52 protein-coding genes and 2 pseudogenes (1 of these 54 cut by a window edge) are annotated in these 55794 nt (G+C 71.9%); 32 read left to right on the top strand and 22 right to left on the bottom strand.

Going from position 1 to position 55794, the window contains the following annotated elements; genetic code table 11:
• The 11 genes from ACZ7IF_RS03245 to ACZ7IF_RS03195 form a co-directional block, all read left to right on the top strand.
• On the top strand, window positions 1-672 hold the 3' portion of the coding sequence (locus ACZ7IF_RS03245; protein ID WP_470962131.1) for an HAD family hydrolase. The gene continues 87 nt to the left of window position 1, outside the view; the window shows 672 of its 759 coding nt (coding positions 88-759); the start codon falls outside the window, past its left edge; its stop codon occupies window positions 670-672.
• Window positions 669-3068 (top strand): glycoside hydrolase family 65 protein, encoded by a 2400-nt coding sequence (locus tag ACZ7IF_RS03240; protein WP_470962128.1) that lies wholly within the window; start codon window positions 669-671, stop codon window positions 3066-3068. Before ACZ7IF_RS03245 ends, ACZ7IF_RS03240 begins: the two co-directional genes overlap by 4 nt.
• Window positions 3069-3151: 83 nt before the next feature.
• A complete protein-coding gene (locus ACZ7IF_RS03235) occupies window positions 3152-3601 on the top strand; it encodes a universal stress protein (RefSeq protein ID WP_443297128.1) in 450 nt (149 codons plus the stop codon).
• Window positions 3602-3633: 32 nt separating this feature from the next.
• The gene (locus ACZ7IF_RS03230; protein WP_470962124.1) at window positions 3634-3999 is read left to right on the top strand and encodes an iron chaperone; all 366 of its coding nucleotides are present in this window, start codon (window positions 3634-3636) and stop codon (window positions 3997-3999) included.
• 369 nt (window positions 4000-4368) lie between these two features.
• The gene (gene ppsA, locus ACZ7IF_RS03225) at window positions 4369-6810 is read left to right on the top strand and encodes a phosphoenolpyruvate synthase (protein ID WP_470962121.1); all 2442 of its coding nucleotides are present in this window, start codon (window positions 4369-4371) and stop codon (window positions 6808-6810) included.
• A gap of 43 nt (window positions 6811-6853) precedes the next feature.
• Window positions 6854-7351 carry a flavodoxin domain-containing protein gene (locus ACZ7IF_RS03220; RefSeq protein ID WP_470962119.1) on the top strand — a complete coding sequence of 166 codons (498 nt, stop codon included), beginning with the start codon at window positions 6854-6856 and terminating at the stop codon, window positions 7349-7351.
• Window positions 7352-7393: 42 nt separating this feature from the next.
• Window positions 7394-7990, top strand: coding sequence for an Rv1733c family protein (locus ACZ7IF_RS03215; protein ID WP_470962116.1), 597 nt, complete (start codon window positions 7394-7396; stop codon window positions 7988-7990).
• Window positions 7983-10658, top strand: coding sequence for a cation-translocating P-type ATPase (locus ACZ7IF_RS03210; protein ID WP_470962113.1), 2676 nt, complete (start codon window positions 7983-7985; stop codon window positions 10656-10658). Before ACZ7IF_RS03215 ends, ACZ7IF_RS03210 begins: the two co-directional genes overlap by 8 nt.
• Before the next feature lie 18 nt (window positions 10659-10676).
• Window positions 10677-10961: a dsRBD fold-containing protein gene (locus ACZ7IF_RS03205; protein WP_470962110.1), complete on the top strand. Its 285-nt coding sequence runs from the start codon at window positions 10677-10679 to the stop codon at window positions 10959-10961.
• Between the two features lie 37 nt (window positions 10962-10998).
• Window positions 10999-11916 carry an ABC transporter ATP-binding protein gene (locus tag ACZ7IF_RS03200; protein WP_470962106.1) on the top strand — a complete coding sequence of 306 codons (918 nt, stop codon included), beginning with the start codon at window positions 10999-11001 and terminating at the stop codon, window positions 11914-11916.
• Window positions 11913-12734, top strand: a complete 822-nt coding sequence (locus ACZ7IF_RS03195) for an ABC transporter permease subunit (protein WP_470962103.1) — start codon at window positions 11913-11915, stop codon at window positions 12732-12734. Before ACZ7IF_RS03200 ends, ACZ7IF_RS03195 begins: the two co-directional genes overlap by 4 nt.
• Window positions 12735-12778: 44 nt before the next feature.
• Here the strand turns inward: ACZ7IF_RS03195 and ACZ7IF_RS03190 are convergent, their stop codons facing one another.
• The 7 genes and pseudogenes from ACZ7IF_RS03190 to ACZ7IF_RS03160 form a co-directional block, all read right to left on the bottom strand.
• A complete protein-coding gene (locus ACZ7IF_RS03190; protein WP_470962100.1) occupies window positions 12779-13771 on the bottom strand; it encodes an Acg family FMN-binding oxidoreductase in 993 nt (330 codons plus the stop codon).
• A gap of 24 nt (window positions 13772-13795) precedes the next feature.
• A complete protein-coding gene (locus ACZ7IF_RS03185; protein WP_470962097.1) occupies window positions 13796-14674 on the bottom strand; it encodes a universal stress protein in 879 nt (292 codons plus the stop codon).
• Window positions 14675-14785: 111 nt separating this feature from the next.
• On the bottom strand, window positions 14786-15382 hold the full coding sequence (locus ACZ7IF_RS03180; RefSeq protein WP_470962094.1) for a CBS domain-containing protein: 597 nt from the start codon (window positions 15380-15382) through the stop codon (window positions 14786-14788).
• Between the two features lie 13 nt (window positions 15383-15395).
• Complete coding sequence (locus tag ACZ7IF_RS03175; RefSeq protein WP_470962091.1) at window positions 15396-16028, bottom strand: CBS domain-containing protein; 633 nt, start codon at window positions 16026-16028, stop codon at window positions 15396-15398.
• A gap of 271 nt (window positions 16029-16299) precedes the next feature.
• Complete coding sequence (locus ACZ7IF_RS03170; protein WP_470962089.1) at window positions 16300-16608, bottom strand: universal stress protein; 309 nt, start codon at window positions 16606-16608, stop codon at window positions 16300-16302.
• A gap of 214 nt (window positions 16609-16822) precedes the next feature.
• A pseudogene (locus tag ACZ7IF_RS03165) lies at window positions 16823-17170 on the bottom strand (universal stress protein); the annotation flags it as partial.
• Between the two features lie 33 nt (window positions 17171-17203).
• Window positions 17204-17869 (bottom strand): CBS domain-containing protein, encoded by a 666-nt coding sequence (locus tag ACZ7IF_RS03160; protein ID WP_470962085.1) that lies wholly within the window; start codon window positions 17867-17869, stop codon window positions 17204-17206.
• Between the two features lie 249 nt (window positions 17870-18118).
• Here ACZ7IF_RS03160 and ACZ7IF_RS03155 point away from each other — a divergent pair, with 249 nt between their 5' ends.
• From ACZ7IF_RS03155 to ACZ7IF_RS03135, 5 genes and pseudogenes are all read left to right on the top strand, one after another.
• Entirely contained in the window at window positions 18119-19027 is a 909-nt protein-coding gene (locus tag ACZ7IF_RS03155) for a universal stress protein (protein ID WP_470962082.1), read from the top strand.
• Window positions 19024-19887, top strand: a complete 864-nt coding sequence (locus tag ACZ7IF_RS03150) for a universal stress protein (RefSeq protein ID WP_470962079.1) — start codon at window positions 19024-19026, stop codon at window positions 19885-19887. Before ACZ7IF_RS03155 ends, ACZ7IF_RS03150 begins: the two co-directional genes overlap by 4 nt.
• A 7-nt stretch (window positions 19888-19894) precedes the next feature.
• Window positions 19895-22471 carry a cation-translocating P-type ATPase gene (locus ACZ7IF_RS03145; RefSeq protein WP_470962076.1) on the top strand — a complete coding sequence of 859 codons (2577 nt, stop codon included), beginning with the start codon at window positions 19895-19897 and terminating at the stop codon, window positions 22469-22471.
• A 35-nt stretch (window positions 22472-22506) separates the two neighbouring features.
• Window positions 22507-22707 (top strand): annotated as a pseudogene (locus ACZ7IF_RS03140) (DUF1918 domain-containing protein); the annotation flags it as partial.
• A 121-nt stretch (window positions 22708-22828) separates the two neighbouring features.
• The gene (locus ACZ7IF_RS03135) at window positions 22829-24559 is read left to right on the top strand and encodes a sensor histidine kinase (protein ID WP_470962073.1); all 1731 of its coding nucleotides are present in this window, start codon (window positions 22829-22831) and stop codon (window positions 24557-24559) included.
• Window positions 24560-24574: 15 nt separating this feature from the next.
• On the opposite strand, the gene ACZ7IF_RS03130 is transcribed toward ACZ7IF_RS03135, so the two are convergent.
• The 3 genes from ACZ7IF_RS03130 to ACZ7IF_RS03120 all read right to left on the bottom strand — a co-directional run bounded on the left by ACZ7IF_RS03130 (window position 24575) and on the right by ACZ7IF_RS03120 (window position 26571).
• Window positions 24575-25273, bottom strand: a complete 699-nt coding sequence (locus ACZ7IF_RS03130; protein ID WP_470962070.1) for a response regulator — start codon at window positions 25271-25273, stop codon at window positions 24575-24577.
• A gap of 168 nt (window positions 25274-25441) precedes the next feature.
• Window positions 25442-26080: a CBS domain-containing protein gene (locus ACZ7IF_RS03125; protein WP_470962067.1), complete on the bottom strand. Its 639-nt coding sequence runs from the start codon at window positions 26078-26080 to the stop codon at window positions 25442-25444.
• 26 nt (window positions 26081-26106) lie between these two features.
• Window positions 26107-26571 (bottom strand): Crp/Fnr family transcriptional regulator, encoded by a 465-nt coding sequence (locus ACZ7IF_RS03120; RefSeq protein WP_470962064.1) that lies wholly within the window; start codon window positions 26569-26571, stop codon window positions 26107-26109.
• Between the two features lie 223 nt (window positions 26572-26794).
• On the opposite strand from ACZ7IF_RS03120, the gene ACZ7IF_RS03115 reads away from it, so the two are divergent.
• The 4 genes from ACZ7IF_RS03115 to ACZ7IF_RS03100 all read left to right on the top strand — a co-directional run bounded on the left by ACZ7IF_RS03115 (window position 26795) and on the right by ACZ7IF_RS03100 (window position 31705).
• Window positions 26795-27034 carry an SHOCT domain-containing protein gene (locus ACZ7IF_RS03115; RefSeq protein ID WP_470962061.1) on the top strand — a complete coding sequence of 80 codons (240 nt, stop codon included), beginning with the start codon at window positions 26795-26797 and terminating at the stop codon, window positions 27032-27034.
• A 58-nt stretch (window positions 27035-27092) separates the two neighbouring features.
• Entirely contained in the window at window positions 27093-27563 is a 471-nt protein-coding gene (locus tag ACZ7IF_RS03110; protein ID WP_470962058.1) for a pyridoxamine 5'-phosphate oxidase family protein, read from the top strand.
• An 87-nt stretch (window positions 27564-27650) separates the two neighbouring features.
• Window positions 27651-29354 (top strand): SulP family inorganic anion transporter, encoded by a 1704-nt coding sequence (locus tag ACZ7IF_RS03105; protein ID WP_470962055.1) that lies wholly within the window; start codon window positions 27651-27653, stop codon window positions 29352-29354.
• Window positions 29355-30334: 980 nt separating this feature from the next.
• Window positions 30335-31705, top strand: coding sequence for an FAD-binding oxidoreductase (locus ACZ7IF_RS03100; RefSeq protein ID WP_470962052.1), 1371 nt, complete (start codon window positions 30335-30337; stop codon window positions 31703-31705).
• Window positions 31706-31717: 12 nt separating this feature from the next.
• On the opposite strand, the gene ACZ7IF_RS03095 is transcribed toward ACZ7IF_RS03100, so the two are convergent.
• The 3 genes from ACZ7IF_RS03095 to ACZ7IF_RS03085 form a co-directional block, all read right to left on the bottom strand.
• Window positions 31718-32080: a cupin domain-containing protein gene (locus ACZ7IF_RS03095; RefSeq protein ID WP_470962050.1), complete on the bottom strand. Its 363-nt coding sequence runs from the start codon at window positions 32078-32080 to the stop codon at window positions 31718-31720.
• A gap of 322 nt (window positions 32081-32402) precedes the next feature.
• The gene (locus tag ACZ7IF_RS03090; RefSeq protein ID WP_470962047.1) at window positions 32403-33374 is read right to left on the bottom strand and encodes an NAD(P)H-dependent flavin oxidoreductase; all 972 of its coding nucleotides are present in this window, start codon (window positions 33372-33374) and stop codon (window positions 32403-32405) included.
• A 289-nt stretch (window positions 33375-33663) separates the two neighbouring features.
• Complete coding sequence (locus ACZ7IF_RS03085) at window positions 33664-34665, bottom strand: translation initiation factor 2 (RefSeq protein WP_470962044.1); 1002 nt, start codon at window positions 34663-34665, stop codon at window positions 33664-33666.
• A 135-nt stretch (window positions 34666-34800) separates the two neighbouring features.
• On the opposite strand from ACZ7IF_RS03085, the gene ACZ7IF_RS03080 reads away from it, so the two are divergent.
• The 3 genes from ACZ7IF_RS03080 (at window position 34801) to ACZ7IF_RS03070 (ending at window position 41077) form a co-directional block, all read left to right on the top strand.
• Window positions 34801-39243, top strand: coding sequence for an NACHT domain-containing protein (locus tag ACZ7IF_RS03080; RefSeq protein ID WP_470962041.1), 4443 nt, complete (start codon window positions 34801-34803; stop codon window positions 39241-39243).
• The gene (locus ACZ7IF_RS03075; protein WP_470962038.1) at window positions 39240-40619 is read left to right on the top strand and encodes an esterase/lipase family protein; all 1380 of its coding nucleotides are present in this window, start codon (window positions 39240-39242) and stop codon (window positions 40617-40619) included. The genes ACZ7IF_RS03080 and ACZ7IF_RS03075 overlap by 4 nt, the downstream gene beginning before the upstream one ends.
• 302 nt (window positions 40620-40921) lie before the next feature.
• Window positions 40922-41077 carry a hydrophobic protein gene (locus ACZ7IF_RS03070; RefSeq protein WP_470962035.1) on the top strand — a complete coding sequence of 52 codons (156 nt, stop codon included), beginning with the start codon at window positions 40922-40924 and terminating at the stop codon, window positions 41075-41077.
• 88 nt (window positions 41078-41165) lie between these two features.
• Here ACZ7IF_RS03070 and ACZ7IF_RS03065 read toward each other — a convergent pair whose 3' ends face one another.
• A complete protein-coding gene (locus tag ACZ7IF_RS03065) occupies window positions 41166-41711 on the bottom strand; it encodes a type 1 glutamine amidotransferase domain-containing protein (RefSeq protein WP_470962032.1) in 546 nt (181 codons plus the stop codon).
• Between the two features lie 200 nt (window positions 41712-41911).
• Here ACZ7IF_RS03065 and ACZ7IF_RS03060 point away from each other — a divergent pair, with 200 nt between their 5' ends.
• Window positions 41912-42412 carry a hemerythrin domain-containing protein gene (locus ACZ7IF_RS03060; RefSeq protein ID WP_470962029.1) on the top strand — a complete coding sequence of 167 codons (501 nt, stop codon included), beginning with the start codon at window positions 41912-41914 and terminating at the stop codon, window positions 42410-42412.
• Window positions 42413-42416: 4 nt separating this feature from the next.
• Here the strand turns inward: ACZ7IF_RS03060 and ACZ7IF_RS03055 are convergent, their stop codons facing one another.
• Window positions 42417-43430 (bottom strand): glutathione S-transferase family protein, encoded by a 1014-nt coding sequence (locus tag ACZ7IF_RS03055; RefSeq protein ID WP_470962315.1) that lies wholly within the window; start codon window positions 43428-43430, stop codon window positions 42417-42419.
• A 93-nt stretch (window positions 43431-43523) separates the two neighbouring features.
• Here ACZ7IF_RS03055 and ACZ7IF_RS03050 point away from each other — a divergent pair, with 93 nt between their 5' ends.
• Complete coding sequence (locus ACZ7IF_RS03050; protein ID WP_470962026.1) at window positions 43524-44042, top strand: SixA phosphatase family protein; 519 nt, start codon at window positions 43524-43526, stop codon at window positions 44040-44042.
• Between the two features lie 12 nt (window positions 44043-44054).
• On the opposite strand, the gene ACZ7IF_RS03045 is transcribed toward ACZ7IF_RS03050, so the two are convergent.
• The 4 genes from ACZ7IF_RS03045 to ACZ7IF_RS03030 are packed head-to-tail and all read right to left on the bottom strand — an operon-like array spanning window position 44055 to window position 46375.
• Entirely contained in the window at window positions 44055-44594 is a 540-nt protein-coding gene (locus ACZ7IF_RS03045) for a hypothetical protein (protein WP_470962023.1), read from the bottom strand.
• 31 nt (window positions 44595-44625) lie between these two features.
• Window positions 44626-45420, bottom strand: a complete 795-nt coding sequence (locus tag ACZ7IF_RS03040) for a metallophosphoesterase family protein (RefSeq protein WP_470962020.1) — start codon at window positions 45418-45420, stop codon at window positions 44626-44628.
• Window positions 45417-45671 carry a hypothetical protein gene (locus tag ACZ7IF_RS03035; protein ID WP_470962017.1) on the bottom strand — a complete coding sequence of 85 codons (255 nt, stop codon included), beginning with the start codon at window positions 45669-45671 and terminating at the stop codon, window positions 45417-45419. The genes ACZ7IF_RS03040 and ACZ7IF_RS03035 overlap by 4 nt, the downstream gene beginning before the upstream one ends.
• Window positions 45668-46375, bottom strand: coding sequence for a nucleotidyltransferase family protein (locus ACZ7IF_RS03030; protein ID WP_470962014.1), 708 nt, complete (start codon window positions 46373-46375; stop codon window positions 45668-45670). The genes ACZ7IF_RS03035 and ACZ7IF_RS03030 overlap by 4 nt, the downstream gene beginning before the upstream one ends.
• Before the next feature lie 128 nt (window positions 46376-46503).
• On the opposite strand from ACZ7IF_RS03030, the gene ACZ7IF_RS03025 reads away from it, so the two are divergent.
• The 3 genes from ACZ7IF_RS03025 (at window position 46504) to ACZ7IF_RS03015 (ending at window position 49365) form a co-directional block, all read left to right on the top strand.
• Entirely contained in the window at window positions 46504-47793 is a 1290-nt protein-coding gene (locus ACZ7IF_RS03025) for a cytochrome P450 (protein WP_470962011.1), read from the top strand.
• Window positions 47765-48088 carry a plasmid stabilization protein gene (locus ACZ7IF_RS03020; protein ID WP_470962008.1) on the top strand — a complete coding sequence of 108 codons (324 nt, stop codon included), beginning with the start codon at window positions 47765-47767 and terminating at the stop codon, window positions 48086-48088. The genes ACZ7IF_RS03025 and ACZ7IF_RS03020 overlap by 29 nt, the downstream gene beginning before the upstream one ends.
• A 164-nt stretch (window positions 48089-48252) precedes the next feature.
• Window positions 48253-49365, top strand: a complete 1113-nt coding sequence (locus tag ACZ7IF_RS03015) for a carboxylate-amine ligase (protein ID WP_470962005.1) — start codon at window positions 48253-48255, stop codon at window positions 49363-49365.
• Window positions 49366-49445: 80 nt separating this feature from the next.
• Here the strand turns inward: ACZ7IF_RS03015 and ACZ7IF_RS03010 are convergent, their stop codons facing one another.
• Complete coding sequence (locus ACZ7IF_RS03010) at window positions 49446-50915, bottom strand: amino acid permease (protein WP_470962002.1); 1470 nt, start codon at window positions 50913-50915, stop codon at window positions 49446-49448.
• A 556-nt stretch (window positions 50916-51471) separates the two neighbouring features.
• Here ACZ7IF_RS03010 and ACZ7IF_RS03005 point away from each other — a divergent pair.
• On the top strand, window positions 51472-51837 hold the full coding sequence (locus ACZ7IF_RS03005) for an STAS domain-containing protein (RefSeq protein WP_470961999.1): 366 nt from the start codon (window positions 51472-51474) through the stop codon (window positions 51835-51837).
• Between the two features lie 16 nt (window positions 51838-51853).
• On the top strand, window positions 51854-52309 hold the full coding sequence (locus ACZ7IF_RS03000) for an ATP-binding protein (protein ID WP_470961996.1): 456 nt from the start codon (window positions 51854-51856) through the stop codon (window positions 52307-52309).
• Here the strand turns inward: ACZ7IF_RS03000 and ACZ7IF_RS02995 are convergent.
• Window positions 52281-52868, bottom strand: a complete 588-nt coding sequence (locus tag ACZ7IF_RS02995; protein WP_470961993.1) for a hydrolase — start codon at window positions 52866-52868, stop codon at window positions 52281-52283. The two genes, ACZ7IF_RS03000 and ACZ7IF_RS02995, sit on opposite strands and share 29 nt — an antisense overlap.
• An 85-nt stretch (window positions 52869-52953) precedes the next feature.
• Here ACZ7IF_RS02995 and ACZ7IF_RS02990 point away from each other — a divergent pair, with 85 nt between their 5' ends.
• Both ACZ7IF_RS02990 and ACZ7IF_RS02985 read left to right on the top strand, forming a co-directional pair.
• Window positions 52954-53511, top strand: a complete 558-nt coding sequence (locus ACZ7IF_RS02990) for a DUF6434 domain-containing protein (RefSeq protein ID WP_470961990.1) — start codon at window positions 52954-52956, stop codon at window positions 53509-53511.
• A 155-nt stretch (window positions 53512-53666) separates the two neighbouring features.
• The gene (locus tag ACZ7IF_RS02985) at window positions 53667-54731 is read left to right on the top strand and encodes an enoyl-CoA hydratase/isomerase family protein (protein ID WP_470961987.1); all 1065 of its coding nucleotides are present in this window, start codon (window positions 53667-53669) and stop codon (window positions 54729-54731) included.
• A 59-nt stretch (window positions 54732-54790) separates the two neighbouring features.
• Here ACZ7IF_RS02985 and ACZ7IF_RS02980 read toward each other — a convergent pair whose 3' ends face one another.
• Window positions 54791-55534, bottom strand: coding sequence for a TetR/AcrR family transcriptional regulator (locus ACZ7IF_RS02980; RefSeq protein ID WP_470961984.1), 744 nt, complete (start codon window positions 55532-55534; stop codon window positions 54791-54793).
• Window positions 55535-55794: the final 260 nt, after the last annotated feature.

Here is a 55794-nt window from a genome sequence, read left to right as displayed (position 1 = left end):
TTCGACGGCTGCCTCCCTGAATGGCAGCCGTCGCACGCCGGGGCACGACCACGCCCGTTCGACGCCGTCCGCGAATACCGGGACCTGGTCGACGGCAGGTCCCGCCTCGACGGCGTACGCGCCTTCCTCGGCGCCCGTCACATCGGCCTCCCGCCCGGAACGCCCGAGGATCCGCCCGGGTGCGCCACCGTTCGCGCGGTCGCCGCCCGCAAGGAGGCGGTCTTCTCCGCGATGCTGCGGACGGACGGCGTCCGCACCTTCGACGACGTACGGCCCGCGCTCAAGCGACTGCGGGAGATGGAGGTGCGATGCGCAGCAGTCTCGGCTTCGCGGCACGCCCGCTCCCTCCTGGAGTCCGCAGAGCTCATCGGCTACTTCGACACCCTGGTGGACGGCCAGGACGCGGCCGCACTTGATCTTCCGGGTAAGCCTGACCCGGCCCTCTTCCTCGAAGCCGCCGGCCGTCTCGGCGCGACCCCCGCTCACACGGCCGTGGTGGAGGACGCACTCGCCGGCGTCGAAGCGGGACACCGAGGCTGTTTCCGCCTGGTGGTGGGACTCAACCGCGAAGACGACCCGCACATGAGGGACGCCCTGCGCGCGCACGGCGCCCAGCTCGTCCTCCCCGACCTCGACGGGCTGCCCGCCGCACTCGAAGGCGACCGCCCGTGACCACGGCCTGGCGCTGGGAGTACCACCGCTACGACCCCAAGTCCGAGCGGCTGGTCGAGTCCCTGTGCACCCTGGGCAACGGCCGTTTCGCCACGCGTGGTTCGGCCTCCGAAAGCGTCGCCGACGACGTCCACTACCCCGGCACCTACCTCGCGGGATGCTACGACCAGCTCGACTCCGCCGTCGGAGGACGCACGGTCTCCAACGAGGACATGGTCCGGCTGCCGGACTGGACCGCGCTGCGGTACCGCTGCCTGCCCGAGGGCGCACCGCCCGGCGACTGGCTCACGCCCGACCACCCGACCCTGCGCCACAGCCACGTGTCGCTGGACCTGCGTGCCGGGACGCTCACCCGCCGCATGCTCTTCCACGACGCCGACGGCTGCCGCCTGGGCGTCGCCCACACCCGCCTCGTCCACATGGGAGATCCGAACCTGGCAGCTCAGAACACGGTGTTCAGAGCGTACGGCTGGAGCGGCCGGATCGAGATCGAGTCCGTACTCGACGGCGACGTCACCAACGCGGGAGTCGACCGCTACCGCGCCCTGGCCGGGCGGCACCTCGTCGAGCACCGGGCCGGAGTCGAGGCGGAGGGCACCGCCTGGGTCGCCTGCACCACGGCCACCTCCCGGATACGGATGGGGCTCGCGGTCCGGACAACGGCACGTCCACTGGCGCCGGTGGGCCGGGCGTGCACAGCCACCGCCGCCACGCAGACGTTCGTCCTGCCGATCAAGCGGACGGCCCTGGTCGTCGTTGTGAAGACGGCCGCCCTGTGTACCTCGCTCGACCGTCCCCCGGGCGACCCCCTGCGGCGGAGCATCGACTGCGCCACACACGCCCCGGACTTCCCTTCCTTGCTGGCCTCCCACCGGGCGTCCTGGCAGCGTCTCTGGAGCGAAGGAGAGCTGAAAGTACCGGGAGAGACGGGCAAGGTCCTGCGGCTGCACGCCTTCCACGTCCTGCAGACCCTCTCGCCGCACACCGCCGAGCTCGATGCCGGCGTCCCCGCCCGCGGCCTGCACGGCGAGGCGTACCGGGGCCACGTCTTCTGGGACGAGCTGTTCGTCCTGCCCTTCCTGGACCTCCACCTCCCCGAGACCGCCCGCGCCCTGCTGATGTACCGGCACCGACGGCTCCCCGCGGCCCGGGAGGCCGCTCGCCGGGCCGGGGCGAAGGGAGCCATGTTCCCCTGGCAGAGCGGCAGTTCCGGCACCGAGGAGACCCAGCGCCTGCACCTCAATCCACGCTCCGGCCGCTGGCTGCCGGACCACTCCCACCTCCAGCACCACGTGGGGTCGGCCATCGCCTGGAACGTGTGGCAGTACGGGTTGGCCACCGGCGACGCCGGATTCATGCACGGCCCGGGCGCCGAACTCCTGCTGCACACGGCCCACTTCTGGGCGGACACGGCGACGTGGGACACCAACCTCGGCCGCTACCGGATCCGCGGCGTCGTCGGACCGGACGAGTACCACGACGCCTACCCGGACGCCGCCGATCCCGGCATCGACGACAACGCCTACACCAACGTCACCGCCGCCTGGGTGCTGGCCCGCGCCCTCGACCTGTACGGGGAGCTCCCTACCGCCCGACGCGCCGAGCTCCTCACGCAACTGGGCATCGGCCCCGACGACCTCACCGTCTGGGAGGACGTCTCCCACCGCCTGTACGTGCCGTTCCACCGCGACGTGATCAGCCAGTTCCACGGCTACGGCGACCTTGACGAGCTCGACTGGGACGGCTACCGCGCCCGCTACCACGACATCCGCCGCCTGGATCGCATCCTGGAAGCCGAAGGCGACACGCCCAACCGCTACCAGGCGTCCAAGCAGGCCGACACCCTCATGCTCGGGTACCTCTTCCGCCCCGCAGAGCTGGAGCAACTCTTCCTTCGGCTCGGACACCGCCTTGACGACGGCCTCTGGCGCCGGACGGTGGACCACTACCTGCGGCGCACCTGCCACGGCTCCACGCTGAGCAGCCTCGTCCACGGCTGGGTCCTGGCCCGGGAGCAGGGCCCGGACGCCTGGCGCTACTGCCAGGAAGCCCTGCTCGGTGACATCACGGACGTCCAGGGCGGCACCACGGGCGAGGGGATCCACCTCGGTGCCATGGGCGGCACCCTGGACCTCGTCGAGCGCGGCATCGTCGGACTCGAGCCCCACGACGACGGCCTGCACATCGACCCGGTGCCCCTCTCCGAAGTGCCCGGTTCCTCGTTCTCGATCTCCTACCTGGGGCACCGGGACATCCGCATCCGGTTCCGGCCCGGACGGCTCGGCATCAGCGTTCCTCCGTCACTTCTGGGCCCGGTGCCCCTGGTCCTGCCCGGAGACCGGCACGAACGCATTTCCGCAGGCCAGGAGCGGTGGTTCCGGCTACCCAAGGGTTGATCGGCAGTCGCCGCATGCTCGCGTGGCGCTGCGTGCGCAATGCGCACACTGTGGATGTATCAGCCGTCGGAAGGATGAGCGGAATGGACAGGCAGCAAGAGGCTCCGCGGATCGTGGTGGGCGTCGACGGATCGCCCTCGTCCCAGGCCGCGCTGCGCTGGGCGGTCCGGTACGCAGGGCTGGTGAGCGGGCGAGTGGAGGCGGTCGCGGCATGGGACCTCCCCGGTGCCGCATCATGGTCGGCCCCAGCGGTGGACACCACGTTCGACGAGGAGGAGGCCGAGCGACGTCTGGTCGAGGAGGTCCGCTCGGTCCTCGGTGAGGACGGCGCCTCCTCCGTGCACCAGCGCCTGGTACGCGGCAATCCAGTAGACGTCCTGGTGGATGCGGCAGACGGCGCGGACATGCTGGTCGTGGGCAGCCGTGGTCGCGGCGGCTTCAGCCGAGCCCTGCTCGGTTCGGTGAGCCACCAGACGGCGCTCCACGCACCGTGCCCGATCACCATCGTCCGGGCGGACATCCCCGTCGAATAGCTCCACCTCGGGCTGGCGCATAACCTCACGGAATGGTGCAGAGCGAGGCAGGCGACGTCGACGGCTACCTGACCGAGGTTCCCGAGGAGCGCAGGGGCGCATTGGCCAAGGTGCGGCAGCTGTGCCGTGAAGAGTTGGTCGGCTTCGACGAAGTCATGGCTTACGGGATGCCCGCGTACGAGCGCGACGGCGCCTGCGAGATCGCGTTTGCCAGCCAGAAGCAGTACATCTCCTTCTATCTCATGCGCAGTGACGTTCGCGAAGCGTTCGAGGAACGGCTGGCCGAGCAGGACATGGGCAAGGGGTGCCTGCGGTTCCGCAGGCCGGCGAGCATCGACTTCGACCTGCTGCGGGACCTCCTCAAAGCGACGGCTGCCCGGCCCGGGAAGGTCTGCTGAGGCTCCCGTCCCCCCTCGCCGTGGTCATCGGCGGCCCGGCGCGTGGTGAACGGTGTTTCCGGCATGGTCCTGAGCAGGACGGACACAGTCCTGCCGCAGGCCAGGCAGCCACTCAGTACCGGGACCTGGGCCGATCGGCCCCGCGTGAATGGCCCCCTCGGCACTGCGGTCTTCCTGGCCTACTGCGTGATCGTGGAACCCAGACGCCAATCCGGCGCCGCCTTCCGAAGAGGGTGACCACGATGCAGCGCATTCGGATCCAGACCCGGCCCAAGCAGCCCCACAGGCCCGCGCCGCTGGATCTGCGCACGCCGTCCGGCCGCCCCCTGCCGTACTGATCCCTGCTGATACGCAGCCCCGGAGGACGTCATGGGACACACGCGACGCGTCGTACCGTTCACCGAGCTCAGCCGAGGCGACATCGGCAGGGTCGGCGGCAAGAACGCCTCCCTCGGAGAGCTGACCAGACGGCTGACCGATGCCGGCCTGCGTGTGCCGCCCGGTTTCGCCACGACCGCCGACGCCTACGAGGAACTGCTCGACGGACACGGTCTGCGTACCCGCATCCAGGAGCAGCTCGACCGGCTCCACGACGGTGTCGCGCTCGAAGACGTCGGAGCGGGCATCCGCTCAATGATCATGGGCGAGACCCTGCCCGAAGCCCTGACGGCCGAGATCATCACGGCGTACGAGGAGCTCGGCCGGGAGCTGGGCCGCTCCGACCCGGAGGTCGCCGTACGCAGCAGCGCCACCGCCGAAGACCTGCCGGAGGCCAGCTTCGCCGGCCAGCAGGAGACCTACCTGAACGTGAGCGGCACCGTGCGGCTGCTGGACGCTGTGCACCGCTGCTTCGCCTCTCTCTACACCGACCGCGCGATCGACTACCGGGAGCGGATGGGCTTCGACCACCTCCAGGTCGCCCTGTCCGTCGGCGTCCAGGTAATGGTCCGCTCCGACCTCGCCGGGGCAGGGGTGATCTTCACCCTCGACCCGGAGAGCGGCTTCCCGAACGTCGTCGTGGTGAGCGCGGCGTGGGGGCTGGGCGAGACAGTGGTCAGCGGGCAGACCGATCCCGACGAGTACACCGTTTTCAAGCCCGGCCTCAAGGACCCGGCCCTGAACCCCGTCATCGACGTGCGGATCGGCGCCAAGCGTCGCAAGGCCGTCTACGCGGAGCTCGGGCTGACCGACACCGTCGACTCCACCCCCGAGGAACAGGCCCGGCGGGTCCTGACCGACGCCGAGGTGCGGCAGCTCGCCGAATGGGCCCTCGCCGTCGAGGAGCATTACGGCTGTCCGATGGACCTGGAGTGGGCGAAGGACGGCATCACCGGCGATCTGGCGATCGTGCAGGCGCGACCCGAGACCGTGCAGTCCCGCCGCCGCACCGCGACCCTGCGCCGCTGCCGTCTGACCGCCGTTCCGGGCGATGCCCTGGTCGAAGGAATCGCGGTGGGCGAAGCCATCGGAGCGGGTGCGGTATGCCGCATGGACACGCCGGTGGACCTGGAACGCTTCCCGGCCGGAGCAGTGCTCGTCACCGCGATCACCGACCCGGACTGGGAACCGGTCATGAAGCGTGCCGCGGCCATCGTCACCGACCACGGCGGCCGCACCTCACACGCCGCGATCGTGAGCCGGGAACTCGGCGTACCGGCGGTCGTCGGCACCGGGAACGCCACCGAGGTGCTGCGAGACGGGGCCGACGTCACCGTCTCGTGCACCGAGGGCAGCCGGGGCAAGGTCTACGAGGGCCGCCTCCCCTACGAGGAGACCCAGATGGACCTCGCCGTTCTCCCCGCCACCCGAACCCGCGTGATGCTCAACCTCGCCGACCCGTCCGCTGCCTTCCGCTGGTGGCGGCTGCCTGCGGACGGGGTGGGCCTGGCCCGTCTGGAATTCATCGTCGCGCACCAGGTCAAGGTCCACCCCATGGCCCTCCTGCACCCGGAGCGTCTGGATCCCGCCGACCGCTGCGCCATCGACCAACTCACCGAGGGCTACCTCGACCGCGGCCGGTACTTCACCGACCGCCTCGCGTATGGCATCGCCCGGATCGCCGCCTCCCGCTGGCCCGACCCCGTCGTCGTCCGCACCAGCGACTTCAAGACCAACGAGTACGCCAAGCTCCTCGGCGGCCGTTCCTTCGAACCGGTGGAGGCCAACCCGATGATCGGTTGGCGTGGCGCGAGCCGCTACTACAGCGACGGCTACCGGGAGGGCTTCGCCCTCGAATGCCAGGCCCTGCGCCGGGTGCGCGAGGAGATGGGCCTGACCAACGTCATCGTGATGATCCCGTTCTGCCGCACGTTGGAAGAGGCCGACAAGGTCCTGGAGGTAATGGCGGCTGAAGGCCTCCGGCGAGGCGAGAACGGCCTCAAGGTCTACGTGATGGCCGAGATCCCGGCCAACATCCTCCTCGCCCAGGACTTCGCCGAGCGCTTCGACGGTTTCTCCATCGGCAGCAACGACCTCACCCAGCTCACCCTCGGTGTCGACCGCGACTCCGAAGCCCTCGCCCACGTCTTCGACGAGAACGACCCGGCCGTCACCGACCTCATCCGGATCCTCCTCCCACGGGTCCAGACCCTGGGACGCCCGGTGGGCCTGTGCGGTCAGCGTCCCAGCGACGACCCCGCCTACGCCGCCTTCCTCGTCCGCGTTGGAATCGACTCGATCTCCGTCGCCCCTGACAGCTTCGCAGCCGTCAAGCAGCACGTCGTCGCCGCCGAGGAGAGCCGCTACGGAGAGGACCGGATGGTCCCCACAGGGATCCGTCCGGCCCAAGCGGACCAGCCATCGGCCGCGTGACAGTGGCATCAGCAACGCACCATGGAACCAAGGAGCACCCGCCATGAGCACCAAGCGAGTTCTGGTCGCCTACGGGACCAAGCACGGAGCCACCGCAGGGATCGCCGAACAGATCGCGGTGACCCTCCGAGAGGACGGTCTCGACGCCGTCGTCCTGCCCGCCGACGACGTCCACGACGTCCGCGCCTACGACGCCGTCGTCCTCGGGGGCTCCCTCTACGCCGGCCACTGGAGCACCAAGGCCAAGCACTGCGCCGAACGCAACGCCGACTCCCTGCGGCACCGCCCCGTGTGGATGTTCAGCAGCGGCCCACTCGACCGCTCCGCCGAGGAACACGACATCCCTCCGGTCTCCGCGGTCGCCCGGGAAATGCAGCTGGTCGGAGCACGCGAGCACATGACCTTCGGCGGCAGCATCACGGCCCACACTCCGGGCTTCCTCGCCAAGGCACTGACCCACCAGGGCAAAGGCGGAGACTTCCGCAACCCCGAGCGGATCCAGAACTGGGCCCACCACATCAGCGCCGAGCTCGCCGCCTGAAGGGACGGCCCGGCTCGGCACGCACCAGCACGGAGGCGTGCCATGCACCACCGGACGCAAGGGACGGGGGCCAACCCGCTCAGGCGTGATGCCGACCGCACCCGGACCCGTATGCATGCCGCCTTCGCGCTGACCTGCTTGCTGGCAATCGTCGTCGGCTTCGCCCTCGGGCGGGCCGCCTGGACCGACGGCAACCACACCGCCGAAGACGTAGCGCGCCACCGGCACAACGTGACGGCCACCACGGTCAGCGAGACCACCTACCGAGCCGGAGACGAGCCGAGCAGCCGGCCGATATCCATCGCGACCGCCACATGGCACTACCCCACGCAGCGCCGGCACACGGAAACCATCCCTGTTCCAGGAGGAACCCGGAACGGCGACACGGTCCCCGTGTGGGTCGACGACAACGGCAAGGAGACAACCGCGCCGCCCGGCCAAGCCGACGTCGCTCTGAACGCAGTGGGCATCGGCACCGGAGCTCTGGCCGGGATCGTGCTCGTCGGCGGCGCCCTCGTCGCCGTGCGCCTGCGTATCGTGGACGCGCGCAGTGCAAGGGCCTGGGAATCCGAGTGGTCAGGCATTGAGCCCCTCTGGTCCGGACGCCTGCGCCCCGGACAGGGAGCCGGCGATGACTGAGACCGCCGCCGGCCGGGACCTCACGCCGGACACCGCGCCGGATCCCCTGGAACCGCTTCCCCTGCTCCGTCGCGAGCTCCACACCGGCCCTCTGGGCCTGTCGAGCCGGGAAGCGGCACGCCGACTGGCCGTCTACGGCCCGAACGAGGTCCGCCGCACCGCCCGGACGAGCGTCCTGAGGGAACTGCTGCGGCAGCTGGTCCACCCGCTGGCCCTCCTGCTGTGGGCGGCGGCGGCCCTCGCCTTCATCGCCGCCATCGAGGTGCTCGGCTGGGCGATCGTCGCGGTCATCCTCGTCAACGCCGGATTCGCCCTCGTCCAGGAACGCCAGGCTGAGAAGGCCGTCGAAACCCTGGCCCAATACCTCCCCGCGCAGGCCCAGGTGATCCGCGACGGGCAGCCACAGCACGTCCCCGCTCGGGACCTGGTCCCCGGGGATCTCATCGCCCTTGACGAGGGCGCTCGGGTACCCGCCGACGCGCGCCTGACCGAGGGGGGAATCGAGGCCGATCTCTCGATGCTGACGGGCGAATCCACGCCCGTCGAGCGTGTGGCCGGCCCGGGTCTGGAAGGTCTTTCGCTGCTGCAGGAGCCCAACCTCGTCTTCAGCGGTACCACCGCCACCGAGGGGCAGGCGCGGGCGATCGTCTTCGCCACCGGAGACCACACCGAGCTCGGCCGGATCGCCGCCCTCAGCCAGCGCACCCGCCGCGAACCCAGCCCGCTGGAAACGCAGGTCAAGAAGGTCGCCTGGCTGATCGCCGCCGTCGCGGTCGCCATGGGAGCCGTCTTCCTGGTGCTGGGCGTCGCGGTCGGGCTGCCGCTCACCGATTCGCTGATGTTCGCGATCGGCTTGCTCGTTGCCAACGTACCGGAAGGGCTGCTGCCCACCATCACCTTGGCGCTCGCCGTCGGCGTACGGGTCCTCGCCCGTCAAGGCGCCGTGATCAAGCGGCTGAGCGCCGTGGAGACCCTCGGATCCACCAACGTCATCTGCACGGACAAGACCGGCACCCTCACCCGCAACCAGATGCGCCTCCATTCCACATGGACCCCGCCGCATGAGTCTGCAAGCGGTTCGGAGACCGCCGAACTGGTCCGTGCGGCGGCCCAGTGCACCACCGTCACCCGCGAAAGCGATGGCCGGCTGCACGGTGACCCGACCGAGATCGCGCTGGTCGAGGGAGCCGCGCAACACGCCGCGCCGGTCGACCCGGCCGACCGCGATGCCCACCGACGATCCTGCTTCCGCTTCGACCCGCGGATGCGCCGCATGTCGGTGATCCAGGCCGGGGACAACGGCAGCCACCACGTGATCGTCAAGGGGGCACCGGAAGCCGTCCTGGCGCTCTTGGCCGAAGGAGAGCCGACCGGCGGGGCCCAGGATGCCGCCGACACCCTGGCCGCGGACGGTATGCGCGTGCTGGCCGTCGCGGTACGCGAACTGCCGCCCGGCACAGCAGCACCGCCGCAGCGGCAGGACGCCGAGAGGGACCTGCACCTGCTCGGACTGGTCGGCCTGTACGACCCGCCGCGCCCCGAGGTCGCCGCCGCAGTCCAGCGTTGCCACGATGCGGGCCTCACCGTCCACATCGTCACCGGCGACAACGGAGCCACCGCCGCCGCCGTGGCCCGCGCCGTCGGCATCGGTACACCGAACCTCCAGGTGGTCGCTCAGTCCGAGGCGATCGATGACCACGAGCTCGACCGCCTCCTCCGCCAGGACGGCACGGAGATCGTCTTCGCCCGCTCCTCGCCCGAGACCAAGCTGAAAGTGGCCGATGCCCTGCGTGCGCACGGGCAGATCGTGGCCATGACAGGCGACGGCGTGAACGACGCTCCGGCCCTGCACCGTGCCCACATCGGCGTGGCCATGGGGCTCTCGGGCACCGATGTCGCCCGCGAGGCGTCGACCATGGTCCTCACCGACGACAACTTCGCCACCATCGTCACGGCCATCGAGTCCGGCCGCCGCGTTTACGACAACGTCCGCAAGTTCATCGTCTACATCTTCGCCCACCTCACCCCCGAGGTCGTGCCCTTCCTCGTGTTCGCCCTCTCCGCCGGGGCCGTACCGCTGCCGCTGACCGTCCTGCAGATCCTCGCCATCGACCTGGGGACTGAGACCCTTCCCGCCCTCGCCCTCGGCCGCGAGCCCGCCGAGCCGGGGATCATGTCCCGGCCGCCCCGACCCAGTTCCCAAAGCGTCATCAACAAGGACATGCTCATTCGCAGCTGGGGCTGGCTCGGCACCGTCTCAGCCGCCCTCGTCATGACCGCCTTCTTCTACGTCCTGTGGCGCGCCGGCTGGCACCCCGGCGACCCCACCGGACCCGGGACCCCGCTCCACCACGCCTATCTCACCGCGACCACCGCCACCTTCGCGGGCATCGTCACCTGCCAGGTCGGCACGGCCATCGCCGCCCGAACCGACCACGCCGCGCTGCGCGACATCGGCTTCTTCACCAACCCGCTGCTCCTGGCCGGCATCGCCTTCGAACTCGTCTTCACCGCGGCGCTCGTGTACGCGCCGCCGCTCCAAAACCTCTTCGGTACCGCCGCCCTCCCGCTGGACGTGGTCCTCCTCCTCGCCGCCTTCCCGCCGATGGTCTGGGGAACCGACGAGGTCCGGCGCTGGGCCCGACGCCGACACCACCGCTACTCCTGATCCGACCGGAGGCACACCATGTCGCACACGAGCGAATGGAAGACCCACCTCTACCTCTTCGAGGAAGAGCACACGACCAAGGTCCGCGTCGAACTCGACACCGGAACCACCCGCCTCACGGGCCACGGCACGGCGCGCTGCAACCCGACGGACAAGGACGTGCCCGAGATCGGTGGCGAACTCGCGGCCGCCCGGGCACTGGAGAACCTGGCGGAACAGCTCAAGCGCACCGCCTACGGAGACATGGCAGCGGCGGGGGCCGCACCGCAGAGCGCTCCCCTCACGGCCTACGACCTTGGGTGAGCGGGCGGCTGTGCGGCAGCGGGCTCAGACTGGACCCATGGGTGACGGGCCGGCGATCGAGCTGACCGGGCTGACCAAGCGGTACGGGCCGGTGGTGGGCGTCGACCGGCTGAGCCTCATGGTGAGATCGGGTGAGGTGTTCGGCTTCCTCGGGCCGAACGGCGCGGGCAAGACGACCACGCTGCGGTGCCTCACCGGATTGCTCCGGCCGAGTGAGGGACGTGTTCGGGTGCTCGGGCTGGACCCGATCGCTGATCACCGCCGGGTGGCCCCGCAGCTGGGGTACCTGCCGGGTGAATTGCGCCTGTACCCGGAACTCTCCGGAGCGGAGACGCTCGATCTGCTGTCCTCGCTCCAGGGAGCACCTGTGCCTCGCCGCGGCGAGCTGTGCGATCGGCTGGGGCTGACGTCCGCGGTCCTCGCCCGTCCCGTCGGGGGTTACTCGCGGGGCATGAAGCAGAAGCTCGGGCTGGTGCAGGCGATGCAGCATGATCCGCATCTGGTGGTGCTGGACGAACCGACCGAGGGGCTGGACCCGTTGGTCCAGGAGACGTTCTTCGCGTTGCTGGGCGAGGTGGCCGCCGCCGGACGTACCGTCCTGCTTTCCAGCCACATCCTGCCGGAGGTGCAGCGCACGTGCGGGCGGGTGGCGATCATCCGGGACGGACGACTGGTCACGGTCCAGAGCGTGGCCGGCCTTCGCGAGGCCCGTGCCCGACGCATCAGGCTGTCCTTCGCGGACGGGCAGGGAGCACGGCCACTGGGCGAGGCAGAGCGTTGGGCCCCGCGCTGGCAAGGGGACCGAGTGGAGATGCTCGTACCGCCGAGCGAGGTAGTGGGCGCGCTGCGCACACTGCTCGGACTGGCGGTGGCCGACGTCACGGTGGAGGAAGCCGGGCTGGACGAGGCATTCATGGACCTGTATCGCAATGGCGCTGTGCGGGAGGAGCCGTGAGACGGCAGTGGCCGCTGCTGTGGCTCGCCCTGTACCGGCGGCGCCGGATGCTGGGCGCCCTGCTCGTCGGGATGGTCGTCTTCGAGGCGCTCATCGTCGTGGTCGCCAACGCGGTCCCGCCCGGTCAGCTTTTCTCGGCGGGCGGGAAGGGACCGCCCTCGGCCTACCGGGCCTTCAGCGGGTCCAGCGGCGACGTGTCGATCGCCAGCTACCCCGGGCTGCTGGGTGCCGGGCTCACCCACCCGTTCTGGATCGCCATGCAGCTCACCGCGATCGGTTCGCTTGCCGCGGCCGCGGTGGCCGCGGACGTGGAATCCGGGACCGTGGAACTCGTCATGGTGCGTCCCGTCAGCCGGACCCGGCTGCTGGCCGAGCGAACGGCCGCACTCGTACTCGCGGCCGTGGCCCTGAACCTGGCAGCGACCCTCACGGTCGCGGTGGGGGTGGCTCTGTCGCCGGACATCCACCGGGCGGTGCCGATCGGCGGAGTGTTCGCCGCCGGGGTCATGGGCCTCGGCTTCGCCCTGTGCCTGATCGGGCCGGCGATGGCCGTATCGGCGGCGGGACGACGGCGGGCCCAGGTGGTCGGCGCGACCATCGCGATCGGAGCCGTGGGATTCGCCGTCAACTTCATCGCTCTGGCATGGGCCCCGGCAGCCCCGCTGAGGTTCCTGAGCCCGTTCCACTACTACGCCCCGGGCGACGCCTTGGCCAAAGGCGGCGTGCTCTGGCCCCAGCTCGGGATCCTTGTCGGAGCGGGAGTGGTGGGCATCCTGCTGGCGCATCTACTGCTCCAACGCCGAGACCTCGCGCCGTGAGCGGAGTAGCCATTGAGCGGCTACACGTCTCTCAACAACGGTTTCTACTCTCGGATTTCCAGGACCTCGGTCAACGGGCGGCGGGGTGTGTCGGGGCCAGCGGGGCCGTAGCCGAGGCGGAAGACCATCTGCACGTGTCCCATGGCCGCGACCGGGTCGCGGACCGTCCAGCGCAACTCCGGCCATTCCAGGGGATGGGACGTCATCGACGTGGCGAGGCCGTCGGCGGTGGCCTGCAGGAGGACCCGCTCCATTGCCTGGCCGGCGCGCAGCCAGTCGGCTCTCGTGTCCTCTGAGGTGCTCAGCAGAGCCAGCTGCGGTCTCTTCTCGAACACGGCCCAGCCGCGATCCGGTATGGGGTTGGCCCAACCGAAGTCGCGTACGGGGGTGCGGCCGCCGGAACCCTTCGGCCCGAATGCGGCGGCGGGAATGCCGTCACTACGCGTGCCCGAAGCGTCCTGCGTGTGGGAGGTCCAGGCCGTGGTTTCCGCCCGGGCGAGCGGATCGATCTCCTCGCGGTGTTCAGCGTCCCGTACCAGCCCGAGCACGGTGTCGATGTGCCAGGTGTCCGGGACGGTGAGGCGGCAGCCTTCCAGGTGGGCCGCGGCCCACAGACCGTCCAGGAGCGCGGTCGGCACCGGCTCCTCGCTGAAGGGGTACCGGCTGGTGTGCCGGCGCCGGACGGCGTCGTGCAGGGAGGCCAGCTCGCGGTCCGCCCCTGCGGTTTCGTCGATGGTCACCGTGGCGAGCAGCCACAGTTCAGCGTCGTCGGGCAAGAGCTGCACGCGGACGGGGAGACCGATCCAGGCTGCGGACACGCGCAGGTTGAACAGGGCCGCAGCGCAACCGAGGTGGAGGCTGCGGTGAACCGGGTCGGTTCGGGTCATGGCGCGTTCCGGATCGCCGTACAGGGAAAGTGCACCCGTGCCGACATGGAATACGAACTTCCACGGCTGGGCGTTGTGCATGGACGGGGCGGTGACGGCGTCGCCGACGAGCTGGATGACGGTGTCGGGGTCGAGGTGTGTTGCGGTCACGGGACTGGTCCTGTCTGTGCGGCCTCAGTCGTGCGCCACGACGGCGACCGGTGAGGTGGCGTGGTGCATCACCGCGTGGGTGATGGGACCGATGCGGGCACCGAGTGCCGGACGGCGGATGCGCCGGCCGACCACGACGAGTGCCGCGCCGGATGCGGCGTCCAGGATCTGGATGGCGGGCTGGCCGATGACGATGCGTGCGTCGACGGCGAGTTGCGGGTACTTCTGCTCCCAGGGGCTCAGGAGCCCGCGGAGCGTGGCCTTGAGTCCGTCGGCCATCTCCTTCTCGACACCGGGATCGAGGGCGGGAGCGTAGGAGAAGACCGGTGGGAGCGACCAGCCGTGTACGACGACGAGTGGGCAGGACCGCCGGTCCGCTTCCTCGCAGGCGAAGGCGAGGAGCCGGTCGCAGTTGCTGCGCAGGTCCACACCGAGCACCACCGGTCCGGCATCGTCCGCGTGGCGGGGCGGATGCTCTTCGCCGTCGATCGAGCGCACGAGGACGACGGGTGTCTCGGTCTCGGGGATCGTCGCCGAGCCGGTCGAGCCCACGATGAACCCGGCGACGGTGCCGAGCCCTCGTGAGCCGAGGACGAGCAGGTCCGCCTCGGCTGCGGCGGAGGCGAGGACCTTGGAGGCCGCGAGCCCTTTCGTGCCGCGGGTGCTGATGCCGAGCGTGGGGTGTTCGCGCAGCAGCCGGTCCCGCGTGAGCGAAAGGAGGTCCTCGGCCCACTGCGGACGCGGTTCGGGGGGCGGCGCGGCGAAGGGCCCGTACTGTGCCCAGTCCTCCGCGTGGACGAGTTCCAAAGCCGCGCCCCGCAGTTCGGCCTCGTTGGCGGCCCAGTCGGCTGCGGCGCTGCCGGCGCTCGATCCGTCCAGACCTACCGTGATCAGGTTCGACATGATGTTCCTCCAAGGGGCGAATGGTCGGCTTCTTTCAGGCTCTTCCGCTTGCCGTGCCCCTGGGAAGGTCCGAGCGGTCCAACCGGGGGCCGTTCGGCCCTCCTCGCCCGCTCAGCTCTGTTCGGCCTCAGCGCAGGCGAGTCTGTTGTCGACGTCGACGACCCCGTCGACGCTCTGGCAGAGGCGGACCACCACGGGCAACAGTCCCGGCTGCGGCACGGTGCCACTGAGCGTCACCAAGCCGTCGTCGACTTCGACGGTGATGGCCGAAGGAGCGAGGTGGAGTGTCCGGGTGAGAACGTCCTCGAGGATCTCTTCCTGTATCGCGTGATCGCGGCGGAGGAAGAGCTGGATCAGATCGCTGCGACTGAGGATGCCGACCAGGCGGCCTTCTGCATCGACCACCGGCAGCCGCTTGACCCGGTGCCGCTGCATGACGTGGGCCGCGCGCACCACGCTCCACTCGGGCCGTGCCGTGACGGCCGGGCTCGTCATCAGCTCCTCGGCTGTTGCCGCACCACCGGCGGGCCGCCGCCGGAGAAGGTCGGCTTCGGAGACGACACCGACTGGGTGCCCGGATTCGTCGATCACCGGCATGGCGGTGATGTCGAACTCCTTCAGGAGCCGGGCGATCTCTTTGAACGCGGTCGCGCGCCGGACAGTGACGACGCTGGGCGTCATCAGGTCAACGACACTGCGATGCCTCATGGCGGTCGTGCCCTCATGCGGAGACGGTGGCGGTGAAATCCGACTTGACGTCGACGACCCCCGGTACGGTGCCGGCGGCGCGTACGACGATGTCTTCCATCGCGGGGTCCGGCAGCGAACCGGTGAGGTAGGCGATGCCGTTGGCGACGTGGACGTGCACCTCGGCGGGGCCGTGCGCGTGGACGTGTGCTTCGGAGGGAATCTGCGGGAGCAGCTGGTACATGATCAGTTCGCGGATCTCGGCGCCGATGTCCTCGTCCGGGCGCAGGAAGACCTTGAGCAGGTCGCCGCGGCTGACGACGCCGACGAGGCGCCCGTCGCCGTCGACCACGGGAAGGCGCTTGAGGTGTCGGCGGGCCATCAGACGCGCCGCGGTGGGGATGGTGGCGTCCTTCGTGACGGTCACGGCCGGGCGGGTCATCAGCTGCTCGGCCGTGGTGTCGTGAGCCGTTTCGGTGCCCTGGGGCTTGAGCAGCAGGTCGGCTTCGGAGACGACGCCTACCACCTGTCCGTGGTGGTCCAGGACCGGGAGGGCGCTGACGTTCCACATCCGCAGCTCTTCCACGATGTCCTTGAACGCGGTTCCCCGGTCGACGGAGATCACGGCGTGCGTCATGACGTCCTCGACGTTGCGCAGGTGCTTCATGGTCTTCCTCCTCGATGGGACTGCCGGTACTCGCGATGGTGTGCAGGGCGGCCTTCCTGTGGGTAGGGCCGTCCGGGGCCCGAGGCGGTCCGGCCGGCCCTGGTGGGCCCCGCCCAGGGGTGGTTCCATGGAAGTGCGGAAAGGGTCCTTGCGAGGATGCGGAGAAGCGGCCGAGCGCCGTGCACCGCACAATCGGGATCCGCGAGAAGCGGGCGGACTCTTTCCGCCCTTGCTGTCTGCCTCGCACCGCCGTTCACCGGTTCCCGGTCCTTCACTCGTGGGCGATGACGGCCACGGGGGCTGCTGCGTGGTGCAGGACGGCGTGGGCGGCCGAGCCCAGGTGGGGGCCGAGGGGAGAGCGGCGCACATGGCGTCCCACGACGACGAGTCCCGCGCCCTGCGAGGCCCGGACGAGATGCTCGCCCGCCGATCCCATGAAGACGTCGTGGCTGACGTTCACGCTGGGGAACTTGTGCTGCCAGGGCAACAGCGTGTCCTCCACCATGTGTGTGACGCTCCTGCCGATGTCCCGTTCGTTGTCCGGGTCGAAGAACGGGACGTAGCTGTAGGCGGCCGGCATCTTCCAGCTGTGGACGGCCCGCAACGGGGCAGTCGCGCCGGGCCGCCTCTTCGAAGGCGAAGGCGAGTACCCGGTCGCACGCTTCGTGGATGTCGACGCCCACGACGACCTCGGCTGCGAATCCGGTGCCCGGGCCGTCCGGGTCGTCGGCGACGCGGACGAGGACGATCGGGGTGTCGGTCGCGGCCACGGTGGACATCGCCACCGAGCCGACGATGAATCCGACCAGGCCGCCCAGGCCGCGCGATCCCAGAACCAGCAGCCCGGCGTCGGCGGCCTCGGCCGCGAGGGCGGCGGCCGGCCGTGCTGTCAGGCAGCGTGTCGTGATCTCCAGCTGCGGGTGGCGCCCGTGCAGTTCCTGAGCGGCTTCGGTCAGGGCCTGATCCGCCCAGCGATCTACGTCCTGGCGGCCCACACCGGGGAACACCGGGTCCAGGGGCCAGTCGACGGCGTGCACGAGACGTAGCGGCACCTGCCTCAGGGCGGCTTCCTGCGCGGCCCAGCGTGCTGCTGCCCGGCTCTCGCCGGAGCCGTCGACTCCGACGCTCACGTGGTTCTTCATTGCTCCCGTTCCCTTCGTGCGGTCCGGCGCTCATCACCAGGGCATTGCGTGCCTGGCATGGTCCGCGGGGGTTGCCGTGTCGTCGGTGCGGGCGGTGACACGAGATGCCACCGCGACGACCCCGTCGAGCCGTTCGACGAGGCTGAGAAGTGCGGGGAGCTGACTGCGGCGCTCGACCTGGCCGTCCAGGGTGACGATGCCGTCCACCACGTGGACGTCGACGTCACCGGCGGGCACACCGAGCACGTCCGTGAGGACGTCGTCGGTGACACGTCGGCGTATCTCGGAGTCCGGCCGCAGGAACATGCGCAGCAGGTCCCGGCGGGTGACGATGCCGACGAGCCGGTCCTCCACGTCCACGACGGGGAGGCGTTCGATACTCCGGCGGGTCATCAGCCGCGCGGCGTCAGCCGCTGTCTCTTCGGCATGGACGGTGATCGCGGGCGCGGACATGACCTCCCCCGCGGACGGCGGCCCAGCTGCCGTGCTCTTCTGCTCGGCGGGATGGGAGCCAGACACCGTGTGTGCCAGCAGGTCCGTCTGCGAGACGACGCCCACCACGCGGTCCTCGTCGTCCAGGACGGGGACTCCGGAGACGTCGTACTGGGCGAGGAGCTTCGCGACGTCCTTGAAGGCCGTACCCGGGGCCACGGAGACGACCTCGTCGGTCATCAGGTCCGCCACCTTGAGATGCTTCATGAGGGCCTCCTGCTCTGCCGTGTCACGCGAGGCTGGTGTCCGGTGTGGGTGTGCCCCCACCATCCGTCGCCGACCGCTGGTGAGCGAGGGCCGAACGGTCCCGTCCAGGGACCGTTCGGGGTCCGGGGTGCCGGGCGTGATGATGGGGACCTTTGGTCCCGCCTGCGGCCCCGGGCGGCCCTCTTCCCAGAGCGTCAACGGTGCCAGCGTGAGGGGTGTCCCTCATCGGCTTCTCGGTTGGGAGGAATCGTGGAAAGCACATTCCGCACCCCGGACACCAGCTCGGTCACGGTCGGCGTGGACGGCTCGGAATCGGCGCGCGTCGCTGCTCTGTGGGCGGCCAAGGAAGCCGTCCGCCGAGGCCGTCCCCTGCACATCGTCTACGGCGCCGACACCGACGGGAGAGCCTTGTACCTGTCGGCGGAGACCATCGAACGGGTCCGCATCAATGGTCGGGAGCTCCTGGACGACACCGTGAAGGCGGTGTCGGCCGAGTACCCGGGGCTGAACGTGACCACTGAGTTCAGCCGCGCGGGCGCCGTCGACAGCCTGCACCGGGCCGGCGGGCTCCACGGCACGGTCGTCGTGGGCAACCGCGGCCTGGGCGGGTTCAATTCCCTCATGCTCGGCTCGGTCGGGCTGGAAACCGCGGCCATCGCCATGACCCCCGTCATCGTCGTCCGTCGCATCGACGGGGCCGAGGAGACCGGCACGGTCCTCGCAGCGATCCGCGATGAGCACGACCTCTTGATCGCCCGGTACGCGGCCCGGGAAGCCGAACTGCACAAGGCCTCCCTGCGGCTGCTTCACGTGTGGAACGTGCTCCAGTCCGTCGGTGAGGTGGTCAGCATGCTCGACGGCATCGACGAGATCGCCAGCGGCCACGCAGAGACCCTTAGGGCCGTCACGGACGTGGTCCGCGACGAGTTCCCCGACCTGGACGTTCAGGCCGATGCGGAGAAGAGCATCTCCGTGGCCGGTGTCCTGGTCGAGGCGTCCCGGCACGCCGACCTGCTCGTCATGGGCGGGCGCCGGGTCCCAGGGCCCCTCGGACTCGCCCCCAACCTGGGCAAGGCCACGCACAGCCTGCTGCACCACGCCAAATGCCCCGTACTCCTCATCCCCCGTACCGGCAGCGACTTCGGGAGCCAGTCATGACCAGCCACCAGACAGGAAGCCACGACATAGTCGTGGGCATCGACCCGGACCGAAACTGGCACCTCGCCCTGGCCTGGGCCGCCGACGAAGCACAACGGCGCAGGCACCCGCTGCGCCTGGTGCTCGCGGTACCGCCCCAGCACGACACCCATCACGTCGATGACACCCCCGGCCAGACGGCCCTGAGGCAGGCCGGATCCGACAAGCTCGAACAGGCGTGCAACTGGGTGCGTGACCGCCACCCTGAAGTGAGCGTCACCGGCGATCTGCTCGGCGGCTTCCCCGTCCCCGTCCTGGGCGGCGCAGCGAGAGAAGCCCGCATGATCGTCCTCGGCTCCCGGCACCTGAGCCGCACCGCGGAGTTCTTCAGTGCCGGCTCACTCGTAGTCCCCATCACCGCCCAGGCCCATTGCCCGGTCGTCGTCGTGGGCGACGCCGAGCACATCAGCCAGCAGCCGCCCTACGTCGTCGCGGGTATCGACGGCAGCGCCTCCGCCACTGCCGCGCTGGCCTTCGCCTTCGACGAAGCCGACCTCCGGGGGGCAGCGCTGCGGGTCGTCTGTGTGTGGCAGAGGCCGCTGGTCATGCTGGACGACGAGGAGGTGGCACTGCGGGCACAGCGCACCTTGCTCTCCGAGGCCACCGCCGGACTGTCGGAGAAGTACCCGGACGTGCACGTGACGCACGAGGTGCTCACCGGCCACCCGGTCGAGGAATTGGCACGGGCCGCCGAGCACGCCCTGGCCGTCGTCGTGGGCCGCCGCGGCCGCGGCGGCTACACCGGCATGCGGATCGGATCCGTCGTCCACGGCCTCCTGCACCGCGCGCACTGCCCGGTGATCACCGTCCCCACCGGCTGAGCCCGCGATGACCAGCCGCGCGATCGACACTCCCTCCGTCGGCTCCTCGGTCCCGGCGGGACTGACGCAGGCCGAGGCCGAGCGTCGGCTGGCCCGCTACGGTCGCAACGAGGTGGCACCTCCGCGGCCCACGCCCCTCCACCGTCGGGTACTGGCACAGCTGCGTGACCCGCTGATCATGGTGCTGCTCGGCGCCGCACTCCTGACCATCGCGATCGGCGACCACCCGGACGCCATCGTCATCGGGCTGGTGGTCGTATTCAACACGACCGTGGGAGTCGCCCAAGAGGTCCGGGCGGACCGGGCGGTCGCCGCCCTCTCCGCTCTCTCAGCCCCGCACGCCCGTGTACGGCGCGACGGTGCCGCACACGAGGTGCCGGCAGCGCTGGTGGTGCCCGGTGACAGCCTGCTGCTGGGCGAGGGGGACATCGTCGCCGCGGATGCCGATCTCACCGAGGCGTCGGCTCTCCTAATGGGCGAGTCCATGCTCACCGGCGAATCGGAACCCGTCGCGAAAACTGCCGGTGACACGGTCAGCGCCGGCACCGTCGTGGTGCGCGGTCGGGGTACCGCGACCGCCACGGCCACCGGATCCTCCAGTGCCCTCGGCCGGATCGCGGCGCTCCTCGGCGGGGAACACGAGCCGACCCCACTCCAGCGCCGCCTCGCTTCCCTCGGCCGCGTTCTGGCCGCCGTCACCCTCGCCCTGTGCGTGCTCTTCTTCGCGCTGGGTCTCGTCCGCGGCCTCGGCGTGAGCACGATGGCGGTTACCGCAATCAGCCTGGCCGTCGCCGCGGTGCCCGAATCCCTGCCCGCCGTGGTCACCCTCGCCCTCGCCCTCGGGGCCCGCCGCATGGCGGCCCGCGGCGCGCTGATCCGGCGCCTTCCGGCGGTCGAGACACTCGGCTCGGTGAGCGTGCTGGCCACGGACAAGACCGGCACCCTCACCGAGGGCCGCATGGTCGTCCAGCACGTGTGGGCGCCGTCCGGAGCCGCCGACGTCTCCGGCAGCGGATACGAGCCCCACGGAGCCCTGACCCGTTCTGGACGCTCCTTGACGCCCGAGCAGCTCCGCCCGCTACAGGAGCTGCTCACCACGGCGGCACTGTGCAACGACGCGAGCCTGAAACCGCCCCAGAGCGGATCCGACATGTGGACGGCCGTGGGCGATCCCATGGAGGCCGCACTGCTGGCAGCCGCTGCCAAGGCAGGCTGTCCCGACCCGGCCGAGCTGCAAAGGGCCTGTCCCCGGATCGGAGAGGCACCGTTCGACAGCCTGCGCAAACGGATGACCACCCTCCACCATCTGCCCGACGGCAACGTCCTGGTCTGCCTCAAGGGGGCGCCCGAGGCCGTCCTGGCCCCCACGGTGCTCGCCGAGCCGCCCGAGGTCCTGGACCAGGCCCGCCGACGGGCAGCCGAGCTGGCCTCGCACGGATTCAGGGTCCTGGCGGTGGCAGGCACCGAACGGCTCCAGTGGAATCCGCCCGCCGCCGAGGCGGAACGCGGACTGGGCCTTCTCGGCCTGATCGCCATCAGCGATCCGCCGAAAGCGGCGGCTGCGGCCACCGTGGCAGCCTGCCGCGCTGCCGGCATCACCCCGGTCATGATCACCGGCGACCACCCCGCGACAGCCCACGCCATCGCCGTACGCATCGGCCTCGTAGAGGACGGTCCGGCCGATGCGGTGGTCACCGGCCCCGAACTGGCCGCAGCACCGGACACAGACCTGACCGCGGTCCGGGTCTTCGCCCGGACCGATCCACAGCAGAAGCTGGACATCGTCCACGCCTGGCGGGCTCGCGGCGCCGTGACCGCCATGACCGGGGACGGTGTCAATGACGGCCCGGCCCTACGCCAGGCCGACATCGGCGTCGCCATGGGCGCCCGCGGCACGGAGGTGGCCCGCCAAGCCGCAGACCTCGTCCTCACGGACGACGAGCTCTCCACCGTGGTCACGGCCGTCGAAGAAGGCCGACGCGTCTACGACAACATCCGACGCTTCCTCGTCTACGCCATGGCCGGCGGAACCGCCGAGATCCTCGTCATGCTGGCAGGTCCCCTGCTCGGCCTAGCCCTGCCGCTGCGGGCGGGGCAGATCCTGTGGATCAACCTCCTCACCCACGGCCTGACCGGCGTGGCCATGGGCGCCGAGCCGGCCGCACCTGAGGCGATGCGGCGCCCGCCCCGGCCGCCGGGACAGCACATTCTGGCCGCAGGAGTGTGGCAACGCCTCCTCATCCTGGCCGTGGCCGTGACAGCGTTCAGCCTGATCGCCGGCATAGGCGCGCGTGGCATGGGCCTGCCCTGGCAGAGCGTGCTCTTCCTGTCTCTGCTCGGTGCCCAACTGGGCGTGGCTCTGGGGTTGAGGGCTCGGTTGTTCACCCGCCAGAACCTCTTCCTCCCGGCCTCCGTGGCGGCCTCCGCCCTCCTGGCGATGGCTGCCCTGCACGTTCCCGCTCTGCAGTCGCTGCTGGACACCCAGCCGGTCGGCTGGGCCGGCGCGGGGCTCGCCACGGCGGCAGCCCTCGCAGCATTCGTCACGGCCCGGCTCCTGCGCAGCGCATTCCACGGAAAGGCATGACCATGAACGCCCATTCACCTGCCGACGGCCATGGGATCCACGCCAAGGTGGGCGACCAGATCGTCGTCGGTGGCCCCACCATCGGAAAGCCCGGCCGTGACGGCGAAGTCATCGCCCTGCACCATGACGACGGAACCCCGCCGTACGACGTGCGCTGGTCCGACACCGGTCGTACCACCGTGTTCTTCCCCGGCCCGGACGCCCACGTCCGGCACCTGCACGACGACGGCACGCCGCGGCACGAGGAGAGGCCGAACGGCGCAATGGCCTCCCACTGAGTGGGAAGGCCGGGCCCTCAGGCCGGGGATACCGTGGAAGTGGTGGCCTTCTCGCCATCACTTCCGGCCGGAGGCGGGCATGAGCACAGGGGAACAGCCCACCGGCAGCGGTGTTCCTCGACTGCGGCTCGACGAACTGCTGGACGAGCTGCAAGTACGGATCGACGAGGTCAGAGGCACGCGGGACCGGCTGAACGGTCTGCTCGAAGCCGTCATGTCCGTGGGCCGGGAACTCGATCTGCCGCAGGTGCTGCGCGGCATCGTCGAGGCCGCCGTGGTACTCGTGGATGCCGAATACGGGGCCCTCGGAGTCATCGGGAACGACAAGAAACTGGCCGAGTTCCTTCCCGTCGGCATCAGCGACGACCTCCGCGCGCAGATCGGAGACCTGCCCTCCGGGCACGGCATCCTCGGCGAGCTGATCCGCCACCCCGAACCCCTGCGACTGTCGGAGCTGGCCGAGCACCCCGCCTCGTACGGGTTCCCGGACCACCACCCGCCGATGCACTCCTTCCTCGGTGTCCCGATCCGGGTCCGCGAGGACGTCTTCGGCAACCTCTACCTGACCGAGAAGCGAGGCGGAGCCGAATTCGACGCCGAGGACGAATCGGTCCTTTCCACCCTCGCCGTCGCGGCCGGCATCGCCATCGAGAACGCCCGGCTCTTCGAGGAGGTCCGGCTTCGCGAGCGCTGGCTGGAGGCCAGCTCCGACATCACCAGCGCCCTGCTCTCCGGAGCGCCCGAGGACGAGGTCCTCGAAGGCATGCTGGAACGGGCCAAGGACATCACCAGTGCCGACATGGTCGTCTTCTACCTGCTCGGCTCCGCCGGTGAACTCCGAGGCTCCCTCGCACTCGGGGAGGGGGCCGAGGCGCACCGCGGGATCGTCCTGCCCAGCACCCAGGGCACCCTCGCCGAGGTCGCACTGGCCCGCAACGGCCTCATCACGGTTCCCGACGTGGCGACCGACGACCGCGTCACCGTGCAACCCGAGCGGTGGACGGGCTTCGGCCCGGCCGTGGCCGTCACCGTTGGCACCAAGGAAAGACTCAGCGGCGTCCTGATGCTCGCCCGGCGGCACGGTCGCCCCGTGTTCGCCACCACGGAGGTCGCCCCGCTTCCGGGGTTCGCGGGCCAGGCCGCCCTCGCGTTGGAGCTTGCCGACCGGCGCCGCGACACGGAGCAGATCAGCCTGCTGGAGGACCACGACCGCATCGCCCGCGACCTGCACGACCTGGCCATCCAGCGCCTCTTCGCCACCGGCATGACCCTCCAGAGCGCCCAGCGCTTCGTCGACCACCCCCAGGCGTCCGAACGCCTCGCACGCGCCGTGGACGACCTGGACGCCACCATCAAGATCATCCGTTCGACCATCTTCGGACTCCGCGAGCACGAAGCCCCCGGGGAGGCGTCCAAGCTGCGCTCCCGCGCTGTCCAGGCCCTGGACGAGGCGGCTGCGGCCCTCGGCTTCGCGCCGGCCCTCAGAATGGAGGGTCTGATCGACACCGACGTACCGTCGGCCGTCGCCGACGAGGTCCTCGCCGTGGTGGGGGAAGCTCTCACCAACGTCGCCCGCCATGCCGAGGCCACTCGCGTCGAGGTCTCGATCGTTGCGGCCGACGGGAACCTGACCCTCACCGTGACGGACAACGGCGTCGGCCTGCCCGGGGGCGGCCGGCGCAGCGGACTGCGGAACCTGGCGGAGCGTGCCGAAAGGCTGAGCGGCCGGATGGACGTCGCAGCGCGGGGCGACGGTGAGCCGGGCACTCGCCTGGAGTGGCAGGTGCCCCTGGTCCCGCCCCAGCAGTGACGGCCGCCGGCGTTCCTACCGCTTCGCAGTCCCGGCGTCGTGCTCGTGCACCTGGGCGGCGATCACGGCAGCCTGGACCCGCCGCTCCACGCCGAGCTTTCCCAACAGCCGTGAGATGTGGTTCTTGACCGTCTTCTCGGACAGGTAGAGCCGCTTCGCGATCTGCCGGTTGGTGAGTCCCTCGCCGATGAGCTCCAGCACTGCCCGCTCGCGTTCTGACAGAGCCGCCAGCCGGGCGTCCTCCGGTTCCTTGGCGGTCTCGGGGTCCCGCAGGGAGTGCATCAGACGGGCGGTGGTGGCCGGGTCCAGCATGGACTGCCCTGTGGCCACCGTCCGCACGGCGGAAACCAGGTCGGAACCCTTGATCTGCTTCAGCACGTAACCGGCGGCACCCGCCATGATCGCGTCCAGCAGCGCGTCCTCGTCATCGAAGGACGTCAGCATCAGACAGGCGAGGCCGGGCATGCGCGAGCGCAACTCGCGGCAGACGGTGATGCCGTCGCTGTCGGGCAGCCGTACGTCGAGCACGGCCACGTCCGGGCGCAGCGCCGGCCCGCGGGCCAGCGCCTGCCCGGCCGTGCCCGCCTCGCCCACGACGGTGATGTCCGGCTCGGCGTCCAGGAGGTCTCGCAGCCCGCGCCGGACCACTTCGTGGTCGTCGAGGAGGAACACCTTGATCGGCGCCTCGGCGGATGCCTTCGGATCATCAGACATGATCGCCCCTGGTTCGGCCCTCATGATGCTTTCCATCCGAATTGTCTCAGTAAGGTGCACGACCCACCCCGTGGGTGTGCGAAGGCACCAGGTCGTCTCTTCCGGATCTTGCCGGGGTGGGGGCGCCTCCCGGCGGTGGCCGGGGGAGCAAGATCCGGAAGAGACGGTCTAGGCAGCGACGGCGCCGTTCAGCTCCATCCGGACGTCCACGACACCCTCGACCGCCCGGATCGCCCGCGCGAGCAGGGGGACCAGGGACCGGTCCCGCAGCGGGCCGCGCAGGGTGACGACGCCGTCCTGTACGGCGAAGTCCAGGTTCACGCCGGGTGTCAGCCCGGTGAGCACGCTCTGGCGGATCTCCTCCTCGAGCTCCTCGTCGGGCCGCAGGAACACCTTCAGGAGGTCGCTGCGGCTGACCACACCCTCCAGCATGCCGAGCGCGTTCACCACGGGCAGGCGCTTGACGTGCTTGCGCGCCATGATCCGGGCGGCTTCGGCGACGGGCGAATCGGGGTGCACGGTGATCGCCGGGCTCGACATGAGCTGCTCGGCCAGCACCCCGGCGGCCTTCGACGCCTCCTCCAGTCGACCGGGCAGAGAGGGGTCCGTCCGCCGGAACTCCTCCTTCGGCAGCAGGTCCGCCTCGGAGACGACACCGACGACCCGGCCCTCGCCTTCCAGGACGGGAACCGCGCTGACTTTCCACTCGTGCATCAGCTCGACGATCTCCTTGTAGGACGCTTCCCGGCCGATGGCGACAGCCGTGTGCGTCATGACGTCACTGACGGTGTAGCGGGATGCGGGCATGACCGGCTCCTTCGCCGTGCGGACGATCAGAGGAAGCTGCCGCTGCCGTAGGGCGCGTACAGGTCGAGAAGGCGCACGCGGGCGGCCTGCAGCCGGTTGGCGAGGACCTGCCCGACCCAGCGGCCCAGGGCAGAGCCGAAAGCCGCGTCGGCGTCCATCAGCGTCCGTACGCGCTCCACGTCGAACTCGTACGCGCGGACGGGCGTCATCGCTTCGGCGCCCAGACGCCAGGAGCAGGGCTTGAAGAGCCAAGAGCAGCCGACCAGCTGGCCAGCACCGAGGCTCTCGATGACGGCGGCGCGCCGCCCGGGCACATGGACGTCCAAGGTCACGGTGCCGGACCGGACGATCCAGAACCGGTCGGCGTGGCCGCCTTCGCGGAAGAGACGGGTCCCTTCGTCGAAGTTGACCTCTCGGGCCAGCTCCATCAGACGGGAGCGGCAGTCGGCGGGCAGCGCCTCGGAGATGCGGGTGGGTGAAGGGGTGCTCATGAACGGCCTCCGGTTTCGAGTCCGTCTTCAGTCTTGGTGTTCCCGCCGGTCCCGGGCATGGGCCCTGTGGACCCGTCTGTGGGCCGACCGGCCCATACCCCGGGTTGGTGCAGCCGGAGATCCTGGCAGCAGATGGCCGGCTCGCGGCCGTCGACCCCGTCCACCCGGTAGGTGCGCGATGTACTGGAATGGCCATGGCATGGGGGCCTGGGGATGGTTCGCCATGTCCCTCACCACGTTGATCGTCTGGACCCTGATCGTCGCGGCGGCCGTCCTCGTGGTCCGCGCCCTCAGGCGCGACGGTGCGGACGGGCGCACAGCACCCGTGCCGTACCCGGCCTCCGACAAGGGGGCCGAGAGGCTTCTCGCGGAACGATTCGCCAGAGGCGAGATCGACGACGAGGAATACAGCCGGCGGCTCGCGGTGCTGCGAAGCCATGCCCCTGGGCCCACGCCCCTTTGAGAAGCCAACAGCGGGCAAGGGCACCGGCCTCCCGCCCGCTAGACCAAGGATGCACACGATGAAGAGCGACCCGGCCGTTACGACCACCAGCTCGCCTGCCGTCAGCATGCCGGGACGTCAGATGGAAGAGCTCGGCGCGGACGAGGCGCTGCAGTTGCTGGACACCGTCGAACTGGGCCGGATCGTGTTCACCCGTCACGCGCTGCCCGCCGTGCGTCCGGTCAACCACCTTCTCGACGCCGGCGACATCATCGTCCAGGTCGAGGACGGCTCGACGCTGGCGGCCTTGCTCGCGGCACAGGGGGATGCGGGCGTGGTCGTCGCGTACGAAGCCGACGTCATCGATCCAGGCGAACGCCTGGGGTGGAGCGTGGTCGCCACCGGCTACGCCACCGCCGTCACCGCCCCCAACGAGATCGACCGCTACGCGCATCTCCTGCAGCCTTGGGTCGAGGGCGCCGCATCGGGCGCGATCCGGATCAGGCCCGACATCGTCACCGGCTTCCGTCTGCGAAAGAGCAGAACGTAGCGATCGGCCCACTCGCGCGCTTCACCACCTTGCAGCCCTCCGCCCGGCACGATGTGACCACAGCCCGCGTGGAGTCCCGGAGGTGCCATGCCGAAGCACGGACGGCGCACCGCGATCCCGCCCGCCTTCCGTGGCTACCGGACGAGCTGGCTACGGGGCGACGCCCTGGCCGGGATCACGGTCGCCGCCTACCTGGTGCCGCAGGTCATGGCTTACGCGGGTGTGGCCGGCCTGCCGCCGGCCGTCGGCCTGTGGGCCGTCCTGCCGGCCATGCTCCTCTACGCCCTGAGCGGCACCTCGCGCCTGCTGTCCGTCGGACCGGAGTCGACCACCGCCCTCATGACCGCTGTGGCCGTGGGGCCGCTCGCAGCTGGCGACCCCACGCGCTACGCGGCGCTCGCCGCGGCTCTGGCCCTCGTCGTCGGCCTGCTCTGTCTGGTCGCATGGGCCGTCCGGCTCGGGTTCCTGGCCGACCTTCTCTCCAGGCCCGTGCTCGTCGGCTACCTGGCCGGTGTCGCGTTCATCATGATCGTGGACCAGTTGCCCCGCCTCACCGGGACCAGTGGCAGCGGATCGGGGTTCTTCCCCCAGATCTTCTCGTTCCTCCGCCACATCGGCGACCCGCACTGGCCCACGACCGTAATGGCCGCGGGCTGCCTGCTCCTGCTGTTCACCCTGCCCCTGCTGTGGCGGGCTCTGCCCGGACCCCTCGTCGTCCTCGTTCTCGCCACGGCGGTGGTGGCGGTCTTCGCGCTGGACGAGGAACAGGGAATCGACGCCATCGGCGCGGTCCCGACCGGCTTGCCGGGTTTCGCCCTGCCCCGGCTGACTGACCTCGCCGACCTGGTCCTGCCGGCAATCGGCGTTCTGCTGGTCGGCTACACCGACGTCGTCCTGACCGCACGCGCCTTCGCCCGGGACGACGACCCGCACCCCCTGGACCCCAACCGCGAGCTGCTCGCCCTCGGCGCGGCGAACATCGGCGCCGGAGTCCTGCACGGCTTTCCGGTCAGCAGCAGTGCCAGCCGAACCGCCCTCGCGGATTCCTCAGAAGCCCATACCCAGGCGTACTCGCTGGTCGGCGCCGCCTGCGTGTCCGCTGTTCTGCTCTTCCTCGGCCCACTGCTCGCCCACACCCCCTCCGCCGCCCTCGGCGCCATCGTCGTCTACGCCGCCGTACGCCTGGTCGAGCTGGGCGAGTTCCGCAGGCTGGCATCCTTCCGCCGACGCGAACTGCTCCTGGCCATCGGCTGTACCTTCGGCGTCCTCGCCCTGGGCATCCTGTACGGCGTCCTGGTCGCGGTGGCCTTCTCCGTCATCGATCTGCTCGCAAGGGTTGCTCGTCCGCACGATGCCATCCTGGGGTTCGTTCCGGGCCTGGCCGGCATGCACGACGTCGACGACTACCCGACCGCCCGCACCGTCCCCGGCCTACTCATCTACCGCTACGACTCTCCGCTGTTCTTCGCGAACGCCGAAGACTTCCGCCGCCGCGCACTGGCGGCCGTCGATGTGCAGGACGGGCCGGTCCACTGGTTCGTCCTGAACACCGAGGCCAACGTCGAGGTCGACATCACCGCCCTTGACGCAGTCGAGGCCCTGCGCGCCGAACTCGTCGAGCGGGACATCGTGTTCGCGTTCGCCCGTGTCAAGCAGGAGCTTCGCGAACTCCTCGATGCCTACGGCCTCACGGCAGCGGTCGGGGCGAACCGCATCTACCCGACCCTACCGACAGCCGTCGCCGGCTACCACGCCTGGCAGCGCGCCGCCGAGCAAGATCCCGGTCCATGACGAGACAACGGAACTGCGGTCTCCTCCCCGAGGGCTTGGCTGCGGCGTCTGTGCGCGGGGTGGATTCAGCGCGATGTCGCCGACGCCGAATCGGGGACCAGATCTGGGGACCAGTGCTGCGTGCACATATCTGGGCAGCCCGGTGGGGAGGCCTGAAGGCCGAGCTGGTCGGCTGGTCAACTGGTGCACTGGGCGGGCCCCAGGCTGCCTCCCGGCCGCGGGCGGACAGTGTGCAGTGGACCGGCCCGATGAGAACGCTCTGGCCGAAGATCCCGGTCTCGTAGGTCGGATGGTTCTGCTGGAGCAGGACCGGGTGTTGCGCCGCGAGCAACTCGCGGACGTAGTCGGTGTCATCAGGGTGGGGGCTTCGTCCAGCATCCGGCAGCGCATGTCACCGTTCTCTCATCCATGGGAGAACGGCCTCTTCCGTGCCCGGAATGCGGGCGGTCGCAGTGCGGAGGAAAGGCACCTCCGGTCTCGCGCGACCACGCGACCCATACGCCTCCTGTGACCTCTGCTGGAGCATGGCAGCGAGTGCCCGGGGAGCGGCGGCCGGTCCATCGAGTCGTGGGCTGTACGACGCCGAGTCGGTCTGCGCCGACGGAGCAGATTCCACAGCTCCTCCGACGAGCGGGCCTGGGTGAACGAGAGGAACCACTCGTCGCCTGCCGGTTGTTGCCAGACCAGTTGCACGAGGCGTCCGCCGGGGCGCTGCCGCGCGCTTCCGGTCGCCGCGCGAGTGGCGTGCGACCCCGAACCCACCTCTCGACCACCGCCCGCCGGGCATTGTCACCGGCAACGACTCCGACTCAGGTCGCTTGAGGGGTTCGAGTTGACGCTTCACCCCATCGGCGTAGCGTGAATCTAGGCCCTGTCCAGTGGCAGACGGCCTCGGGGCTCGCGGGAGGTTCCACCGTTCGACGCCGCGCCGCTGCCACGGGGACCAGGCCTTCCGAGCCAGGGCAAGAGGAGCGATGGCCATGGGCAACCTCTCTGTGGACCAGCTGCGCCAACGGGTGCGCGGCACGGTCGTCACTCCCGAGGACGAAGCCTACGACGAGGCCCGCAAGGTCTACAACGCCATGATCGACAGACGGCCGGCCGCCGTCGTGCGCTGCGCCAACGCGGGCGACGTCATGGCGGCCGTCGACTTCGCCCGGAAGAACGGGCTCGACCTGGCGGTACGCGGCGGCGGGCACAGCGTGCCCGGCTTCGGCACCTGCGACGACGGCGTGGTCGCCGACCTGTCCGCGATGCGCGGCGTCCGCGTCGACCCAGTACGCCGGACGGCGCGCGCCGAGGGCGGTGCGACCTGGGGCGACTTCAACGCGGCGACACACGCCTTCGGGCTGGCGACGACCGGAGGGATCATCTCCACCACCGGCGTCGGCGGCCTCACCCTGGGCGGCGGCATCGGCTACCTCGACCGCGGACTCGGCCTGAGCTGCGACAACCTGGTGTCGGCCGACGTGGTGACGGCGGACGGCCGGCTCGTCGTGGCGAGCGAGCAAGAGCACGAGGACCTCTTCTGGGCGCTGCGCGGCGGAGGCGGAAATTTCGGCGCGGTGACCTCCCTCGAATTCCGGCTCGCGCCCGTCAGGGACATCTACGGCGGACCGATCCTCTACGAACTGGACAGCGCCGGCACTGTGCTGCGCGCCTTCCGTGACTTCATCGCCGACGCCCCCGAGCAACTCGGCGGGTTCCCGGCCTTCCAGATCGCCCCGCCGCTGCCGTTCATCCCTGAAGACCGGCACGGCGAGCCCTTCGTCTTGATCGTGTCGTGCTGGGCGGGTCCGCCGGAGGAGGGCGAGCGGGCGCTCCAGCCCTTCCACGACTTCGCTCCGGTGGTCGCGGAGCACGTCGGCGTCATGCCGTACCCGGCACTCAACAGTGCCTTCGACGCGCTCGTGCCGCCCGGTCTCCAGCACTACTGGAAGGCCAACTTCGTGACGGAGCTGAGCGACGCCGCGATCGAGGCGCACCTGGTGCACGGCCCGCTCCTGCCCGCCGTGAACTCGACGGTGCACATCTACCCGATCAACGGCGCCTGCCACCGGGTCGCCCCCGATGCGACGGCCTTCGCCTACCGGGACGCCTCCTTCGCCACCGTCATCGCGGGCATGTGGCCGGACCCCGCCGACAACGAGGCCAACACGGCCTGGGTCCGCGACTACTACGAGGCCACCGCCCCGCACTCGGAAGAGGGCGGCTACGTCAACTTCATGGCCGACGACGACCAGGACCGCATCCGCGCCAACTACAAGGGCAACTACGACCGCCTGGTCGAGGTCAAGCGCACGTACGACCCGGGCAACCTCTTCCACCTGAACCAGAACATCAAGCCGTAGCCGCCGGCCGGGTCAGCCCTGTGCCTTGATGTGGTCGATGACGGCGGTGAAGGCTTCGGTGGGTGAGAAGTCCACGTACTCGCAGTCCTCGAGGGCGACGGGGGCGTGTCCCGGCGGCCAGTAGAAGGCCTGGCCCGCCTCGTAGACGTCCTCCCCGTCCTTCGTCACCATCTTCAGCCGCCCTTTGAGCATGTAGCCCCAGTGAGGGCAGGCGCAGAGGCCGTCGGGCAGGCCGGTCAGGGCCGGCCTCATGTCGGTGCCCTGCGGCAAGCGGACGAAGGCCACGGACAGGTCTTCTCCGATCGTCCGAGTACGGAGTTCGACGCCTCCGCCTTCGATCGCGACCGGTGTGTCTTCCCGGGTCGTCGCCGTCATGGCCGTCTCCATTCGCTGGGGCTACCTGGGGCTACGGGGAGTGCCCTTCCTCCAGGCTGGCCCAGGCGGCCGGATCGCGCCACGCCGGAGTGGTGGGCCGGTCCGGGCGGCGGTCGGCGCGGGGACGGGCTTCCGAGGAAGTGGATGGGCAGGCCGCTGCCGGACCAGTACGGGGGTACGGACATGGCGGGGGCGCCGGTGACGTCGGCGACGACGGTCGGAAGGCGACGAAGGGGGATGGCTTCTCCGGTACGGATGAGCTGCGCCCGGGCGGTGGCGTCGAGCGCGGTCAGGGCTTCCACGTATCCGGCGCCGCGGGCCGTCACGACCCTGGGCCGATGGCGCGGGCCGCTGCCGCCAGCGCCGCCTCGGCTTCCCTCACGGTCCGGCTGACGATCTCACCGGCGGGCAGGACCTCGTGCACGAGGGCGGTCGACTGGCCGGTGAAGGGGAGGTACTCCTCGCCGCCGCCGGCGAGGATCGCGGCCATCACGCGAGGCACGGTCTCCGCGGGGTCCACCTGTTCGGGGTGCTCGCGCAGGGCGTCCACCAGGGGGGTGCGAAGGCAGCGCGGCACCCCGGCGCTGCCGGGGAGGTTGAACGGCGGCAGGATCCGCTCGCTGCCAACTGCCTTCACCGCGTCCGACGCGGCGGACTCCACGATCCGGTTCTTCCACGCCCGCGAGACGCTCATCTCCTCCGACGCGAGGAAGCGCGTCCCCATCAGTACGCCCTGCGCGCCCAGCGTCAGCGCCGCGGCCAGGCCACGGCCGTCGGCGATCCCGCCGGCAGCGAGGACGGGTACCTCGCCCGCCATGTCGACGATGTCCGGGACCATCACCATCGTGCCGACATCCCCACCCTGCCCGCCGGCCTCGCCGCCCTGAGCGACGAGCACATCCGCTCCGGCCCGGAGAGCCTCTTCGCCCTGCCTGCGGCTGGATACCTGCTGGATCCAGAGGATGCCGGCATCGTGCGCCCGGGCGATCAGGTCCGGCGGCACCGCCAGGTGGAAGGAGATCGCTTTCGGCCGCTCCTCGATCGTGGCCCGGAACGCCTCCTCGTCGAGGGGGCGGCTCGTGTGGTTGATCGCGAACGGCCGGTCCGTCAGCCGCCGCAGCCGGGCCCACTGCTCCCGCAGTTCCGGAAGGGGCCGCACCGCCGTGCCGAGGCTGCCGAGCCCACCGGCCCGGCACACCGCGGCCGCGAGATCGACCTCGTCCCAGGGGCCGAAGGGCGCGCAGACGACCGGGGCATCGATACCGAGGAGGCGGCATACAGGGGTGGTCAGCATCAGGACCTCCAGCGGGCTCGCGGCAGCCCGGCGACGAGCGGCCGTGGCTCGTGCCTCGCACTCCATCATCCCGCACACCGCCGTTCCGGGCCTCGTGAAGGGACCCGGTCGTGATCGGCCCTTCTAGGTCCTGTCCGGGCGATCTTCGTGGATCAGGCCGCGGGGTCTGGTGCGGTGCATCGCAAGGCGGAGGAGCGCAGCTCGTACTCGGCCGTACTCGCGCGCTCCGACAACGCGGCGAGGTGCCGTGCCGGACGTCGCGGGCCCGCGAAGATCGCCCGGACAGGGCCTAGGCGCGCCGGGCCATGGCCCTCCGCTCGGCCGCCTCGACGTCGAGCCGGCCCGAGGGGTTGCCGGCGCGGGCCACGACGGCTTCGCGCACCAGCGCCATGTAGAAGAGCGCCGGCGCGCAGGGGGTCCACACCCGGCCCTCCTCCAGGAGGAAGTCGAGGACACTGTCCGGGTCTGCGGGCACGAACCGGAACTGGTCGTGTTCCCACTTGTCCTCCACGCCCCTGCTGCGGCGCCTGGTGAGGTCGTCGGCCGTCAGCTCGGGGAGCACGGCGCGGTAGAAGGCCGCCCACTGGTGGTTGCGCAGGTCCAGGGCGAAGGCGAGCAGCTCCAGCTCGACCTTGTCGTCGTCCTGGACGGCGAGCTCCTCCCGCAGCGCGCGGCGGGCCACGGCGTGGAGGCTGATCGGGGAGCCGTCCTCGGGGACGTCGTGGACGGCGGCGAGGCCCTCGTTCGCCGAGGAGTTCCAGCGCTCGGTGTTGTGGCCCGCCACGTTGGCGCTGCGGCGGGCGAAGACCATCTGCCGGTCGGGTCCGGTCCGCACGGCCACGTTGATGCCGAAGCTGCAGGAGAGGAAGGCGGGCGCGGTCACCGGGTCGGTGTCCTCCAGGTACTGCGTGCGCAGGGTGGCAGGCTCGCCTTCGCGCAGAGGCGTGTCGAGGTTGACCGACGTGGCCAGGAAGTCGAAGTAGTCGGCGTCGCACAGGCTCAGCTGCACGATCGGGAGCTCGTCCTCGTTGGTACGGGAGAGCACGATGCTCTCCACGGCGAAGCGGGGGTTGTTCCACCGGTGGGGCTCGCCCGCCGCCTGCTTGCGCTCCTCCTCCGCCTGGATCGCCTGGCGCCACCGCTGGACCTCCAGGGGCAGTGACACCCGGCGGAGCCCGGGCTCGTGGATGACCTTCACGTTCTCCTCGAGGATCGGGCGGGTGCCGTCCCCCTCGAAGACGTAACAGTCCGTGAGGAGATGTCCAACGACGAATCCCTCTCGCTGTGTCACCGAAACCCCTTGGCGTGATGTCGAGTTGAGTGAAAATCGTGCCATGCGCCGCATGGCGGGGCCAGGTTGCCACACTTCGCCCCGCCGGTGCGCGCGAGGATTCCGGCTGGGCTTTTCGTGGGAGGGCGGTTCCGGATGGTCGATGTCCCGCACGACGGCGTCGTGGCCACGGTGGTGGTGGACCAGTACCAGGGTGACGCGCTCCGCCGGCGCGACCGTTCCTACCTGCGCCGCAGTGCCGGCCACTTCACCGAGCAGGCGAAGCGGCTCGGCTTCGACGCGCCGCCCCTGCGGGCTGCCAGCACGGGGGACGCCGGTACCGCGGACCCGCCCTTGGAGCGCGAGCGCGTCCGGGAGCTGGTGGCGAGACTGCGCGAGCAGCCGGCCGGCCGGAAGATCCTCTACTGGACCGGTCACGGGGAAAGGGTCGGGGACGTCTTCTACCTCGCCTGCCAGGACTCGTATGCCGCCGGGCACTTCGACCCCGCCCGCGCCGTCTCCGCCGCCGAACTCGTCTCCTGGCTGGCCGAGGACACCACGGACACCCTCCTCGTCCTGGACGCCTGCTTCTCCGGAACGGCACTGGACGACGTGAACGCACAGGTCAGGGCGGCCAGAGCGCGGGCGGGGGACGGGAAGCGGAGCGACGCCGGGTTTGCCGTGATCGCCACGGCCGAAGCCGACGAGGAGGCGGTCGAGGGGCGGTGGGTCGCCCGGCTGGGTCAGGTGCTGGACACGGCCGACGCGCAGACGCGCGCGGTCCCGCTCTTCCACCGGGAGAACCCCGTCGTCGCGTTCGCGCACCTCATGCTGGCCGTCAGGGCCTTGATGCGGGACCAGGTCCCCGAGTGGTACGAGGTACGGACCCTGCGGCCCGACTTCCTGCTCAACCCCTACTGCTCCGAGCGCGTCAAGCCCGCTCTGCGCCCCTCGGACGACGAGTCGTGGATCGGCGAGGAGCTCAGCGCCGACGTCATGCCGCTCTTCTCCGGCTCCGGGGAGAGCCGGAACCTGCGCGACTTCTCCTCCCGCGACCGGATCCTCGGGGAACTGGTCACCTGGATGGCGACGAGGAGCACGGGCCTGTTCGCCCTCTCCGGCGCTTCCGGCGCCGGCAAGTCCACGCTGCTGGCCTATCTCGCCCACCTGACGACACGCGGCTTCGCGGCCTCGCTGCCCGCCGGCCGGCGGCCGCGGATCCAGCCCGAACTCTATTCCGTACACGCCGCGCTGCACTGCCGGGGCAAGACCCTGACGGCCCTCTGCGAGGAACTCGGCCGCCGGCTGGGTGCCCTGGGCCTCGGCCGACCCGGCGACCCCGCCCACGCGGCGCCTCACGTCCTCGTCGAGCGGATCGCCGCCCTCGCGCAGCGAAAGGGCAGCCTGACCCTGCTGTTCGACGGACTGGACGAGGCGGCCGCCGGGCACGCGTTCGACATCGCGCGCGGGCTGATCAACCCTCTCGCCGGGACGCCGCTGGTGAAGGTGGTGGCCACCACCCGCCCCAACGCGCGGAGGAACCTGCCCGGCGAACTTCCCGCCGAGACCCTGCTGGAGGCCCTCCACTGCGAGGACCCGGTCGAGCTGGACCGGCTTCCCGAGACCGAGGGCGACATCGCGCGGCACGTCGAGCGCCTGCTGGGCCAGGACGGCTCCCCCTACCGGCTCGCCGGGGCCGAGGAGACACGGGGCACCGCCGCCCGCCACATCGCCTCCCGCAGCAACGGCCTCTTCCTGGTCGCCACGCTCTGGGCACGCCGCCTGGCCGGTCTGAGCGAGCTGCCGGAGCCCGACCGGCTGGACGGCGAGCTGCGGCACGGAACAGCGGTGCTGGATTCGCTGCTCAGCGACGAACTCGACCGGCTGGACCCGGCCGAACCCACCCGCGTCCGCGATCTGCTGCGCCCCCTGGCACTGGCGCAGGGCAACGGGCTGCCCCAGCCCCGCGTCTGGCTGGCCATGGCCGACGCCGTGCGTCCGCCCGGCAGCAGGGAGTACACCGAGGACGACCTCAGACACGTGATCGACGTGGCCACGGGAGTGGTCATCGCCCGGGACGGCGAGTTCGGCAGGGAGGTCCACCGGCTGCACCATCCGAGTTTCGGCGCCCACCTGCTCGGCGACGAGGCCCGGCAGCGACGGCTCCACCGGCGCATCGTCCTGGCCCTGCGGCCGTCGCGCAGCGAGGACTGGGCGGGCGCCGAACCCTACGTGGCGCACTACGTCGCCGCACACGCCGCGCTCGCCGACGACGCCACTCTGGACGAGCTGACGAGCGACTACCACTTCGCCGTGCACGCCTCGCCGGACGTCCTCGAACCGCTGGTGGCCACCCGCCTGGCGGTCGCGCCCAGGCCGGCGCTCTACGCGCAGGTCGCCGATCACTTCCGTACCCATCCGGCATCCGCCGCGCGCTGGGCCGTGCTGCGGGCGACCGCTCTCGCGGTGTTCCCCGCCGAGGTCCTCCACGGCATTCCCCAGCCCCCCGAGGTCTTCTGGGACGACGTGTGGAGCAGCGCGGACCGGCTCCCGCTGCAACGGAGCTGGCCGGCGCCGATGGGCGGCGCGCTGGCGGTGCACTGGGAGGGACACGGCGAGGGCGTCATCCATGCGGCGGGCGCCGGAGTGATCAGGTCGTGGACCGCCGGCGGCCAGGAGGTCCGGGGCCGTGACACCGGACCGGCGGGCTGGACCGCCGCCGGCCGGCAGCGGGGGCTGGCGGTGGCCGGAGGCGGCGGCGACCGGGTGATCGCGACACACGACGGGCGGGCGCTGCGGCTCTGGCGCGGCGAGGAGAGACACCCCTTCGAAGAGCTGTACTGGGGAGGGTCGCCCGAGGCCGTCGCCGCCGCCCGGTGGAACGGGCTGGTGCACCTGGCAGCCGTGGAGGGCGGGCGGCTGTGGCTGTGGAAGTGGGACGGGAAGGGGACGTACGCCCGCGAACTGCTGCGATTACGCGTGCTGCCCGCCGCGGTGTCGTCCGTGGCGCTCCTCCCGCTGGACGGCGCCGTCACCGCGGTCGCGGGCGGGCCGGGCGGACTGACCCTGTGGGCCGTTCCCTTCCGCGGCACCGTGCCCACCGAGCCCCTGCACGGCGCGGCACCGCTGCTGGGCACCGGCCAGCCCGTGCGGGCGCTGTCCGCGTTCGCCCTGCCGGACGGCCGGGGCGCCGTGCTCGCGGCTCTGGACGGCCGTGCGCTCTCCGTCTGGCGGATGCCCGACCCGCTCTTCGACGACGGTCGTGAACTCCTGCTCCACACGCGCAGCGCGGGGCAGGCGGTGGGCGTGGGCGAAGGGCCGGCGGGACTGCTCGTGGCGGTGCGCGAGGGCTCCGAGGTGCGGGTCTGGTCCGGATCGGGCACCGAGCACGTGCCCCTGCCGTGCACCAGCCACCACAAGTCGCTGGCGTTCGACCCTTCGGGATCGGGGCGGCTGGCCGTGGCGGACGAGACCCGCGTCCGGGTCTGGGAGCCGCACTCTCCCGGCGAGCGGGCCGCGCCCGCGGCCGGACGACGGCCCCGGGGCGGTGACCCCCGGGCGAACCCGCGGGCGGCGGTCGCCACCGGAGCGGCGGGCGAGTTCCTGCTGTGCAGATCGCAGGACACGGACGTCCTCGTGAGCCTGCACACCCCGGCCGGCCCCCGGCTCTTCGGCCCGGTGCTGACCCACACCGATCCGGTCACCGCCCTCGCCGCCGTGTCGGCCGGGGACCGGTGGACGGTGACGGCCGTCGGCCGCCGGACCGCCCGCGTGTGGACCCTCAGCCCCGGCCTGGACGCCGAGGCCGCCGACGAGCTCCACCTCGCGGGCGCACGGGACGTACCCGTGCCCTCGGTCGCCCTGCGCGCGGCCGGCGGGCAGCGCCTCGAACTGTTCTGGCCCTCCGGACAGGGAGTGGCCTGCTGGGAACGCGGCCGGGAGTCCGGGACCGGCTGGACCCGGGGGACCACGCGGCCGATGGGTGCCTCGGGCGGCGTACAGCGCCTCGCCGTGGCCGGGACGCCGGAGGGACGGTCCTGGCTCTCGGCGTGGGGCGGCGACGCCGTGCGCGTCTGGGACCTCGCCGCCGCCGGGGCCAAGCCCTTCCCCGTGGACTCCGTCCTGATCCACGCGGTCGCCACCGGGGTCCTGCGCAAGGGGCGGAGGACGATCCCGCTGGTGGCCATCGCCTCCGGCAACGAGGTGGAGATCGCCGAGTGCGAGGGCTGGTTCTTCGGCACCGGCACCGTCCTGCCGCCGCCACCCGGTGGCGGTCCCCTCGACGGCCTCGCGCTGGCGGGCCCGGCCCACCGGCCGCTGCTGGTCGGCTGGCGGAACACCTCCGGCCGCCTCCACCTGTGGGACGTCGTCGCCGAACAGGCGCTCCCCGACGTCGAACCCCGTGGCTACGACGTTTCCCAGGTGGTCTCCGCCTACGGCGACGCCGGGATCAGCCTCCTGGTACGGGGCGGACCGCAGGCCGCCCTGCGCTGCGACCAGCTGCTGCTGACCCCGGAGAACCTGATCCGTCTCGGCGTTCCGCTCACCGGGGAGAACGCCGCCCCGTTCCGTTCGACCGTCGAGGAGCAACTGCCGTGAAGGACGACCTTGTCGTTGTCGTGCCGGGCATCATGGGCACGGCGTTGACCTGGGAAGGCGTGGACGTCTGGAACCTCAGCCCGCAGGCCGCCGCCGCGGCGGTCTTCCGGCCCGGGAGACTGCTGGAGCGGCTGCGGCTGCAGAAGGGGATCGGGGACGGGGACCCGGAGCCGAGGCACGCCCTGTCCGTGGGCGGTCCGATCCGGAACCAGCGCGTCCTGCCCGGTCTCGTGGCGCACCTCGGCTACGGCGGACTGGCCGAACGGCTCGGGATCGCACGCGAGCGGCTGGCCGTGTTCCCGTACGACTGGCGGCTCAGCAACGTCAACTCCGCGATGAAACTCGACCGGTTCGTCGACGAGCGGCTCAGGCTGTGGCGGACCACCGCGGACCGGGAGCGGTTCCCGGGCGCCGGGGACGCCAAGGTGGTCTTCGTCTGCCGCTCCATGGGCGGCCTGGTCGTGCGGCACTACGTCGAGGTGCTCGGGGGCCGTGAGGTGACGCGCGCGGTCGCCTCCCTCGGCACGCCCTACCTGGGCAGCGTGAAGGCGCTGCGGTTCCTGCTGGGCGAGGGGCTCGGACCACTGCCGGGCCCGTGGCGGGAGGCGATGGCCGAGGTCTGCTCGACGTACCCGTCCCTGCACCAGCTGCTCCCGGTCTACAAGGCGGTCGTGGCCGACGAGGGGTACGCGGCCCCGCTCAGCGGGATCCCGCCGGTCGCGGGGCTTTCGACCGCCATGGTCGTGGACGCCTTCAAGTTCCACCGCGAGATGCAGAAGGCCGCCAGGGCGAACCGGGCGGACGAGGCCGGGAGGGACGCCGGCTACGACCTCATCCCCCTGGGCGGTGCCACGCACCCCACCAAGCACAGCGTCTCGTTCGACGCCGCCGGCCGTCCCCGGTTCCACGACGGCCTGCCCGGCGGCGGCCCGTGGCTCGGGGACGGCACCGTCCCGCAGCTCTCCGCCACCCCGCCGGAGCACCGCACCACGGCGTCGACCATGTGGTTCCCGCACCGGCACGCCTCGCTCCTCGACGCCGGCCCCGTGCAGTACCAGCTGCGCAACATCTGCAACGGCGTCGAACGCCCCCGGTTCCTGGCCTCGGACCACGACATCGGCATCGAACTCCCGGACGTGGCCCTGGCGGGGGAGCCGATCGAGGTGTGGGCCACGAACGCGGACCGCGCCATGGACCTCCGAGTCCGGCGCCTCACGGAGGACGGCGCATGTGTCTCCGTCGATCCGATGCGGCCCGGCGGCGACGGCCGCTTCCGCGCGGAGGTACGGGCCGAACCGGGTACGTGGACCCTGGAGGTGTCCTCCCCGACGACCGGGTACGCGTGCCGGGACGCCGTACTGGTGATGGCGGGCTAAGGGGTGTCCGCGGACGCGGTCAGTCGGGGGGTTCGGGCACCGGCTCCTCGGGGTTGCCGTCCGGGGGGCCGGCAGGCCGCTCCGGGGGATCCGCCGGCCGCGGTTCGCGGGGGACCGGCTCGGGGCCGGACGGGACCGGCTCGGGGCCGTCGGGCGGTGGCGCGCTCGGGTGCGTCACGGCACTCACCTCTCTTCCGGCGGACCGGACCCGCGCATGGAGCGGGAGAGCGGGGGCAGGCGCTCCCTGCGGGCGCCCGGCCCTCGGGCGTTCCCTCCCGGCCGTCCTGCTCTGGAGGTGGGTCATGGTTCCGCTCCTTCTGGTCCTGTTGCTGATTCTGCTGCTCTTCGGCGCCGGTTTCGCGGTGAAGCTGCTCTGGTGGATCGCCATCGCGGTGCTGGTGCTCTGGCTCGTGGGCTTCGTCGCCCGCGGCAGCGGCGGGCGCTGGTACCGGTGGTAGGGCGCCGGACGCAACGCCCGGGGGCCCGCCGGAATCCGGCGGGCCCCCGGGCGTCGCCGCCGCCGTCCGGGTGACACCGGGCCGGTCCTCAAGCGTGCGCGGCCCGGTCGAACTCCCGCAGGACGGCGGCGCAGAAGACGTCCAGGTCGTCCGGCTTGCGGCTGGTGACCAGGATCGACGGCGCCGCCCGGCAGACCCGTACCGGCTCGTCCACCCAGGTCCCGCCCGCGTTGCGGATGTCGGTGGCCAGGCTCGGCCACGAGGTCAGGGTCCGGCCGCGCACGACGTCGGCCTCCACCAGGGTCCACGGGGCGTGGCAGATCGCGGCGACCGGCTTGCCCGCGGTGAAGAAGCTCCGCGTGAAGCCGACGGCCCGCTCGTCCATCCGCAGGGCGTCGGGATTGGCCACCCCGCCCGGCAGCACGAGCGCGTCGAAGGCCTCGGACGTGTCCCCCGCGAGCACGTGGTCGACGGTGAAACGGCCGGCCTTGTCGAAGTGGTCGAAGGCCTGCACCTGTCCGGCCTCCGTCGAGACCAGCTGCGGGTTCCACCCGGCCCCCTCCACGGCCTTCCACGGCGCGGTCAGCTCCACTTCCTCGACTCCTTCGGGCGCGGTCAGAAAGGCGATGCGCACCGAATCCACCTCCTCCGGTCCGTACGGGTCGGGCGTACCTCCCGCGCCTGCCCGGACACGCGCCGCCCAAGCACCCGCGTTCGCGTGGCGGTCGCGGGCTCCGGGGAGGGTGGCCGCGGCGCCCCGCAGTCAGGTTTCAACCGGCCGCGAACGAGCACGCGCCAGACGACGGGGGACCCCCCGAGCGAGGAGGCAGGACCATGGCCGCGGACCGCAGGGAACAGGACGTCGTCGCGGTGATCCTCAAGGACCACCGGACCATGGAAGAGCTGTTCCGCAGGATGCGCAGCGTCGAGGCCGACCGCGCGGCGGCGCTGGAGAGGTTCTCCGCGCTGCTCATCGCCCACGGCGAGGCGGAGGAGGCCGAGGTCTACGGTGCGCTCAAGCGCTTCAAGAACGTCGACGACGAGGAGGTCGAGCACGGCGTGGAGGAGCACGACGAGGGCAACAAGGCGCTGCTCGCCCTCCTGGAGGTGGACGAAGTCGGCTCCGAGGACTGGGACTCCAAGCTGGAGGACCTCGTCCAGGCCGTCTCCCACCACGTGGACGAGGAGGAGCGCACGATCCTCAACGGCGCCCGGGAGAACGTCCCCGACGAGCGCAGGGCCGAACTCGGCGCCGCGTTCCTGAAGGAGCGCGAGAGGCAGCTGGAGTCGGACTGCGGCAGCATCGAGAACGTCCGGGCCGTCGCGAACCGGTGAGCCGTTACGCCGGGCCCGCGCCCGGGAGCGGGTTGTGGCCCGCCGGCACCCGTTCCGCGCGGGGCGGCGGCCCCGGCGGGGTGCCGTCGCCGAAGGGCCGGCCGCCCAGGCCCGCCCGGTCGTGCGGGGCGAGCCAGGTCCCCGCCTCGGGCCCGGCCGGCACGATGCCGGTGGGATTGATGTCGGAGTGCACCAGGTGGTAGTGCCGCTTGATGTGGTCGAAGTCGACGGTGTCACCGAAACCGGGCGTCTGGAACAGGTCCCGCGCGTACCCCCACAGCACCGGCATCTCCGCGAGCTTGTTCCGGTTGCACTTGAAGTGCCCGTGGTACACCGCGTCGAAGCGGACGAGCGTGGTGAACAGCCGTACGTCGGCCTCGGTGATGGTGTCGCCGACGAGGTAGCGGGACAGCGCGAGCCGGTCGGAGAGCCAGTCGAGCCGGGCGAACAGCCGTTCGTACGCTTCGTCGTACGTCTCCTGGGAGCCGGCGAACCCGGCCCGGTAGACGCCGTTGTTCACGTCCCGGTAGACCACCTCGTTCACCGCGTCGATCGCCGGCCGCAGCCCGGGCGGGTACAGCTCGGGCGCGCCCGGGCGGTGGTGGGCCCTCCACTCCGCCGACATGTCCAGCGTGATCTGCGGGAAGTCGTTGGTCACCACCGCGCCGGTCGGGACGTCGACGACCGCCGGGACCGTGATGCCGCGGTCGTAGCCGGGCTCCCGCGCCAGGTAGGCCTCCTTGAGGCGCTCGATGCCGAGCACCGGGTCCCGGCCGCCCGGATCGAGGTCGAAGGTCCAGCTGTCGTCGTCGTGCACCGGGCCGGCGACGGCCATCGGCAGGGCGCGCTCCAGACCGAGCAGGCGCCGAACGACCATCGCCCGGCTCGCCCACGGGCAGGCCCGGCTGACGACGAGGCGGTAGCGGCCCGGCTGCACGGGGAACCCCTCGCGCCCGTCGGCGGTGATGCGCGTCGTGATGTACCGGCTGTCGCGTTCGTACCCCTTGCCGGGGCTCACGTACTTCACGCCGTGCGCCTACCCGCGCGGTGCCGCGGCGAACGTGGTGGACTGGCCCGGAAGGGTCCCCGTAGCGGCCCGGAGGAGGCAGAGGTGTCCGGGAAGCAGGAACGACGACTGGTCCTCGTACGGCACGCCAAGGCCGTTCCCAAGGGCGAAGCGGAGGACTTCGACCGGCCGCTCGCCGACCGGGGGCGCGCCGACGCGGAGGCGATGGGCCACCGGCTGGGCGGGTCCCCGCTCGGGGTGGGCCTCGTGCTGTGCTCCCCGGCGAAGCGCACCCGCCAGACGTGGCAGCTGATGCAGTCCTCCCTGTCGGACCGGCCCCCGGTCGTGTACGAGGACACGCTCTACGACGCGCGGGCGGAGGCCCTGCGGGCCGCCGTCACGGGGACGGACGACGGCGTGACCGGCCTGCTGCTGGTGGGCCACAACCCCGGCATCCACGAACTGGCCGCCGCCCTGCCCGGCGACGGCCCGCAGGAACTGCTGGAGCGGATCCGTACGGGCCTGCCCACCTGCGCCGTCGTCGTGCTGGACTTCCCCGGCGCCTGGTCGGACCTCGCCCCCGGGGCGTGCCGGCTGACCTCGCTCCTGACCCCCGCCGACTGATCCGTACAGCCCTCAGGGGCGGCCCGCCGGGGTCGCCGCCACCTCGGGAGCGAACACCTGTGCGGAGCGTTCCCCGCGCAGGGTCTCCAGGATCCGGATCTGCCGCTCGGCGCGACGCAGCAGCTCGTGCAGGCGCGCGCCGTCGACCCGGGCGCCGGTGCCCGCCAGCGACTGGAGCGTCCGCCACATGCAGGCCTTGCCCTCCACGCCCAGGCGCATCGCCTCCAGCTCCAGGACGTCGCTGAGCGGCGAGCGGGTGAACAGGCGCCCGTTCGGCTTGAGCCGGGCCGCCTTCTCGGCGAGCCGGCCGAGGGCCGCGCGCCCGCGCGCCTCGGGAACGCCGAGGCCGGCCATGACGGCGCGCAGGCTCTCCCGGTCCTCGGCGACCTCCTGGGCCAGTGCCGCCAGCGGTGGTCCGAGGGCCGTGCCGCGCTGGGACCGGGCCGCGCGGCGCAGCAGTTCGGTGCCGGCGTTCGCCCCGGTGAGGTGGTCGTTGAGGTAGACGCCCAGCAGGTCGGGGGCCGGACGGGTGGCGGCGGGACGGGTGTTCATGACGGTTCCTCTCGGTCAGGGGCCGTACGGGTCATGGGCCCGCCTCCTGGGCGGGAGCCGGTCCCCGGCGGTGCGCGGCGCTGCGGGATCCGTCCGGGGAGCCGTCGGGGGAGAGGTGGTACACCGAGAACGCCTGCCCGATGACCGGCATGGCCACGTTGCGGACCTGGACCCCGCCCGCCGTCATGCCGTGTTCGGTGCCGAGGTGGGCGTGGCCGTGGACGGCGAGGTCGGCACCCTCCTCGTCCATCGCCTCCGCGAGGAGGTAGCTGCCGAGGAAGGGGTAGATCTCCCGGGGCTCGCCCGCCAGGGTGTCCGGCACGGGGGAGTAGTGGGTGAGCGCGATGCGCAGCGCGCTCCCGGCCTCGCGCAGTTCGCGCAGGGCCCGCCCGAGGGCCTCCGCGCTGGCGCGCGTGCAGCGGATGAAGGACTTCATCTCCGGTTCGCCGAACTCGCTGCCGCTGCGCCCGGCGAACCCCCCGCAGAAGCCCTTGGTCCCGGCGATCCCCACGGGGGTGCCGCCGAGGTCGAGGAGGACGCCGTCGCCCTCCAGCACGTACAGGCCCGCCGCGCGGAGCTCGTCCGCGACGGCCTCCTGCCGGTCGCTCTGGTAGTCGTGGTTGCCGAGCACCGCGACCACGGGCACCGGCAGCCCGGCCGCCTCGCCGGCCACCACCCGCGCCTCGTCCGGGGTGCCGTGCCGGGTCAGGTCGCCGGCGAGGAGCAGCAGGTCGGCGCAGCCGCCCAGGGTGTCGAAGGCCGGCCGCAGCAGCCCGGCGCTGCCCGGGCCGAGGTGGATGTCCCCGACGGCGGCGACGCGGATCACGACAGCTCCTCGGCGTGGTCGGGCGGCCGGGCCCGGCTCAGGGTGATGTCCTCGTACCAGTCGTGGCCCGCCAGTTCCACGGCGGCGATCCGCAGGACGGCCGCCTTGCGCTCCTCGTCGCCGACGCAGCCGCGGACCACGGCGCGGGAGCCGTGCAGCTCGACCCGGACGCCCAGCTCGGCGAGCTCCTCGCGCGCCAGTCGCTCGCGCAGGTGCTCGATGGAGTACTCGATGATGCCGGTGGAGGTCATGGTCCTTCTCCCGCCGCTCCTTCTCCCGCCGTTCCTTCTCCCGTCGCGCCATCGCCGGTCCCCTCCGCGCGGTCGATGACGCGGAGCCGTTCGAGCAGGTGGAAGAACGCGTCGGGCAGCGGCCCCGCCCGGTGGTCGCGCTCCAGCCGGGCCCAGTCGATCTGCTCGCGCAGCATGCGGGCCATGGGCAGCAGGTCGCCGAAGTCGCAGTAGTGCTCGCACAGCGCCGCGAGGCGGCTGTCCATCAGGTCGGTGGGGGCGAGGACCGGCATCCACACCGAGTCCACCGCCTTGACGCTCGCCCGCTCCAGCAGCTCCGTGCTGACCGGACGCCGGGCCAGTTCGAAGATCAGGTCGATCTCCTCCCCGCCCGAGCGGCCCTTGACCAGCCAGTCCTCCGGCGCCCGGCGCATGGCGATACCGCCGTCCTCCAAGGCCTTGACGGCCTGGTCGGCGTCCTCGGGCCGCACGCAGAAGTCCGTGTCGTGCTGGAAGCGGGCCGGCAGGCCGTGGGCGAAGGCGGCCACGCTGCCGGCGAGGGCGAAGGGCGGCCCCGACCGCTTGAGGAGGGCCGCCACGCGCTTGGTGGTCTCCAGGATCGCCTGGGTGTGGTCCTTGGGCAGCGCGCCCTCGGCCGGTGTGGGAGGGCCCAGGCCCTCCGGCGGGGCGAGGCCCCCGAGGGCGGCGGAGGTACGAGCGGCCATGGGCGGCCTCCCTGTTCCCACCTGCACGGTGTCACGGTCGGGCATGGCCCCCGCCTAACCCGTCGGGGGCCCCTCGAAACCCCTGGGGCGCGAGGAGTGCCGCGGGGCCCGGCGGGTAGGCGCGCGGCATGCCCCCACTGATCGACAGCACGGTCCCCCTGCTGGTCCAGGGCTACGCCTGGGCCCCCGACCTGCGGCGTCGCCACGGTGACCCGCCCGCCCTCCGGACCCGGCTGATGGGCCGGCCCGCCCTGCTGCTGCACGGACCGGCCGCCGTGGAGTTCTTCTACGACGAGCGGCACGTGCTCCGGGGCGGCGCGCTCCCGGGACCGGTGCTCGACACCCTCTTCGGGCGGGGCGCGGTCCACACCCTGGACGGCGACCGGCACCGGGTCCGCAAGGCCCTGTTCGTGTCCCTGCTGATGCGGGACGGCTCGGTGGACGCCCTCACCGCGCTCGTACGCCGGCACTGGGCGGCCGCCGTCGAGGGGTGGCGGGGCCGGGGAGCCGTCCTCTTCGACGAGGCGGCGACGGTGCTCGCCCGGGCCGTCTGCGACTGGACGGGCCTGGCCGTACCCGAGGACGCCGCCCGCGAGATCTCCGAGGACTGCGTGGCCATGGTCGACGGCTTCGCGACGCCCGGACCGCGCCACTGGCGGGCCCGCCGGGCCCGGGCCCGCCAGGAGGACTCCCTCGCCCGCACCGTCGAGGAGCTGCGCGGCGGAGTGACCCGCCTCCACCAGGCCCTGCCTCCGGGTGGCGGAGACACCGCGCTGGAGGTGGTCGCCCGGCACCGCGACGCCGACGGACGCCCGCTAGGCCCCCGCACCGCGGCCGTGGAGCTGCTCAACATCATCCGCCCCTGCGTCGCCGTCGCCTGGCCGGTGGCCTTCGCCGCGCACGCCCTGCACCGCAGGCCCCGGCTCGCCGACGCGCTCCGGGCGGACGACGGCGCGTACGCCAGGGCCTTCGCCCACGAGGTGCGCCGCTTCTACCCCTTCGTGCCCTTCGTCGGCGGTCTCGCCGCCCGCGACCTGCGCTTCGGCGGGGAGGCCGTCCCCGAGGGCACCCTCGTCCTGCTCGACGTCTACGGCCACCACCACGACCCCGTGCTGTGGCCCGACCCCTACCGCTTCGACCCGCTCCGCTTCCTCGGCCGGGAGCCCGGCCCCGGCGCACTCATCCCCCAGGGCGGCGGCGACGCCCGCACCGGCCACCGCTGCCCCGGCGAGGACATCACCGTTGGCCTGCTCGCGGAGTTCGCCTCCGCCCTGGCCGGCCTGGACACCGACGTCCCCGAGCAGGACCTGCGGATCCCGCTCCACCGTGTCCCGACACGGCCGCGCAGCGGGTTCACCGTGTCGGTCCCGTCCCGGCAGAGGAGTCACCATGCCGCGAGGTTCCAGTCCCAAACGTGAACGGCAGTACGAACACATCAAGGAGAGCGCGGAAGAACGCGGCGAGAGCCCCGAGCGGGCCAAGGAGATCGCGGCGCGCACCGTGAACAAGGAACGCGCCCGCGCGGGCGAGTCCAAGACCGCGAGCAGGAGCTCGCTCGACGACATCTCCTCCGCCCGGCGCGGCGGCCTGCGCTCCCACAGCGGGGCGGGGGGTCCCACGTACGACCAGCTCTACGCGGAGGCGAAGCGCCGCAACCTGCACGGCCGTTCCTCCATGGACAAGGCCGGGCTCAAGCGCGAGCTGGGCTACTGATCCCCGGGCTCCGGGAGGCCCGGCCTGCCCCGCGGGCGCGGCAATGCGCATGATGGAGGTGAACACGGGTGCGGAGGTCCGCCGCCGCGGACCTCCCCTTACGGCCGCGCCCCGCCGGGGGCACGGTCGGCGGTAGGTGCCGGGCACTCGGCAGGGAGGACCCGATGGACGTTCTGACCATGGGGGTGGAGGAGGAGTTCCACCTCGTGGACCGCGACAGCAGGGCGCCGGTGAACCGGGCTCCGGAGGTGATCCGCGAGCTCTCGGCGGAGCTGGGCGGTCAGGTCCAGGCCGAGTTCTACAACACCCAGGTGGAGGTCTGCACCCTGCCCGCCGCCGAGCGCGAGGACCTGCGCGGGCAGCTGCTGCGGCTGCGGTGTTCCGTCGCGGAGGCCGCTGAGCGGGCCCGCTGCCTCGCGGTGGCCTCGGGCAGTCCCGTCGTCCCGCCGAGGGAGCCGCTCACCATCACCGACAACGCCCGCTACCGCCTGATGGCGAGCCGGTTCGCCGGGCTCCTCGGGCCCTACCGCCTCGTCTGCGGCTGCCACGTGCACGTGGGCTGCCTCGACCGGGGGCGGGCCCTGGCGCTGGCGAACCAGATGCGGCCGTGGCTGCCGGTACTCCAGTCGATCACCGGAAACTCCCCCTTCGTCTGCGGCCGCGACACCGGCCTCGACAGCTGGCGCTCGGTCGCCTACTCCGGCTGGCCGACCGTGGGACCGCCGCCCCTGGTCGACGAGCGCCAGTACCTCGCGTACGTGGACGGGCTGGTCAGCGCCGGGGTGGTGCTCGACCGCGCCATGATCTACTGGTACGCCCGCCCCTCCGAGCACGTCCCGACGCTGGAGGTCCGCATCGCCGACGTCAACGCCGACCTCGACACCGTCGTCCTGACGGCCGTCCTCGTACGCGGTCTCGCGTCGGCCCTGCTCGAAGAGGTGGACGCGGGCGCACCGCCGCCCGAACCGCCCGAGCGGGTGCTGCGGGCCGCCCACCGGCTGGCCGCGCGGCACGGGATCGACGGACCCGGCCTGGACGTGCGGACCGGCGGGCGGGCGCCCGCCCGGCTGCTCGTCGACCGGCTGGTGGAGCGGGCGGCCCCGGGGCTGGAGCGGGCCGGCGACCTGGGCGCCGTGGAAGCCCTGTGGGCCGGGATGCGCCGACGGGGCACCGGTGCCCGCCGCCAGCGGGCGGTCTACGCGGCGACGGGCAGCCTGGCGGCGGTCGTCGACAGCCTGGAGGCTGCCACCGGCAGTCTGGCCGTCGAGGCCGCCTGAACCCGGGCCCGGACACGCCGACGGGGCGTACCGGCCGGGGGAAGGGCCGGCACGCCCCGTCGGGGGAGTGCGGTCAGCGGTCAGGACCGGGCCGCGGGCTCCAGTGCCTCGTCGGCGCCGCCCGCCGCACGCGCCGCGACCTGCGGGTTGCGCGACTTCAGCACGGCCCAGCCGATGGCCAGGCAGACCGCCCAGCCGGCGCCCACGTACAGGGAGACGCGGCTGTCGGGGTCGATGGCGATCATCACGGTGACCAGCAGCAGGAAGGCCACGGCGATCCAGCTGCAGATGGTGCCGCCCGGCGCCGGGAAGGAGGAGGCGGGCAGCTTGCCCGCGTCCACCGCGCGGCGGTAGCGGATGTGGCTGACCAGGATCATCAGCCAGGTCCAGATGCCGGCCGCCGTCGCCACCGAGGTGACGTACCCGAACGCCTTCTCCGGGACGACGTAGTTCAGGACCACGCCGATGCCCATGAGGGCGGTGGAGAGGGTGATGGCCACGGCCGGGGTCTTGGTGGAGCTCAGCTTGCCCAGCAGCTTGGGGGCCTCGGAGTTCGCGGCCAGGTCGCGCAGCATGCGGCCGGTGGAGTACATGCCGGAGTTGCAGGACGACAGGGCCGCGGTCAGCACCACGAAGTTGACGATCGCCGCACCGGCCGGGATGCCGATCTTGGCGAAGGCCGCCACGAACGGGCTGACGCCCGGCTGGAACTCGGTCCACTTGACGACCATCAGGATCACGCTGAGCGCACCGACGTAGAAGACGATGATGCGCCAGGGCAGGGTGTTGATGGCCTTGGGGAGGGTCTTCTCCGGGTTCTCGGACTCGCCCGCCGTGACGCCGACGAGCTCGACGGCCAGGTAGGCGAACATGACGCCCTGCAGGGTCATCAGGCTGGAGCCGACGCCCTTGGGGAAGATGCCGTCGAAGGCCCAGAGGTTGGACACGGCGGCGGTGTCACCGGCCTGGCTGAAGCCGAAGGTGACCACGCCGATGCCGATCACGATCATGCCGATCAGGGCCGTGACCTTGACCATCGAGAACCAGAACTCGATCTCGCCGAAGATCTTCACCGAGATGAGGTTGGCGACGTACAGGACCACCAGGAAGACCAGGGCGGTCACCCACTGGGGGACGTCCGGGAACCAGAAGTGCACGTAGATGGCCGCGGCGGTCAGCTCGGCCATGCCGGTGACCACCCACATGAGCCAGTACGTCCAGCCCGTCACGAACCCGAAGAACGGGCTCAGGAACTCGCGGGCGTACTCCGCGAAGGAACCCGAGACGGGGCGGTACAGGAGCAGCTCGCCGAGCGCCCGCATGATGAAGAAGACGATGACGCCGGCGAGGGCGTACATGAGGATGAGGCTGGGTCCGGCCTTGGCGATGTTCGCCCCGGCTCCCAGGAAGAGGCCGACGCCGATGGCGCCGCCGATGGCGATCATCTGGACCTGGCGGCTGCCGAGTCCGCGCTCGTAGCCTTCCTCGGGCGTGGTGCCCGTGGTGGCGTTGTCGTCGCCGTGGTGCTGTTCGACCTGCGTCGAGGTCATGCTCTGGTGCGCCTTTCCGCTCCATGCCGATCCGCCGCCGTGCTCGGCCGCGGATCGGGTTCCGATCCCCCGGATGCTGATGGAGTTGCATGCCGGCGGTCGGCCGACTTCAGCGCCCCTGTCCGGACGTGGGTGGTCCGGCAGGCGGTCGAGAAGATGTACCACGGTGTCCGGCTCCGTACCGTGGCGAACATCACCGGCAAATCGGCCATTCGCCCGTGACCAGGCCCAAAGACCCTTGCGCGGTGACGTCATCGTTATCCGGATCTGAGCCTCCGCTGAGCGAACGCACAATGACATCGAGGCAACGCGTGCCACCGGCGTCCCGCCCGCAGGGTCCCGCGGTCACACAGCGTGAACGCCGAAGCCCCTCCACGGGGCGGAGAGCGGGAGGCGGCCCGGACGGTCACCCGGCGTCGCGGCCGCCGTCCGCGGACCGGGCCGCCCGGGGGAAAACCCGAGGGGTCCCGAGAGGGTCCCGGCGAGTGCGGCTGCCCCGCATATAGCGTCGGGCCCGGGGAAGGCGTAGGGGGCAGCTGACGGAAGGTGATGCCGGATGGTCTCCGGAACGGACGACAAGCGGTTCACCGTCGCGATGCGGACGGTGGACGAGGCTGTACTGCTCACCCTCGGCGGTGAGCTGGACCATGACACGGCGGCCCCGCTGAGGGAGGCCCTCGACGCGGCGGCCGTCCGGGGCGGACGGCTGCTGGTGGACATGGCGGGGCTGCGGTTCTGCGACTCGACCGGTCTGAACGCCCTGCTGCACGGCCGTCTCGCCGTCCAGGAGGCCGGTGGCAGCCTGGAACTGGCCGGGCTGAGCGGGCCGGTCGCCCGGATGTTCCGTATCACCGGCGCGGACGGTGTCTTCCCGGTCCACGCCGATGTCGCGCAGGCGCTGAGTCCGAACCAGGGTCGATAGAAAGGGGGCGAGAGCCGTGGAGCAGCGTGGTCCGGCCGAACGCAACTGGCTCCTGGTTCTCGACGGGATGGCCGACCCGGTCCTGCGCAGCCGCGACTTCACCCGGAGGGCGCTGACCGCCTGGCACTGGCTGCCGGCGGACGGCCCGGCGGCGCGGGACGCGGCGGAGGACGTGATGCTGCTGGTGTCCGAGGTCGTGGCCAACGCCTGTCTGCACGGCGGCGGGCCCGGAGCCCTGGTCCTGGACCGTACGGACGAGCGGCTGCGGATCGAGGTCACCGACTCCAGTCCGGTACCGCCGGCCTTTGCGGCGGACGGGCGGGATCCCCGGCATCCGGGCGGGCACGGGCTGGTGATCGTGGACCGGCTGGCGCGGGCCTGGGGTTCGCGGCCCGGGGCGAGCGGCAAGTGCGTCTGGCTGGAGGTGCCCTGGCCCGCCGCCCTCAGCGGAGGGCCTCCAGGGCCGCGATGATCTCGCGGGTGGAGCTGACCCGGCCGATGCGGGGGAAGATCTTGGCGAAGCTGTGGGCGTGCGAGTCGGCGTCCAGGTCGGCGGTCGCGTCCTCGGCGAAGACCAGGCCGTAGCTGTGCTCCCAGGCGGTGCGGGCGGTGGACTCGACGCCGATGCTGGTCGAGATGCCGGCCAGGACGATCCGGTGGATCCCGCGCCGGCGCAGCTGGAGGTCCAGCTCGGTGCCGGTGAAGGCGCCCCAGTGGCGCTTGGTGACGGTGACGTCCCCCAGGGCGGCGAGCTCGGCCGGGATCTCGGAGAAGGCGGCCGGCGGGGCCGTGGCCGGGCCGGGGCGGTCGACATCGGTGGTGGGCAGGTCGCCGCCGTCGGGCGACCACGCGACGTTGACCAGGACGACCGGCAGCTTGTGCGCGCGGAAGGCCTCGGCGAGGGCGATGCCGTTGCGCAGGATCTCGTCACTGGGCCGGGCGGTCGGCAGGGCGAGGATGCCCTGCTGGAGGTCGATGAGCACGAGCGCGGTGCCGGCGTCGAGGGCCGGCGCGGAGGCTGAGGAGGTCATGGGGACGACCGTAGGAAACGCCGGGCGCGGTTGCACGCCTGCCCGGCCGGCCGGGCGGGCGTGTCGCCGCCCCTAGGATGGGAACGTGAGTGCGAATCGTGTGGGGGAGAGCCGGCCCGAGCCGACGCCGGAGCTGTCCGGGGCCGAGCTGCTGCGCTGGTACTGGACGCTGGGGGAACTGACCGGGCTGGCCCGCCGGATGGGCATCCCCGCGGGCGGCGGCAAGGCCGCGCTGACGGAGCGGCTCGCCGCCGCGCTGGACGGCCGCGCGGTGCCGGCCCCGGCACCGGTCGCCCGGCGCGGCGGGCGGCAGCTGAAGGCGCCCGTCGACGGGGGCAGTGTGATCCCCCGGGGGCAGCGGTGCAGCCAGGTGCTCCGGGAGTTCTTCCTCCGGGAGATCGGGCCGGGCTTCCACTTCGACGCCTTCATGCGGGAGTACGTCGCCCAGGGCGCGGGCCGCACCCTCGCCGAGGCCGTCGCCCACTGGCACGCCACCCGGCAGCGGGCCGCCGAACCCCAGGAGGTCGGCGCCCAGTTCGAGTTCAACCGGTTCCTGCGCGACTGGCATGCCGGACACCCGGACGGCACCCGTGACCAGGCCCTCGCCGCCTGGCGCGAACACCGGTCCCGCCCTCGCGGCTGACGCCCGCCGGGGCGGTGCCCCCCCCGCCCCGTCCGCGCGTCCGACCGCGTACGCACGTGTCGGATACAGCCCTGGTTCACCCCGAATCCGGTCAGACTTGACAAGATCACCAGAAACGATCTTCATATGGCGCCGGAAGAGACATACTGGCGGACGTGACCGACGACACCGTTCTGATCGAGACCGACGGCTGTACGGGGCTGATCACCCTCAACCGTCCCCAGGCCCTCAACGCCCTCACCCATTCCATGGTGCTGCGGATCGGCGAAGCCCTGACGGCCTGGGAGCACGATCCCGCCGTGAGCCAGGTCCTCCTGCGCGGCGCCGGGGAGCGCGGCCTGTGCGCGGGCGGGGACATCCGGGCCATCCACGCCGACGCGAAGGCCGGCACCACCGGCTCCCTCGACTTCTGGCGGGACGAGTACCGGCTCAACGCCCGCATCGCCCGCTACCCCAAGCCGTACGTGGCCCTCATGGACGGGATCGTGATGGGCGGCGGCGTCGGGCTCTCGGCCCACGGCGGCGTACGCATCGTCACCGAGCGGTCCAAGGTCGCCATGCCCGAGACCGGCATCGGCTTCGTCCCCGACGTCGGCGGCACCTACCTGCTCTCCCGCGCCCCCGGCGAACTCGGCACCCACCTGGCCCTCACCGGCACGGCCGTCGGAGCCGGCGACGCCCTGCTGTGCGGACTCGCCGACCACTACCTGCCCTCCGACTGGCTGGAGGAGTTCACCAGGGAGCTCACCGCCGCGCCCGTCGCCGAGGTGCTGCCCAAGTTCCACGGCGCCACCACCCCGCAGGCCCCGCTCGCCGCCGAACGGGAGTGGATCGACCACTGCTACGCGGCCGACACGGTGGAGGAGATCCACAAGCGGCTGCTGGGGTCGGGCCCGGCGGCCGCGCGGGAGGCCTCCCAGCTGCTGCACGCCAAGTCGCCGACCTCCCTCAAGGTCACCCTCGCCGCGCTGCGCCGCGCCCGCGAACTGGACTCGCTGGAGCGGGTGCTGGAGCAGGAGTACCGGGTCTCCGCGGCCGCGCTGTCCACGCCCGACCTGGTGGAGGGGATCCGGGCCCAGGTGATCGACAAGGACCGCCGCCCGCGCTGGTCCCCGGCCGCCCTCTTCCAGGTCCGCCAGGCTTCGGTGGACCGGCACTTCGCCCCGCTGGGCGAGGACCGCGAGCTGACCTTCCCGCAGTCCGGAGCCGGCCGCGGCTGATGCGGGTCACCGGGCGTCCCGGGCCGCTCCCCGCGGCCCGGGCCGCCGGGCCTCCCGCGTCAGTCCCGGCCGAGCCGGGCCGCGAGTCCGTCGAGCACCCGCTGGAGCCCGTAGTCGAAATTCTCATCCCGCAGCCGCGCCGGGTCCTGGCCGTGCCGTGAGTAGGCGTGGTCCTTCACCACGGGGTGGTCCTCCAGGGCCGCCTCGGCGGCGGGCAGCAGCGACTCCAGCCATTCCGTCTCGCTCTTCCCGCTGCGGGCGAGGAGCGAGAGGTAGGAGGCCTCGCTGGTCGTGGCGCCGATGACGTAGGAGATGACGGCCTTCACCGCGAGGTCCGCCTCGCCCGCCGGGAACCCCGCCGACACGGACAGTCCCAGCAGCCGGTCCGACATCCGGATCAGGTTCGGGCCCAGGTACGCCAGCCCGACCTGGCCGAGGACCGAGGCCACCCAGGGGTGGCGCAGCACCATCGCGCGCAGGCTGTGCCCGCACTGCGCCAGGGCCTCGCGCCATTGGTCCGGGCTGCCGGGCGCGGGAAGTTCCAGCTCGCCGTAGACCTCGTCCACGACCAGCTCGATCAGCTCGTCCTTGTTGGCCACGTGCCGGTAGAGAGAGGTGGCGGCGGTGCCCATCTCCGCGCCGAGCTTGCGCATGCTGAGCGCCTCGATGCCCTCGGCGTCCAGGAGCCGCACGGCGGTCGCGACGATCTGCTCCCGGCTGAGCGCGGGCTGTTCCTTCGGTCGCCGCGGCCGGGTCCAGACGGAGGGCACCGGCGCGAACGTCTGCTGCTCTGAAGAGGACATGCCCTCACCCTAGCTCGTTGCGAACAGTGTACGCATCATGCGTACGTCCGTGCGTGGCGTCCGTTCGAAAAGAGGGGCCCGCGCGCCCCTGGACGGCCCCGCGGCGGCCCCCGGAGGACCCCCGGGCGGCCGCGCGCCCCGGCCCGGGGGGGGGGGGGGGCGACCCCCCCCCCCCCCCCCCCCCCCACCCCCCCCCGCACCCCCCCCCCCCCCCCCCACCCGTGGTTTCCCATCCCCTTCGGGCCGGACCCCCCCCCTCT

Source organism: Streptomyces sp. NPDC037421 (assembly GCF_055602105.1).
The sequence above is the reverse complement of the archived record's forward strand: the minus strand, read 5'-3'. Positions and strand labels throughout refer to the sequence as shown.

Bases quoted from the DNA above. Each gene is read 5' to 3' on its own strand.
- ACZ7IF_RS03235 (WP_443297128.1), top strand. From the start codon at position 3,152: ATGGACAGGCAGCAAGAGGCTCCGCGGATCGTGGTGGGCGTCGACGGA.
- ACZ7IF_RS03220 (WP_470962119.1), top strand. From the start codon at position 6,854: ATGAGCACCAAGCGAGTTCTGGTCGCCTACGGGACCAAGCACGGAGCC.
- ACZ7IF_RS03060 (WP_470962029.1), top strand. From the start codon at position 41,912: ATGGCCGCGGACCGCAGGGAACAGGACGTCGTCGCGGTGATCCTCAAG.
- ACZ7IF_RS03080 (WP_470962041.1), top strand. From the start codon at position 34,801: ATGGTCGATGTCCCGCACGACGGCGTCGTGGCCACGGTGGTGGTGGAC.
- ACZ7IF_RS03185 (WP_470962097.1), bottom strand. From the start codon at position 14,674: ATGTCGAACCTGATCACGGTAGGTCTGGACGGATCGAGCGCCGGCAGC.
- ACZ7IF_RS03150 (WP_470962079.1), top strand. From the start codon at position 19,024: ATGACCAGCCACCAGACAGGAAGCCACGACATAGTCGTGGGCATCGAC.
- ACZ7IF_RS03125 (WP_470962067.1), bottom strand. From the start codon at position 26,080: ATGCCCGCATCCCGCTACACCGTCAGTGACGTCATGACGCACACGGCT.
- ACZ7IF_RS03230 (WP_470962124.1), top strand. From the start codon at position 3,634: ATGGTGCAGAGCGAGGCAGGCGACGTCGACGGCTACCTGACCGAGGTT.
- ACZ7IF_RS03095 (WP_470962050.1), bottom strand. From the start codon at position 32,080: ATGACGGCGACGACCCGGGAAGACACACCGGTCGCGATCGAAGGCGGA.
- ACZ7IF_RS02980 (WP_470961984.1), bottom strand. From the start codon at position 55,534: ATGTCCTCTTCAGAGCAGCAGACGTTCGCGCCGGTGCCCTCCGTCTGG.
- ACZ7IF_RS03025 (WP_470962011.1), top strand. From the start codon at position 46,504: ATGCCCCCACTGATCGACAGCACGGTCCCCCTGCTGGTCCAGGGCTAC.
- ACZ7IF_RS03070 (WP_470962035.1), top strand. From the start codon at position 40,922: ATGGTTCCGCTCCTTCTGGTCCTGTTGCTGATTCTGCTGCTCTTCGGC.
- ACZ7IF_RS03090 (WP_470962047.1), bottom strand. From the start codon at position 33,374: ATGCTGACCACCCCTGTATGCCGCCTCCTCGGTATCGATGCCCCGGTC.
- ACZ7IF_RS03010 (WP_470962002.1), bottom strand. From the start codon at position 50,915: ATGACCTCGACGCAGGTCGAACAGCACCACGGCGACGACAACGCCACC.
- ppsA (WP_470962121.1), top strand. From the start codon at position 4,369: ATGGGACACACGCGACGCGTCGTACCGTTCACCGAGCTCAGCCGAGGC.
- ACZ7IF_RS03130 (WP_470962070.1), bottom strand. From the start codon at position 25,273: ATGTCTGATGATCCGAAGGCATCCGCCGAGGCGCCGATCAAGGTGTTC.
- ACZ7IF_RS03170 (WP_470962089.1), bottom strand. From the start codon at position 16,608: ATGCCGGCCGCCTACAGCTACGTCCCGTTCTTCGACCCGGACAACGAA.
- ACZ7IF_RS03030 (WP_470962014.1), bottom strand. From the start codon at position 46,375: ATGGCCGCTCGTACCTCCGCCGCCCTCGGGGGCCTCGCCCCGCCGGAG.
- ACZ7IF_RS03180 (WP_470962094.1), bottom strand. From the start codon at position 15,382: ATGAGGCATCGCAGTGTCGTTGACCTGATGACGCCCAGCGTCGTCACT.
- ACZ7IF_RS03205 (WP_470962110.1), top strand. From the start codon at position 10,677: ATGTCGCACACGAGCGAATGGAAGACCCACCTCTACCTCTTCGAGGAA.
- ACZ7IF_RS03015 (WP_470962005.1), top strand. From the start codon at position 48,253: ATGGACGTTCTGACCATGGGGGTGGAGGAGGAGTTCCACCTCGTGGAC.
- ACZ7IF_RS03200 (WP_470962106.1), top strand. From the start codon at position 10,999: ATGGGTGACGGGCCGGCGATCGAGCTGACCGGGCTGACCAAGCGGTAC.
- ACZ7IF_RS03215 (WP_470962116.1), top strand. From the start codon at position 7,394: ATGCACCACCGGACGCAAGGGACGGGGGCCAACCCGCTCAGGCGTGAT.
- ACZ7IF_RS03105 (WP_470962055.1), top strand. From the start codon at position 27,651: ATGCCGAAGCACGGACGGCGCACCGCGATCCCGCCCGCCTTCCGTGGC.
- ACZ7IF_RS03100 (WP_470962052.1), top strand. From the start codon at position 30,335: ATGGGCAACCTCTCTGTGGACCAGCTGCGCCAACGGGTGCGCGGCACG.
- ACZ7IF_RS03005 (WP_470961999.1), top strand. From the start codon at position 51,472: ATGGTCTCCGGAACGGACGACAAGCGGTTCACCGTCGCGATGCGGACG.
- ACZ7IF_RS03145 (WP_470962076.1), top strand. From the start codon at position 19,895: ATGACCAGCCGCGCGATCGACACTCCCTCCGTCGGCTCCTCGGTCCCG.
- ACZ7IF_RS03160 (WP_470962085.1), bottom strand. From the start codon at position 17,869: ATGAAGCATCTCAAGGTGGCGGACCTGATGACCGACGAGGTCGTCTCC.
- ACZ7IF_RS03035 (WP_470962017.1), bottom strand. From the start codon at position 45,671: ATGACCTCCACCGGCATCATCGAGTACTCCATCGAGCACCTGCGCGAG.
- ACZ7IF_RS03115 (WP_470962061.1), top strand. From the start codon at position 26,795: ATGTCCCTCACCACGTTGATCGTCTGGACCCTGATCGTCGCGGCGGCC.
- ACZ7IF_RS03135 (WP_470962073.1), top strand. From the start codon at position 22,829: ATGAGCACAGGGGAACAGCCCACCGGCAGCGGTGTTCCTCGACTGCGG.
- ACZ7IF_RS03110 (WP_470962058.1), top strand. From the start codon at position 27,093: ATGAAGAGCGACCCGGCCGTTACGACCACCAGCTCGCCTGCCGTCAGC.
- ACZ7IF_RS03120 (WP_470962064.1), bottom strand. From the start codon at position 26,571: ATGAGCACCCCTTCACCCACCCGCATCTCCGAGGCGCTGCCCGCCGAC.
- ACZ7IF_RS03210 (WP_470962113.1), top strand. From the start codon at position 7,983: ATGACTGAGACCGCCGCCGGCCGGGACCTCACGCCGGACACCGCGCCG.
- ACZ7IF_RS03020 (WP_470962008.1), top strand. From the start codon at position 47,765: ATGCCGCGAGGTTCCAGTCCCAAACGTGAACGGCAGTACGAACACATC.
- ACZ7IF_RS03045 (WP_470962023.1), bottom strand. From the start codon at position 44,594: ATGAACACCCGTCCCGCCGCCACCCGTCCGGCCCCCGACCTGCTGGGC.
- ACZ7IF_RS03175 (WP_470962091.1), bottom strand. From the start codon at position 16,028: ATGAAGCACCTGCGCAACGTCGAGGACGTCATGACGCACGCCGTGATC.
- ACZ7IF_RS02995 (WP_470961993.1), bottom strand. From the start codon at position 52,868: ATGACCTCCTCAGCCTCCGCGCCGGCCCTCGACGCCGGCACCGCGCTC.